52 protein-coding genes and 1 tRNA gene (1 of these 53 cut by a window edge) are annotated in these 57,472 nt (G+C 65.7%); 36 read left to right on the forward strand and 17 right to left on the reverse strand.

What is annotated here, in order from left to right; genetic code table 11:
• Positions 1-840: 840 nt before the first annotated feature.
• Positions 841-1,533 (reverse strand): hypothetical protein, encoded by a 693-nt coding sequence (locus tag AC1DD3_RS14895; RefSeq protein WP_476882014.1) that lies wholly within the window; start codon positions 1,531-1,533, stop codon positions 841-843.
• On the opposite strand from AC1DD3_RS14895, the gene AC1DD3_RS14900 reads away from it, so the two are divergent.
• From AC1DD3_RS14900 to AC1DD3_RS14955, 12 genes are all read left to right on the forward strand, one after another.
• Positions 1,522-2,466 carry a hypothetical protein gene (locus AC1DD3_RS14900; RefSeq protein ID WP_230117728.1) on the forward strand — a complete coding sequence of 315 codons (945 nt, stop codon included), beginning with the start codon at positions 1,522-1,524 and terminating at the stop codon, positions 2,464-2,466. The two genes, AC1DD3_RS14895 and AC1DD3_RS14900, sit on opposite strands and share 12 nt — an antisense overlap.
• 6 nt (positions 2,467-2,472) lie before the next feature.
• A complete protein-coding gene (locus AC1DD3_RS14905) occupies positions 2,473-3,462 on the forward strand; it encodes an HAD-IIA family hydrolase (RefSeq protein ID WP_230117727.1) in 990 nt (329 codons plus the stop codon).
• Between the two features lie 9 nt (positions 3,463-3,471).
• Entirely contained in the window at positions 3,472-3,729 is a 258-nt protein-coding gene (locus AC1DD3_RS14910) for a hypothetical protein (protein ID WP_230117726.1), read from the forward strand.
• Position 3,730: 1 nt separating this feature from the next.
• Positions 3,731-4,543 carry a TlyA family RNA methyltransferase gene (locus tag AC1DD3_RS14915; RefSeq protein ID WP_230117725.1) on the forward strand — a complete coding sequence of 271 codons (813 nt, stop codon included), beginning with the start codon at positions 3,731-3,733 and terminating at the stop codon, positions 4,541-4,543.
• A 12-nt stretch (positions 4,544-4,555) separates the two neighbouring features.
• Positions 4,556-5,611: an NAD kinase gene (locus tag AC1DD3_RS14920; protein ID WP_476876561.1), complete on the forward strand. Its 1,056-nt coding sequence runs from the start codon at positions 4,556-4,558 to the stop codon at positions 5,609-5,611.
• A 3-nt stretch (positions 5,612-5,614) separates the two neighbouring features.
• Positions 5,615-7,354, forward strand: coding sequence for a DNA repair protein RecN (gene recN, locus AC1DD3_RS14925; RefSeq protein ID WP_230117723.1), 1,740 nt, complete (start codon positions 5,615-5,617; stop codon positions 7,352-7,354).
• 117 nt (positions 7,355-7,471) lie between these two features.
• On the forward strand, positions 7,472-9,301 hold the full coding sequence (locus AC1DD3_RS14930; protein ID WP_230117722.1) for a CTP synthase: 1,830 nt from the start codon (positions 7,472-7,474) through the stop codon (positions 9,299-9,301).
• Between the two features lie 30 nt (positions 9,302-9,331).
• A complete protein-coding gene (locus AC1DD3_RS14935) occupies positions 9,332-9,994 on the forward strand; it encodes an NUDIX domain-containing protein (protein WP_230117721.1) in 663 nt (220 codons plus the stop codon).
• Positions 9,994-10,995, forward strand: a complete 1,002-nt coding sequence (xerD, locus tag AC1DD3_RS14940; protein WP_290369724.1) for a site-specific tyrosine recombinase XerD — start codon at positions 9,994-9,996, stop codon at positions 10,993-10,995. Before AC1DD3_RS14935 ends, xerD begins: the two co-directional genes overlap by 1 nt.
• 69 nt (positions 10,996-11,064) lie before the next feature.
• On the forward strand, positions 11,065-11,553 hold the full coding sequence (locus tag AC1DD3_RS14945; RefSeq protein WP_230117720.1) for an 8-oxo-dGTP diphosphatase: 489 nt from the start codon (positions 11,065-11,067) through the stop codon (positions 11,551-11,553).
• A gap of 74 nt (positions 11,554-11,627) precedes the next feature.
• Positions 11,628-12,137 carry an RNA polymerase sigma factor gene (locus AC1DD3_RS14950; protein ID WP_230117719.1) on the forward strand — a complete coding sequence of 170 codons (510 nt, stop codon included), beginning with the start codon at positions 11,628-11,630 and terminating at the stop codon, positions 12,135-12,137.
• 1 nt (position 12,138) lies between these two features.
• A complete protein-coding gene (locus tag AC1DD3_RS14955) occupies positions 12,139-13,653 on the forward strand; it encodes a hypothetical protein (protein ID WP_476882015.1) in 1,515 nt (504 codons plus the stop codon).
• A gap of 79 nt (positions 13,654-13,732) precedes the next feature.
• Here AC1DD3_RS14955 and AC1DD3_RS14960 read toward each other — a convergent pair whose 3' ends face one another.
• The 4 genes from AC1DD3_RS14960 to AC1DD3_RS14975 all read right to left on the reverse strand — a co-directional run bounded on the left by AC1DD3_RS14960 (position 13,733) and on the right by AC1DD3_RS14975 (position 18,025).
• Entirely contained in the window at positions 13,733-14,872 is a 1,140-nt protein-coding gene (locus tag AC1DD3_RS14960) for a bifunctional 2-methylcitrate synthase/citrate synthase (protein WP_476876569.1), read from the reverse strand.
• Between the two features lie 72 nt (positions 14,873-14,944).
• Complete coding sequence (prpB, locus tag AC1DD3_RS14965) at positions 14,945-15,850, reverse strand: methylisocitrate lyase (protein WP_476882016.1); 906 nt, start codon at positions 15,848-15,850, stop codon at positions 14,945-14,947.
• A complete protein-coding gene (locus AC1DD3_RS14970) occupies positions 15,851-17,371 on the reverse strand; it encodes an MmgE/PrpD family protein (protein ID WP_476882017.1) in 1,521 nt (506 codons plus the stop codon).
• A gap of 12 nt (positions 17,372-17,383) precedes the next feature.
• Positions 17,384-18,025, reverse strand: a complete 642-nt coding sequence (locus AC1DD3_RS14975; RefSeq protein ID WP_476882018.1) for a GntR family transcriptional regulator — start codon at positions 18,023-18,025, stop codon at positions 17,384-17,386.
• A 171-nt stretch (positions 18,026-18,196) separates the two neighbouring features.
• Here AC1DD3_RS14975 and AC1DD3_RS14980 point away from each other — a divergent pair, with 171 nt between their 5' ends.
• Positions 18,197-20,104 carry an AMP-binding protein gene (locus tag AC1DD3_RS14980; RefSeq protein WP_230117713.1) on the forward strand — a complete coding sequence of 636 codons (1,908 nt, stop codon included), beginning with the start codon at positions 18,197-18,199 and terminating at the stop codon, positions 20,102-20,104.
• 20 nt (positions 20,105-20,124) lie between these two features.
• Here the strand turns inward: AC1DD3_RS14980 and AC1DD3_RS14985 are convergent, their stop codons facing one another.
• Both AC1DD3_RS14985 and AC1DD3_RS14990 read right to left on the reverse strand, forming a co-directional pair.
• The gene (locus AC1DD3_RS14985) at positions 20,125-20,838 is read right to left on the reverse strand and encodes a response regulator (RefSeq protein WP_230117712.1); all 714 of its coding nucleotides are present in this window, start codon (positions 20,836-20,838) and stop codon (positions 20,125-20,127) included.
• Positions 20,835-22,487, reverse strand: coding sequence for a sensor histidine kinase (locus tag AC1DD3_RS14990; protein ID WP_230117711.1), 1,653 nt, complete (start codon positions 22,485-22,487; stop codon positions 20,835-20,837). The genes AC1DD3_RS14985 and AC1DD3_RS14990 overlap by 4 nt, the downstream gene beginning before the upstream one ends.
• Positions 22,488-22,626: 139 nt before the next feature.
• Here AC1DD3_RS14990 and AC1DD3_RS14995 point away from each other — a divergent pair, with 139 nt between their 5' ends.
• The 10 genes from AC1DD3_RS14995 (at position 22,627) to AC1DD3_RS15040 (ending at position 32,331) form a co-directional block, all read left to right on the forward strand.
• A complete protein-coding gene (locus tag AC1DD3_RS14995) occupies positions 22,627-23,967 on the forward strand; it encodes a cation:dicarboxylate symporter family transporter (RefSeq protein ID WP_476876575.1) in 1,341 nt (446 codons plus the stop codon).
• Positions 23,968-24,221: 254 nt separating this feature from the next.
• The gene (locus tag AC1DD3_RS15000; RefSeq protein WP_230117709.1) at positions 24,222-25,121 is read left to right on the forward strand and encodes a ParA family protein; all 900 of its coding nucleotides are present in this window, start codon (positions 24,222-24,224) and stop codon (positions 25,119-25,121) included.
• 5 nt (positions 25,122-25,126) lie between these two features.
• Positions 25,127-26,011 carry a segregation and condensation protein A gene (locus AC1DD3_RS15005; RefSeq protein WP_476882019.1) on the forward strand — a complete coding sequence of 295 codons (885 nt, stop codon included), beginning with the start codon at positions 25,127-25,129 and terminating at the stop codon, positions 26,009-26,011.
• Positions 26,008-26,670: an SMC-Scp complex subunit ScpB gene (gene scpB, locus AC1DD3_RS15010; protein WP_290369723.1), complete on the forward strand. Its 663-nt coding sequence runs from the start codon at positions 26,008-26,010 to the stop codon at positions 26,668-26,670. Before AC1DD3_RS15005 ends, scpB begins: the two co-directional genes overlap by 4 nt.
• A 107-nt stretch (positions 26,671-26,777) precedes the next feature.
• The gene (locus AC1DD3_RS15015; protein ID WP_230117707.1) at positions 26,778-28,004 is read left to right on the forward strand and encodes a pseudouridine synthase; all 1,227 of its coding nucleotides are present in this window, start codon (positions 26,778-26,780) and stop codon (positions 28,002-28,004) included.
• A gap of 3 nt (positions 28,005-28,007) precedes the next feature.
• Positions 28,008-29,117, forward strand: coding sequence for a prephenate dehydrogenase (locus AC1DD3_RS15020; protein WP_476882020.1), 1,110 nt, complete (start codon positions 28,008-28,010; stop codon positions 29,115-29,117).
• A complete protein-coding gene (gene cmk, locus AC1DD3_RS15025; RefSeq protein WP_230117705.1) occupies positions 29,117-29,830 on the forward strand; it encodes a (d)CMP kinase in 714 nt (237 codons plus the stop codon). The genes AC1DD3_RS15020 and cmk overlap by 1 nt, the downstream gene beginning before the upstream one ends.
• A complete protein-coding gene (locus AC1DD3_RS15030) occupies positions 29,823-30,554 on the forward strand; it encodes a lysophospholipid acyltransferase family protein (protein ID WP_476882021.1) in 732 nt (243 codons plus the stop codon). The genes cmk and AC1DD3_RS15030 overlap by 8 nt, the downstream gene beginning before the upstream one ends.
• Before the next feature lie 10 nt (positions 30,555-30,564).
• Positions 30,565-32,115 carry a ribosome biogenesis GTPase Der gene (gene der, locus AC1DD3_RS15035; RefSeq protein WP_230117703.1) on the forward strand — a complete coding sequence of 517 codons (1,551 nt, stop codon included), beginning with the start codon at positions 30,565-30,567 and terminating at the stop codon, positions 32,113-32,115.
• A 139-nt stretch (positions 32,116-32,254) separates the two neighbouring features.
• Positions 32,255-32,331, forward strand: a tRNA-Pro gene (locus tag AC1DD3_RS15040).
• Between the two features lie 71 nt (positions 32,332-32,402).
• Here AC1DD3_RS15040 and AC1DD3_RS15045 read toward each other — a convergent pair.
• A complete protein-coding gene (locus tag AC1DD3_RS15045) occupies positions 32,403-33,275 on the reverse strand; it encodes an Fpg/Nei family DNA glycosylase (protein ID WP_476876581.1) in 873 nt (290 codons plus the stop codon).
• Between the two features lie 141 nt (positions 33,276-33,416).
• Between AC1DD3_RS15045 and gcvH the strand changes: the two genes are divergently transcribed.
• The 5 genes from gcvH (at position 33,417) to AC1DD3_RS15070 (ending at position 36,506) form a co-directional block, all read left to right on the forward strand.
• A complete protein-coding gene (gcvH, locus tag AC1DD3_RS15050; RefSeq protein ID WP_230117701.1) occupies positions 33,417-33,803 on the forward strand; it encodes a glycine cleavage system protein GcvH in 387 nt (128 codons plus the stop codon).
• Between the two features lie 133 nt (positions 33,804-33,936).
• Positions 33,937-34,413: an FHA domain-containing protein gene (locus AC1DD3_RS15055; protein ID WP_230117700.1), complete on the forward strand. Its 477-nt coding sequence runs from the start codon at positions 33,937-33,939 to the stop codon at positions 34,411-34,413.
• Positions 34,414-34,435: 22 nt separating this feature from the next.
• The gene (ftsR, locus tag AC1DD3_RS15060; RefSeq protein ID WP_230117699.1) at positions 34,436-35,152 is read left to right on the forward strand and encodes a transcriptional regulator FtsR; all 717 of its coding nucleotides are present in this window, start codon (positions 34,436-34,438) and stop codon (positions 35,150-35,152) included.
• Positions 35,152-35,655 (forward strand): bifunctional nuclease family protein, encoded by a 504-nt coding sequence (locus AC1DD3_RS15065; RefSeq protein ID WP_230117698.1) that lies wholly within the window; start codon positions 35,152-35,154, stop codon positions 35,653-35,655. The genes ftsR and AC1DD3_RS15065 overlap by 1 nt, the downstream gene beginning before the upstream one ends.
• A gap of 254 nt (positions 35,656-35,909) precedes the next feature.
• Complete coding sequence (locus tag AC1DD3_RS15070; protein ID WP_230117697.1) at positions 35,910-36,506, forward strand: MerR family transcriptional regulator; 597 nt, start codon at positions 35,910-35,912, stop codon at positions 36,504-36,506.
• Positions 36,507-36,611: 105 nt separating this feature from the next.
• Here the strand turns inward: AC1DD3_RS15070 and AC1DD3_RS15075 are convergent, their stop codons facing one another.
• Entirely contained in the window at positions 36,612-37,433 is an 822-nt protein-coding gene (locus AC1DD3_RS15075; RefSeq protein ID WP_230117696.1) for a ParA family protein, read from the reverse strand.
• Positions 37,434-37,738: 305 nt separating this feature from the next.
• On the opposite strand from AC1DD3_RS15075, the gene AC1DD3_RS15080 reads away from it, so the two are divergent.
• Together AC1DD3_RS15080 and AC1DD3_RS15085 are read left to right on the forward strand one after the other, a co-directional pair.
• On the forward strand, positions 37,739-41,134 hold the full coding sequence (locus tag AC1DD3_RS15080) for a pyruvate carboxylase (protein WP_230117695.1): 3,396 nt from the start codon (positions 37,739-37,741) through the stop codon (positions 41,132-41,134).
• Positions 41,135-41,292: 158 nt separating this feature from the next.
• Positions 41,293-42,777 (forward strand): MinD/ParA family ATP-binding protein, encoded by a 1,485-nt coding sequence (locus tag AC1DD3_RS15085; protein ID WP_476876583.1) that lies wholly within the window; start codon positions 41,293-41,295, stop codon positions 42,775-42,777.
• A gap of 138 nt (positions 42,778-42,915) precedes the next feature.
• Here AC1DD3_RS15085 and AC1DD3_RS15090 read toward each other — a convergent pair whose 3' ends face one another.
• Positions 42,916-44,736, reverse strand: a complete 1,821-nt coding sequence (locus tag AC1DD3_RS15090; protein ID WP_230117693.1) for an AMP-dependent synthetase/ligase — start codon at positions 44,734-44,736, stop codon at positions 42,916-42,918.
• Between the two features lie 289 nt (positions 44,737-45,025).
• Between AC1DD3_RS15090 and AC1DD3_RS15095 the strand changes: the two genes are divergently transcribed.
• On the forward strand, positions 45,026-46,015 hold the full coding sequence (locus AC1DD3_RS15095) for an ROK family glucokinase (protein WP_230117732.1): 990 nt from the start codon (positions 45,026-45,028) through the stop codon (positions 46,013-46,015).
• A 32-nt stretch (positions 46,016-46,047) separates the two neighbouring features.
• On the opposite strand, the gene AC1DD3_RS15100 is transcribed toward AC1DD3_RS15095, so the two are convergent.
• The 3 genes from AC1DD3_RS15100 to AC1DD3_RS15110 are packed head-to-tail and all read right to left on the reverse strand — an operon-like array spanning position 46,048 to position 48,267.
• Positions 46,048-46,677, reverse strand: a complete 630-nt coding sequence (locus AC1DD3_RS15100; RefSeq protein ID WP_230117692.1) for a hypothetical protein — start codon at positions 46,675-46,677, stop codon at positions 46,048-46,050.
• Positions 46,664-47,482, reverse strand: coding sequence for an alpha/beta hydrolase (locus tag AC1DD3_RS15105; protein WP_230117691.1), 819 nt, complete (start codon positions 47,480-47,482; stop codon positions 46,664-46,666). Before AC1DD3_RS15105 ends, AC1DD3_RS15100 begins: the two co-directional genes overlap by 14 nt.
• Complete coding sequence (locus tag AC1DD3_RS15110; protein WP_230117690.1) at positions 47,479-48,267, reverse strand: alpha/beta hydrolase; 789 nt, start codon at positions 48,265-48,267, stop codon at positions 47,479-47,481. Before AC1DD3_RS15110 ends, AC1DD3_RS15105 begins: the two co-directional genes overlap by 4 nt.
• A 112-nt stretch (positions 48,268-48,379) precedes the next feature.
• Between AC1DD3_RS15110 and AC1DD3_RS15115 the strand changes: the two genes are divergently transcribed.
• Both AC1DD3_RS15115 and AC1DD3_RS15120 read left to right on the forward strand, forming a co-directional pair.
• A complete protein-coding gene (locus AC1DD3_RS15115) occupies positions 48,380-49,351 on the forward strand; it encodes a 1-acyl-sn-glycerol-3-phosphate acyltransferase (protein ID WP_230117689.1) in 972 nt (323 codons plus the stop codon).
• A 97-nt stretch (positions 49,352-49,448) separates the two neighbouring features.
• Positions 49,449-50,840: a class II 3-deoxy-7-phosphoheptulonate synthase gene (locus tag AC1DD3_RS15120; RefSeq protein WP_230117688.1), complete on the forward strand. Its 1,392-nt coding sequence runs from the start codon at positions 49,449-49,451 to the stop codon at positions 50,838-50,840.
• 133 nt (positions 50,841-50,973) lie between these two features.
• Here AC1DD3_RS15120 and AC1DD3_RS15125 read toward each other — a convergent pair whose 3' ends face one another.
• Together AC1DD3_RS15125 and AC1DD3_RS15130 are read right to left on the reverse strand one after the other, a co-directional pair.
• Entirely contained in the window at positions 50,974-53,124 is a 2,151-nt protein-coding gene (locus AC1DD3_RS15125; RefSeq protein ID WP_476882022.1) for a Stk1 family PASTA domain-containing Ser/Thr kinase, read from the reverse strand.
• A 113-nt stretch (positions 53,125-53,237) separates the two neighbouring features.
• A complete protein-coding gene (locus tag AC1DD3_RS15130) occupies positions 53,238-54,560 on the reverse strand; it encodes a lytic transglycosylase domain-containing protein (RefSeq protein ID WP_230117686.1) in 1,323 nt (440 codons plus the stop codon).
• On the opposite strand from AC1DD3_RS15130, the gene AC1DD3_RS15135 reads away from it, so the two are divergent.
• The gene (locus tag AC1DD3_RS15135) at positions 54,475-54,675 is read left to right on the forward strand and encodes a hypothetical protein (protein WP_476882032.1); all 201 of its coding nucleotides are present in this window, start codon (positions 54,475-54,477) and stop codon (positions 54,673-54,675) included. The two genes, AC1DD3_RS15130 and AC1DD3_RS15135, sit on opposite strands and share 86 nt — an antisense overlap.
• A 137-nt stretch (positions 54,676-54,812) precedes the next feature.
• Positions 54,813-55,166 carry an Rv2175c family DNA-binding protein gene (locus AC1DD3_RS15140; protein ID WP_230117685.1) on the forward strand — a complete coding sequence of 118 codons (354 nt, stop codon included), beginning with the start codon at positions 54,813-54,815 and terminating at the stop codon, positions 55,164-55,166.
• Positions 55,167-55,276: 110 nt separating this feature from the next.
• On the opposite strand, the gene AC1DD3_RS15145 is transcribed toward AC1DD3_RS15140, so the two are convergent.
• The gene (locus tag AC1DD3_RS15145) at positions 55,277-56,371 is read right to left on the reverse strand and encodes a polyprenyl synthetase family protein (protein WP_476876586.1); all 1,095 of its coding nucleotides are present in this window, start codon (positions 56,369-56,371) and stop codon (positions 55,277-55,279) included.
• Complete coding sequence (locus tag AC1DD3_RS15150; protein WP_476882023.1) at positions 56,368-56,901, reverse strand: hypothetical protein; 534 nt, start codon at positions 56,899-56,901, stop codon at positions 56,368-56,370. Before AC1DD3_RS15150 ends, AC1DD3_RS15145 begins: the two co-directional genes overlap by 4 nt.
• A 75-nt stretch (positions 56,902-56,976) precedes the next feature.
• Between AC1DD3_RS15150 and dinB the strand changes: the two genes are divergently transcribed.
• A protein-coding gene (dinB, locus tag AC1DD3_RS15155; RefSeq protein WP_230117683.1) for a DNA polymerase IV crosses the window boundary here: on the forward strand, positions 56,977-57,472 show its 5' end (the start). It continues 752 nt past the right edge of the window; 496 of the gene's 1,248 nt are visible here — the first part of the coding sequence; the start codon lies at positions 56,977-56,979; its stop codon lies beyond the right edge, outside the window.

Below are 57,472 nucleotides of genomic sequence, written 5' to 3' on the forward strand. Positions count from 1 at the left end.
GGTGTGGGAGAGTAGGTCACCGCCGGACACTATTTACGGCCAAGGCCCCGACAGCAAATGTCGGGGCCTTCGCTCTTTAACCCCAAATATCCCCCCGGAGTCGACGGGCCCTGCCAGCACGGCCCCGCCACTGCCCGGCCGCGGTGCCGGCAGACTCAACGGCAGGGGTTTGCACCGGCCGAGATTTATAGGCACGCTCTCTCACTTCCTGCACCCGAAACAAGGGACCCTCACTCACTTCCTGCAGCTTCCTGGGCAACGCTCTCTCACCCCACCAAGGTCGGCCCGGGCACCCAGGCAAGCACGCCGCCGTCGTACCCGCAGGAAGTGAGAGAGCGTCGGTGACTTTCCCCCAGGAAGTGAGGGGAGCGTCCGTAATTCTCCCCGCAGGAAGTGAGGGGAGCGTCCGTAATTCTCCCCGCAGGAAGTGAGAGAGCGTCGATGGCTAGACGATGAACCGTCTCTCACTTCCTGCGCCGACGCCGTTGGGGTCCACCAGGAACCTGGTTGTGAGCATTCCCACGAAGCTCCTTCTGGCGGCTTTCCCGTTAGTCGTCCCGCGGGCTCTCGCCTAGAATTGCATGAGGTATGCGAGCTTCGTGGTGCTTTACCTCGGGTTGCGCACGGACAAGAAAACAAGGATAAGAGCGGCTGCGCATTGCGCCAGTGGTCGGCTCACTACAGGAGGAATCCACCATGGCTGAGCACAACGGCGGCAATCGCGGCGGACAAGACCGCCGACACTCCGGAGGTGACCGCGGCTCCAACGGCGGATCATTCCGTGGCACCAACAACTCCGGTGGAGATCCGCGCGGATTCCGCGCCCAGGACGGGCGGGGCTCAGATGGCCCCCGCCGTCCCGACGGCGATCGTGAGCGTAAGCCGTTCGGTGATCGTCCGCGCCGTGAAGGTGAGGGTGAGCGTAAGCCGTTCGGTGATCGTCCGCGCCGTGAAGGTGAGGGTGAGCGTAAGCCGTTTGGCGATCGTGAGCGTAAGCCGTTCGGTGATCGTCCGCGCCGTGAAGGTGAGGGTGAGCGTAAGCCGTTTGGTGACCGTGACCGTAAGCCGTTCGGTGATCGTCCGCGCCGTGAAGGTGAGGGTGAGCGTAAGCCGTTTGGTGACCGTGACCGTAAGCCGTTCGGTGACCGTCCGCGCCGTGAAGGCGAAGGCGACCGCCGCAGTTTCGGTGACCGTGACCGTAAGCCGTTCGGTGACCGTCCGCGCCGTGAAGGCGAAGGCGACCGCCGCAGCTTTGGCGGCGGCGACAACCGTAAGCCGTTCGGCGACAGGCAGGACAGGGCACCCCGCAGCTTTGACCGAGGCGACTCCGGCCCGCGCCAGTTCGGCCGCGACAGGGACGAAGATCGCCCGGTCCGTGTCCCCAACGCCCGGGACCTGCGCAGCGCCAACCGCCCGGACCGTGAGCGTTCTCCCGAGATCGACGAGGATGTCACGGGCAAGGAGCTGGACCGCGCCACACAGCACCAGATCAAGACCCTTGAAGCCAAGAGCGCTGAATGGGTGGCCCGCCACCTTGTGATGGCCGGTCGCCTCATCGACGAAGAGCCCGAGCTCGCCTTCCAGCACGCCTTGGCCGCCAGCCGGCGCGGCGGGCGCCTCGCGGCTGTCCGCGAAGCCGTGGGCCTGACGGCCTACGCCGCCGGACACTACGGCGAAGCTCTGCGTGAGTTCCGGACCTACCGCAGGATCAGCGGCTCCAACGTGCACCTGCCCGTCATGGCGGATTGCGAACGTGGCCTCGGGCGGCCCGACCGTGCCTTGGACGTTGTCCGCTCGGAGGAAGCCCAGGACCTGGACGCACCGGGCAAGGTGGAGCTGGCCATAGTCGCCTCCGGTGCCCGCTCGGACCTCGGACAGCTTGATGCTGCCGTCGCCGAGCTGGAGATCCCGCAACTGGACATCAATCGTGCCTTCTCCTACAGCCCGCGGCTGTTCCGGGCCTACGCAGATGCCCTGGGCGCCGCCGGACGTGGAGCCGAGGCCGGGAAGTGGCAACGCCAGGCCACGGTCGCCGAGGATGCCCTGGGCACCGGAATATCCGAGGAACCAGACATCATCGACCTCGGCTGGGACGAGGAAGAGGAGGCACGCGAGGAAGCCGAACGCCGGCGGCTGATAACCCAGGCTGCCGCAGACGCGGCTCCCGAGCAGGCACGCCCTTCTTCCGCGCAGCAGGCTGCCGAGGCCAGCCCGGAGGCCGGTGCCGCCGGCTCCGCGGCCGATCAGTCGTCAGCGATTGACAACGTTGACGACGCCGGCTCCGACTACTTTGAGTCCGATGACGCCGAGTCCGACGCCGACTCCGCTGAGACGGACGACGCCGAGGAAATGGAGTCAGAGAACGCCGGTGACGCCCACGCCGGTGACGCCCAGACCGGTGACATCCAGCCTGAAGAATACGAATCGGACCACGAGGACCGCAGGCCCGAAGGTTCGGAGGACTAGGCACGAATGGATGACACACACCTGATTTCGCGGTTCGACGCACTGCTCTCCGATCTGGACGGTGTGGTCTACGCAGGCCCCCATGCCATCCCGGGAGCGGTGGAATCGCTGCGGCGACTGGATGGCGTCGGCGTCGGCCTTGGTTACGTGACCAACAACGCCTCCCGGACGCCGGCGCAGGTCGCTGCCCACCTGCGTGAACTCGGCGCCCCCGCCGAAGACCACCAGGTGGTGAGTTCCTCGCAGGCTGCAGCCGAGCTGCTGGCATCATTGGTTCCGGCCGGATCCGCCATCCTGATCACCGGCAGCCCGGCCCTTGCCCACGAAATCGCGCTCGTGGGCCTCAAACCCGTGCATAGCGCCGAGGGCAACCCTGTGGCCGTGGTGCAGGGCTTCAACCCGGAAATCGGGTGGAAGGACTTGGCGGAAGCTGCGTACGTCGTGGCCGGCGGGGCATTGTGGGTGGCCACCAACACGGACATGTCCATTCCCCAGGCCCGCGGAATGGCGCCCGGTAACGGCACCCTCGTTGCCGCCGTCACGGCGGCAACGCGCCAGGCGCCGCGTGTCGCAGGCAAGCCCGAAGCTCCGCTGTTCCACGCTGCGGCCAAGCGCCTCGGGGCGGAGCGGCCGCTCGTGGTGGGCGACCGGCTGGATACCGACATCCTGGGCGGCAACAGAGCCGGCTTCGCCACAGTGGCCGTCCTGACCGGCGTCGACACCCGGGAATCGATCCTGGCGGCGCGCACGGACGAACGGCCCGCCTTCGTCATCCAGGACCTGACCGGGCTGTACCAGCCGTATCCCGCGGTGGAGAATGACGGCGGCGCGTTCCGCTGCGGTGATTCGACTGCCTCAGTAGTCGGAGAGAGTGTACGCATCAGCGGCAACAAGGAAAGCCTCGATTCGTGGCGTGCAGCCTGTGCCGCCTGGTGGGAGGCGCACCCGAACGCTGCAGAGGCCACAGCTCCCGTGCTTGAATGGCTCGGTCAATAGACTGGTGCCATGACAGAGCTGAATCCTGACTCGCACGTCGAGGCTGCCTCGTTGGTGTCCTGGCCTGAACCGCCGCCCGCCGATTCTGGCGCGGGTGGATCCGAGGGCATCTCCGTTGTCGACGGCACGGTCCACGAGATCCTGGACCAGGTGCGGGAGATCCCCGGATTGCCCGTTTCCGAGCATCCTGCGGCCTACACAGCGATGCACGACGCCTTGCTCGAAGCGCTGAACGATGACACTCCGTCCGGGGCCGGCGCCGCCTGACATGATCAGACTCGACCAGATGCTCGTCAGCCGCGGCCTTGCGCGGTCGCGCACGCATGCGGCGCGGCTCATCGCCGAGGGCAAGGTGTCTTCTGCCGGCGACGTGCTGGCGAAGGCGTCGCTCCAAGTGCCGGACGACCGTGAGCTCACGGTGGCGGAAGATGCCACCGACACCTACGTCAGCCGGGCCGGCCACAAGCTGGCCGGCGCGCTGGACGCGTTTCCCGCCGTCGTTGTCGGGGGCAAAAGGTGCCTTGACGCCGGTGCCTCCACGGGCGGCTTTACCGACGTCCTGCTGCGGCGGGGCGCCGCCCATGTGGTGGCGGTCGACGTCGGGCACGGCCAGTTGGTGCCTCAGCTCCGCAGCGATCCTCGGGTGAGCGTCTATGAGGGACTGAACGTCCGCTATATGGACCCGGACCACATCGGCGGCACCGTTGAGCTGACGGTGGCGGACCTGTCCTTCATTTCGCTGACACTGGTCCTGGCGCCGCTGGCGGCGTGCACCGGCCCCGGCGGTGACCTGGTGCTCATGGTCAAGCCTCAGTTCGAGATCGGCAAGGACCGGCTGGGACGCACCGGCGTGGTCACCTCAGAGCGCGAACGCCGGATGGCTGTCGGTAAAGTGGCGAGTGCTGCCATCGACGCAGGCCTGGAACTGCGCGGACTGGCCACGAGTCCGCTGCCCGGGCAGGACGGAAATGTCGAATACTTCCTGTGGATAAAACGAAGAATTGCCGAAGACTTGCCTAAGATCGAAGAGCGGGACGCAGCAGTGGCTGCGTTGCTCGGAAATATCTGGCCGAACCACTAGAGAGCGGAACCGATGAGCAGGCGTGTACTGGTACTTGCCCATACCGGCCGCGAAGAGTCCCTGAAGGCTGCCTGGGAAGCGTGCGCCCAGCTGCACGCTTCCGGCATTATCCCGGTGATGCAAAAGTCAGAACTGGGCGACATGGAGGGTTTCTTCGGGCGGCTGGAGCAGCCTGTCGAGGTCCTGCACGACCACGTCCAACTGCCCGACGTCGAGCTCGTCATGGTGCTCGGCGGTGACGGCACCATCCTTCGCGCCGCGGAACTGGTCCGCGAAGTGGACGTTCCCCTGCTCGGCGTGAACCTGGGCCACGTCGGCTTCCTGGCCGAAAGCGAGAGGGCAGACCTCACGCAGACCGTCGAATGGATCGCCAGCCGCGACTACACGGTGGAGGAGCGGATGACCATCGACGTCCAGGTCTGGGTGCGCGGTCAGAAAATCTGGCACACGTGGGCCCTCAACGAGGCGGCCATCGAAAAAGGGAACCGGGAACGGATGCTCGAGGTGGTCACCGAAGTGGATGAGCGTCCGCTGACGTCCTTTGGCTGCGACGGCGTGGTACTCGCCACGCCCACGGGGTCCACGGCCTACGCCTTTTCTGCCGGCGGCCCGGTCGTGTGGCCTGAAGTCGAAGCCCTGGTGATCGTCCCCATCAGCGCCCATGCACTGTTCGCCAAGCCACTGGTGGTCTCGCCCCGGTCACGGCTGGCTGTGGAGGTCCTGAACCGGACGGACGCCCAGGGCGTGCTGTGGTGCGACGGCCGCCGCTCGGTTGACCTTCCGCCCGGCGCCCGTGTTGAGGTCACCAAGTCAGCTACTCCCGTCCGCTTGGCGCGCACCCACCAGACGCCGTTTTCGGGGCGGCTCGTCCGCAAGTTCCAACTGCCGATTCACGGCTGGCGCGGCCCCGTGCCGCAGTCCGAGGAGGTGCACACCGGCCCGGTGCCGATCGTGCGCACGCCCCGGCCCATGGCGCCACTGTCCGCGCCAAGCCTTGACGGCCTGCCTCGGGCCGCGCAGCCTTTCGCCGGGCCTGATGAAGATTCCGATCCTCCGACGGGGAAGTGATCCATGCTTGAAGAACTGAGAATCCGCGACCTGGGCGTCATCACCGACGCCACGCTGCCGCTGGGCCCCGGACTGAGCGTTGTCACCGGCGAGACCGGCGCCGGCAAGACCATGGTGGTTACCGCCGTCGGGCTGTTGCTCGGTGCCCGGTCCGACGCCGGTGCCGTCCGCAGCGGCGCCAAGAGCGCCTCCGCGGAAGCCGTGGTCAGGCTCGACACCGGGCATTTTGCCTTGGGACGCGCCCGGGACGCCGGCGCCGAGATCGAGGAGTTCGACGGCGGGGCGGAACTGCTGCTGTCACGGCGCCTGGGGGCGGACGGACGCAGCCGTGCGTTCCTTGGCGGTCGGTCTGCCCCCGTGGGCGTGCTCGCCGAAATCGGCGAATCGCTTGTGGTGGTGCACGGACAGTCCGACCAGATCAGGCTGAAGAGCGCGACCGCCCAGCGCGAAGCACTGGACAAGTTCGCGGGGGAGAACCTGGCCGCAACCCTGGGCGGCTTCCAGGAACTCTACGGCTCATGGAAGTCCAGCCAGGCCGAGCTGGAAGCGCTCCGCAGCGCAGCGCGGGACCGGCTCCGCGAGGCCGAGTCGCTCGAGATTTCGCTGGCGGAAATCGACGCCGTTGACCCCCAGCCGGGCGAAGACGACACCCTCAAGGCCGAGGCCGTGAAGCTGGCCAACGTCGAGGAACTCCGCATCGCGGCCACCACCGCACACCAGGCACTCATCGCCGAGGACTTCGGCGACACCGGCGACGCCACGACCCTCGTGGATGCGGCAAAGCGGACGCTGGAGAACGTATCGGAGCATGACGAAGAGCTTGGCGCGGCCGCCGCGCGCCTCGCGGAGGTGGGCTTCCTGCTCAACGACATCGCCACGGAGCTTGCCAGCTATCAGGCCGGCCTGGATTCGGAAGGCCCGGAGCGGCTGGCCGAGATCGAAGACCGCCGTGCCGCACTGGCAAAACTTGTCCGCAAGTACGCGCCGAGCATCGATGAAGTCCTCGTCTGGGCGGAAAACGCCCGCGTCCGCTTCGATGAACTGCAGGACGACTCCACCCGGATCGAGGCCCTTGACGCCGAAGTGGCACGGGCGGAGGCGGAACTCACAAAACGGGCCGCTGCGATCAGCAAAATTCGGGCCAAGGCGGCCAAGGAGCTCTCGGCCAGGGTCAGCGCTGAGCTGAAGGCCCTCGCCATGGCGGATGCCACCCTGGTCATCAACCTCGAGGCCGCTGGCCAGTTGGGCCCCTACGGCGCGGACGAGATTTCCTTCCTGCTGCGGCCGCACTCGGGGGCTCCCGCGCGGCCGCTGGGCAAGGGCGCCTCCGGCGGTGAGCTTTCCCGGGTCATGCTCGCCATCGAGGTGGTGCTGGCAGCCGTTGATCCTGTCCCCACCTTCGTGTTCGACGAAGTGGATGCGGGTGTCGGCGGCCGCGCCGCCGTCGAAATCGGGCGCCGGCTGGCCATGCTGGCCCGCCACGTCCAGGTGCTCGTGGTCACCCACCTGCCGCAGGTGGCCGCCTTCGCGGACCAGCACATCCGGGTCACCAAGACCTCCGTGCGGGGCTCCGACGGCGGCACCGCCACCGGGTTCACCTCCAGTGACGTCCAACTGCTGGACGAGCCCGAGCGGGTCAGGGAACTGGCACGGATGCTCGCCGGCCAGGAGGACTCCGAAACCGCGCAGGCGCATGCGCAGGAGCTGCTGGACGATGCCAAGCTGCTGCCCCAACGGGCCTGAGCCGCAGGTGCCCTTGCCCGGAGGGCCCTTGCCCACACTGCCCTTGCCCCCAGCGCCCGGACACGGAAGACTGAGGCATTTGGGGACGCGTTACCCGATCCGTGGAAGGCTCAATTGATGATAGGCTCGAATTCCGTGGTGCAGCGATCAAATTCCCGTGTAAATTCCCGGTTCCCGGGCTCGTCCAAGACGACCAAACACATCTTCGTCACCGGTGGTGTGGCGTCCTCGCTAGGCAAGGGACTGACGGCTTCGAGCCTCGGCCACCTGCTGCGGGCACGCGGTTTGTCTGTAACTATGCAGAAGCTCGATCCCTATCTGAACGTGGATCCGGGAACGATGAACCCCTTCCAGCACGGCGAGGTCTTCGTCACAGACGATGGCGCCGAAACCGACCTCGACGTCGGCCACTACGAGCGCTTCCTCGATGAAAACCTCGAAGGCTCGGCCAACGTCACCACTGGCCAGGTGTACTCCACGGTCATCGCCAAGGAACGCCGCGGCGAGTACCTGGGTGACACCGTCCAGGTCATCCCTCACATCACCGATGAAATCAAGCGCCGGATGCGCCTGCCGGCCGAGGGCAAGAACGCCCCCGACGTCATCATCACCGAGATCGGCGGCACGGTAGGCGACATCGAGTCGCAGCCTTTCCTTGAGTCCGCCCGCCAGGTCCGCCAGGACATCGGCCGCGGAAATGTCTTTTTCCTCCACGTTTCCCTCGTGCCGTACATCGGCCCGTCGCAGGAACTGAAGACCAAGCCAACGCAGCACTCCGTTGCGGCGCTGCGCTCCATCGGTATTCAGCCGGAGGCGATCGTGATCCGTTCGGACCGCGAAGTCCCGCAGCCGATGCGCGACAAGATCGGCCGCATGTGCGACGTCGACATCGACGCCGTCATCGGCTGCCCGGATGCCCCGAGCATCTACGACATCCCCAAGACGCTGCACTCCCAGGGACTGGACTCCTACATCGTCCGCGCCCTGGACCTGCCCTTCAAGGACGTGGACTGGACCAGCTGGGACAAGCTGCTGGAAGCCGTCCACAACCCCAAGCACGAGGTTGAAATTGCCCTCGTAGGTAAGTACATCGACCTGCCGGATGCCTACCTCTCCGTCACGGAGGCTTTGCGCGCCGGCGGCTTCGCCAATGACGCCAAGGTCAAGATCCGCTGGGTCCCGTCCGACGAATGCGAAACCCACGAAGGCGCCGTCAGGTCGCTGGACGGCGTAGACGCCATCTGCGTTCCCGGCGGCTTCGGCATCCGAGGCCTCGAGGGCAAGCTGGGCGCCCTGAAGTTCGCCCGGGAAACCCGGCTTCCGGTACTGGGCCTGTGCCTCGGCCTGCAGTGCATGGTCATCGAGTACGCCCGCAATGTGGTTGGCCTCGAAGGTGCTTCTTCGAGCGAATTCGAGCCGGACTCCAAGTACCCGGTGATCGCCACGATGGAAGAGCAGCTGGACATCGTCGAAGGCAAGGGAGACCTTGGCGGCACCATGCGCCTGGGCCTGTACGAAGCCAAGCTGGACGAAGGTTCGGTCATCGCGGAGACGTACGGCACCACCACCGTCAGCGAACGCCACCGCCACCGCTACGAGGTCAACAACAAGTACCGCGAGCAGATCGCCGCCCAGGGCCTCGTGTTCTCCGGAACATCCCCGGACGGGAAGCTCGTCGAGTACGTGGAACTGCCCCGCGAAGTACACCCGTACTACGTCGCCACGCAGGCCCACCCCGAACTGAGCTCGCGCCCCACCCGGCCGCACCCGCTCTTCGCCGGACTGGTCAAGGCTGCGCTGGAACACCAGAGCGGCAGCGCCGACAACGGCGCCCTGGCCTCTGCAGCTCGGATCTCCGAGACCCCTGCGGGCGTGACGGGCACGGACGTGACGGGGACGAAAGCAACGGGGACGGCAGCAACAGCCCGCAAAGTAACCGCAAAGTAGACCAGAGCACCAACGACGGAGGACGGCGCGATGCCCGGTAATTCTGAAAACACTCCTGCTGCACGGCAGGTTTCGGATGCGCCGAGCCCGCGCCGTCTGCTGTCCACCGAGAAGGTCTACGAGGGCCGGATCTGGGACGTCGTCAGCGACAGCTTCAAGCTCACCGACGAGGGCGACCCCCTGGTCCGCGATTACATCGACCACCCCGGGGCAGTGGCCGTGCTTCCCATGAATGACGCCGGCGAGGTGCTGCTGATCAAGCAGTACCGGCACCCGGTGGGAATGGACCTCTGGGAGATCCCGGCGGGCCTGCTGGACGTGGAGGGTGAGGACTTCGTGGTGGGAGCCGCCCGGGAGCTCGCCGAAGAGGCGGACCTCGTGGCCAGCACCTGGAACGTCCTGGTGGATTTCTTCAACTCACCCGGATCCTCTAGCGAGGCGATCCGCATCTACCTCGCCCGCGGGCTCACCGAAGTGCCGGACCACGAACTTCACGTGCGCACGGATGAAGAGGCAGAAATCGAACTGCACTGGATTCCGCTCGAGGAAGCGGTGGCAGCGGTGCTGGAAGGGCGCCTGCACAACCCGTCCGCCGTCGTCGGAATCCTTGCCGCCGCAACAGCGAAGGCAGACGGCTTCGGCGATCTGCGGCCGGCCAACGCGCCCTGGCCGGCCCATCCCAGCCAGCGCTGATGACAGCAGTCACGGCAGCAGCTGAGGCTTCGCCGGCCCCGGGCCGCCCGAGCCAGGATCGTCCGCGGACGGCGATCGACCGCGCCGTGACCGACTACCTCCAGCACATGGGTGTGGAGCGCGGCCTCGCTGCCAACACCCTGTCCGCCTACCGCCGCGATCTTGCCCGCTACTCCAACTTCTTGGCCGCAGAAGGCATTAACCGCCCCGGCGACGTCACTCGCCACCATGTGACGGGCTTCGCGCAGGCATTGTCTGACGGTTCCGACGGCGGGACGCCCCTGGGCGTACGCTCGGCGGCCCGCACCGTGGTCGCCGTCCGGGGACTGCACAAGTTCTGGGCGCTGGAAGGAACGACGACGGCGGATCCGGCCAGCGACGTCCACCCGCCAATGCCCGGGAAGAGGCTGCCCAAGGCCATCACCGTGGATGAAGTCACCAGGATTCTTGAAGCCGCCGGGACCGACACCGCCACCGGGCTGCGGGACCGGGCACTGCTTGAATTCCTCTATTCCACCGGTGCCCGCATCAGCGAGGCCGTGGGACTGGATGTGGACGACGTCTCCCTGCAGCCTGCCGAGGCCGGACCGGCGATCGTGCGGCTGTTCGGCAAGGGTTCCAAGGAGCGCCTGGTTCCGCTCGGATCGTATGGGGCCAGGGCACTCGACGCCTACCTTGTCCGGGGCCGCACCCTGCTGGCAGCGAAAGGCAAGGGCACGCCGGCGCTCTTCCTCAACGCCAGGGGTGGGCGCATCAGCAGGCAGAGCGCCTGGACCATCCTGAAGGCTGCCGCGGAGAAGGCGAACATCACCAAGGACGTCTCGCCGCACACCCTTCGCCACTCGTTCGCCACGCATCTGCTCGAAGGCGGAGCGGATGTCAGGGTGGTCCAGGAACTTCTGGGCCACGCGTCCGTGACCACCACACAGGTGTACACCCTCGTGACGGCAGACACGCTCCGCGAAATCTATGCCGCGGCCCACCCGAGGGCTTTGGGCTAGGCGTAGGGCCGCACGCAGCATCCCGACGTGACGCCCAGGACCGGACCGGGCGAGGGCTACTGTTTATCCATGACGTCGACACCCGTAACCCTCTGTTTCATGCTTCGCGACGGTGCGGCGGGCCCGGAGGTCCTGCTGGGTCTTAAGAAGACCGGGTTCGGGATAGGGAAGATCGTGGGCCTGGGCGGCCATGTGGAGGAGGGCGAAACCGACGCGCAGGCGGCCTGCCGTGAGGTCCACGAGGAAGCCGGAATGGTGGTCCTGGAGGAAGACCTTCGCGACGCCGGGCTGATCGAATTCGTCTTTCCCGCCCGGCCGGAATGGAACATGTCCACCCGCTTGTTTACCGCGCGCCGATGGATCGGCGACCCCGTGGAGAGTGAAGAAATTATTCCGGAATGGTTTCTTGTCTCCGCGCTTCCCCTGGAGCGCATGTGGCAGGACGCCGAGCACTGGCTCCCCGCCGCGCTGGGTGGCGAAGCGGTGGCTGCGGTCATCACCCTGAACGATGACAACCAGACTGTGGCCTCCGCTGAATATTCTTCGCGGGGTGTGTAACAGCCGGCCCCGGAGCGGAAACAATACGGTTAGCCTGCCAAGCAGGACACTACTTCATTCGTTTTGGGGGATGCGTGGAATCGGAACGCGAACTGGCGTTCGTCGCCGTTCACAGGGAAAGCTATCCGCGGGTTTACAGATTCGTCCGGCGGCGCGTGGAGTCGGCAGAGCTTGCTGAAGAGCTCGCAGCAGACGTCTTCCGTGTTGTCTGGCAGAAATGGGGTGACGAGCCCCGGACAGACATCGCGTGGCTGTTGACGGTGGCGCGGAATCTGATTGGAAACGCGTACCGCAGCCGTGACAGGCTGCTGGCGCTGCAGGAGAAGCTCCGGGCAGCGGCGGAGCTGCGCTCCGGCGGGGAGTCCGGGGACCTCGTGGTCCAGGACGCGATGGCCGCCCTGCGTGAGAGTGAGCGCGACATCCTCCAACTGGCCTACTGGGACGAGCTGAGCATGGCGGAGATTGCGGGCGTGCTTCAGTGCAGCGAATCCGCCGCGAGGGTACGTCTGCACCGCGCGCGGGCCGCCTTCCGCAAGCAAATGCCGGTGGCAGCCGGATCGATCACGCAGAAGATGGGGGCATGACATGGATCCGATCCAGAATCTGATTTCCGGGACCGACCCGCTCCGTCACGACCCGGCAGAGGTGCCCGACGCTGACGCGGCCCTGCGCAGAGTGCTTGCAGGGGCGCCCATGTTCAGCGACAGCCTGCCCGCCGACGTGGTGAGGTTCGAGGACCGGAAAAGGCGCCGGGCGCGCCTGGCCGGCGTGCTTACATTGACCGCTGCGGCGGTGACGGCCGGCATCCTGGTGGCAGCGAACCTCGGGACCCTGACCTCGGCGCCCGCTCCCGCTGGCCCCGTTGCGCCCACCGTGTCTGAAACCACGGCAGCAGCAACAGCGAAGCCGACGGCAACACGGACCACCCCTGCAGCTACGCCGGCGACCGAGACGCCTCCGCAGAAGCCGGTCCCGGCGCCAGTTGCTTGGACCACCTTCACGGACGCCACCGGCCAGGCAACCTTCGAACACCCCGCCGGCTGGAGCGTGTCAGAGGCCCCGCACACAATCGACGGGGGTTCCTACAACACAGTCGAAGTGAAGAATGCCGCCGGCAAGACCAGGGCCACCCTGCGGTTGCTCTATGACTCAGCGGGTGGTCCAGCGTGCCCGGACCCGAAGCCATACCAGACCCTCGACTCGGTGGTCGTGGACATCCCGCAGAAAGCCGGGAAGCGCCAGGATTCCGCCCAAGGTCCGTCCGCCTTTGTCTTCCGCGTCATAGAGGGAGACAAGGTCTACGGCTCGCTGGCACTTGCCGACGAGGACCTGGCTCCGCAAACGACCACGTGTGGCTTGTACAACGGTATCCTGGGCCCGGAAAACGTTCCGATCCCGCAGTTTGGCGACACCACCTGGCTCATGGCCGACGGAAAAGACGCTCCGCTCACGTTTGATTCCCTTGCCGAGGCCAAGGCCTACATGGGGACGCAGGAGTACCAGGACGTCAAACGCATGCTGATCTCCCTTGCACTGCAGCCAGCCAAAACGGCCATCAGCCCACGCTTTGTCAGCCAGGACGGGAAGGCCAGCTTCGTTCTGCCGCAGGGCTGGACCGCGAAGGATGTCACTGTCGGAACGCCTGACTACCCGGGCTCGGGAATCCGGGTGACCGACGGGGCGGGCAAGACGGTGGCGGATTTCGTGCACGGTGCAGTCGGCGGCCTGGGCGGCGCCTGCACGGACGGGACGCACAAGATAACTGAGCTTGATACGGCCTCGTCATCTCTGACAGCAGACTGGGCCGCACAGCGGGCAGTCCGGTTCTCCTACCGGGTGATGGACCAGACGTCCGACGGCGAGGGACTCAGCTACCAGGTGGGGCTGGTGGACAAGTCCAGCGGGTCAGTGCAGGACAACTGCCTGATGTACACAGTGGTCACGGGCACACCGCGGGGAATGTTGTCCTTCGCAGACCGGGCCGTCCAAAACGCCTCCGAACCACGGTTTGCCAGCGTGGCAGAGGCCAGGGCCTACATGGAGACACCCGAATACCTGAAACTGAAGGCAATGATCCGGAGCCTGCAGATCACGTCCTGAGGCCTGCTGAAACGACGCCGGGCCGGTCACCCGAAAAGGTGACCGGCCCGGCGTCGTACGCTCGGAAGGCAAATCGAAGCTACGGGACGTGCCGTTCCTCCGGGCCGTTGTAGGCGCTCAGGGGGCGGATCAGCGAGTTGGAAGCGGCCTGTTCCATGATGTGGGCAGTCCAGCCGGTGATCCGGCTGGCGACGAACAGCGGCGTGAACATTTCTGTGTCGAAGCCCATGAGGTGGTAGGTGGGGCCGGCCGGGTAGTCCAGGTTCGGCTTGATGCCCTTGGCCTCATCCATCGCGGACTCGAGCCCGTTGTACAGCCCCAGCAGTTCGGGACGGCCGTAGTGCGCGATCATCTTGTCCAGGGCAGCCTTCATGGTGGGCACGCGGGAGTCGCCGTGCTTGTAGACGCGGTGCCCGAAGCCCATCACCTTCTTTTTCTGGGCCAGGGCGTCTTCCATCCAGGCCTTGGCCCTGGCTGCGGCCTCCTCCAGGGATTCCTCGGACCTGATGCCGATCTCGTCGAAGGTGTGCATGACGGCTTCGTTGGCGCCGCCGTGCAGCGGACCTTTCAGTGCACCGATCGCGCCGGTCACCGCCGAGTGCAGATCAGCCAGGGTGGATGTAATGACGCGCGCCGTAAACGTGGAGGCGTTGAAGGAGTGCTCGGCGTAGAGAATCATCGAGACGTTGAAGGCTTCGACGACCTCCGCCACGGCGTCCTCACCGAAGGCCATCCACAGGAAGTTGGCGGAGTAGCCAAGGTCCTCGCGGGGTTCCACGAGTTCCTGCCCGCGCCGGCGCCGCTGGTCATAGGCGACGACGGCGGGCATGGCCGCGAACAGGTCCACGGCCTTGGCCATGTTGGCCTCCCGGGAGGAGTCCTCGGCAAGTTCATGGCGCGCGCCCATCACGGAGGCAGCCGTCCGGCAAACATCCATGGGATGCGCCGTGACCGGCAAAGTGTCGACCACCTGCTTCACCACGGGATCCAAGGGGCGGCCGGCGCGCTCCCGGGCCGTGAACGCGGCCAGTTGCCCGGCATCCGGTAGCTCGCCGTTCCAGAGCAGGTACGCGACCTCCTCGAAGCTGCATCTTGCTGCGAGTTCCTGGACCGGATAGCCCCGGTACAGCAGCGAGTTCGTGTCCGAGTTGACCTTGGAGACGGCGGTGTAATCCACCACGACGCCGGCGAGGCCCTTTTTGATCTCTTCTTCAGCCATGCTGAACTCCTTCGTTCCTTGCGTCTGATTTACCGGCCGTCCGGGGCCGGTGGTCCGGGTGTGGGTTGCGCGTCAGTCGCTTCCGGGGATCCGGAAATTGAAGACGCCGGTGTCAAAGCGGTTGTAGGCCTCGTAGTCCACGAGGTCGTACAGCCGCACGCGGGTCAGCATGCTTCCTACCTGTGCCTCCTGCGTTCCGTCGGCCCTGATCGATTCCAGCGTACGCTCCGCAGCGCCCATGGCACTACGGAGCAGGGTGACCGGATATATCACCATGTTCACGCCCACACCCTGCAACTCGTCCACGGTGAACAGCGCGCTTTTCCCGAACTCGGTCATGTTGGCCAGGATCGGCACGTCCACCGCGTCACGAATGGCCTGGAATTCGCTCAGGTCCTTCATCGCTTCCGGGAAGATGGCGTCGGCGCCGGCCTCGACCAGGGCGCGGGCACGGTCCTTGGCGGCCTCCAGCCCGTCCACCGCCCGGATGTCCGTGCGGGCCATTATCAGGAAGTTCTCATCGCGCCGGGCGTCCGCAGCGGCCCTGATGCGCTTGGTGGCCGTATCCAGGTCCACCACGTTCTTGCCGTCCAGGTGGCCGCAGCGCTTCGGGTTGAACTGGTCCTCGATGTGGCAGCCGGCTAGGCCGGCGTTCTCCAGCTCCTGGACGCTCCGGGCGACGTTCATCGGCTCGCCGAATCCGGTATCGGCATCCACGATGGCCGGCAGGTCCGTCATGCGGGCGATTTGCCCGGCCCGGGTTGCCACTTCGGTGAGTGTGGTCAGCCCGATGTCCGGCAGTCCGAGGTCGTTGGCCAGGACGGCGCCGGAAATGTAGACGCCGGCGAAGCCTTTCTCCTCGATCAGCCGGGCCGAGAGGGGGTTGAACGCGCCTGGGAACTGCTGGACGGTCCCGGAGGCCAGGATTTCCCGCAGCTTGATGCGCTTCTGCTCTGGCGTGGTTTTCGAGTACAGCATTTAGAACAGTCCCTTCGGTGCGGCCGAGAGGTCGATGACGCCGGGTGCGGCGGTAATGTTCAGCTGGTCAAGCTCGCCGGCGGCCAGCTGCGGAAGCCGGGCAGCGGCGTCGAGGAACCGCTCGATCTCCTCGTCCTCCACCAAACCGGCTGCGAGGGTGCGGAACTTGTTCACGTACTGCTTGCGGGCGAACGGCCGGGCGCCCAGTGGGTGCGCGTCCGCCACGGCGATCTCGTCGGTGATGACGGTGCCGTCGGCCAGCGTGATCTCCACGGAACCGCCGAATGCCTTCTCGTTGATGTCCAGGGAGTGGTACCGGCGGGTCCATTCGGGATCCTCCACCGTGGTGGCCTTGTGCCACAGCTCCACGGTGTCGGGCCGGGCGGCGCGTTCGGGGGCGTAGGAGTCCACGTGGTGCCAGGCGCCGTCCTGCAGTGCAACGGTGAAGATGTAAGGAATGGAGTGGTCCAGCGTTTCGCGGCTGGCAGTGGGGCTGTACTTCTGCGGATCGTTCGCGCCGGAGCCGATCACGTAGTGCGTGTGGTGGCTGGTCTTGATCAGGACCGACTTCACGTTTGCGGGGTCGGTGACCTCGGGGTGTTCGCCGTGGAGTTTCCGGGCGAGGTCGATCCAGGCCTGGGCCTGGTACTCGGCGGAGTGCTCCTTGGTGTAGGTGTCCAGGATGGCCCGCTTGGCCTCACCGGCTTCGGGCAGCGGGACGCTGTAGGAGGCGTCCGGGCCGTCGAGCATCCAGGCGATGACGCCGTCTTCGCCTTCGTAGATCGGCACGGGGGAGGTCTGGCCACGCATGGCGCGGTCCGCGGATTCGACGGCCATCTTGCCGGCAAACGCGGGGGCGTGGGCCTTCCAGGTGGAGATCTCGCCCTTGCGCGACTGCCGCGTTGCCGTGGTGGTGTGCAGCGCCTGCCCCACTGACTGGAAGATGGTTTCGACGTCGAGCCCCAGCAACGTGCCGATGCCGGCAGCGGCGGACGGGCCGAGATGCGCCACGTGGTCGATCTTGTGCTTGTGCAGGCAGATGGCCTTGACCAGATTGACCTGGACCTCGTAGCCGGTCGCAATCCCGCGGATCAGGTCCGCTCCGTTGGAGCCCACGTGCTGGGCGACGGCGAGGATCGGCGGGATGTTGTCGCCGGGGTGGGAGTAGTCGGCAGCCAGGAAGGTGTCGTGGTAATCCAGCTCCCGGACAGCCACGCCGTTGGCCCACGCGGCCCATTCGGGGGAAACGCGCTCGCCGATGCCAAAGACCTTCGAGCCCTTGCCGTTGGTCGAGGGGCCATGGGTCAGGGCCTGTGCCCGCGCGGCGATGATCGGGGCGCGGTTCAGCGAGGCAATGGCTACAGAGGCGTTGTCGATGATGCGGTTGATCACCATGTCGGTGACGTCGTCCGTGACAGGCACGGGGTCGGCCGCCACCACGGCGATTTTATGGGCGAGCTGGTCTTCCCGGGGGAGGTTTTCCTCGCTTTTGTACACGCGGACGTGGTGTTCCTTGACCATGGGGGCTCCTTGTTATTGAGGTGTATGGGTGGCTTTGACGTGGGAGAGGCTGCGGTGCAGGTGCATGGTGGTGGCGGCCTGGGCAAGCCGCGGGTTGCCGGCTGCTATCGCCTCGGCGATGGCGGCGTGTTCGGCAGCGGCGGCTGTTAGCCGCGCGTAGTCGTCGGCGGCGAGCCGGCGGACCCGGACCAGGTGCACGCGCAGGCTCCGCATGGCCTGCGCCAGGTAGGAGTTGGAAATGGCGGCGTCGATCGCCGAATCGAGACGGGCCACGAGCTCGTAGTACTCGTGGCGGGCCGGATCAATGGCGCTAATGAGTGCGGGCGCTTCGAGAAGCTCGCGCTGCAGCTGCAGGAAAACGGCGGCATCACCTCGCTCTGCCGCCAGAGCGGCGGCCTTTCCTTCGAGCGTTTCGCGGAGTTCGAACAGTTCGTCGATGTCCTCCAGTGAGATGTCGGTGACGACGACGCCGCGGCCGCCGGCCGTCGTCGTGAGCCCTTCCGCGGTGAGGCGGCTCAGCGCTTCCCGCAGCGGTGTCCGCGAGACGCCGAGGCGTTCGGACTGCTCGACTTCAGCGAGGACGGTACCGGGGCGGAGGCGCCATTCGATGATGTCGTCGCGCAGTGCCGCATAGGCTCTGTCGCTGGCGCGCATCCGGCCTCCCTTCGTTGGTAGTCCTGTTGAGTGTATACATAAAACCCCATCCAGCCCAGTAATTTGGTGAAAATGGCAGAAGATAATCCTTTATGTATACACAGCCCTTGTTTGCGGACCTGTGTCGGGGATAGCATGGGCGCAACACAACGTAGTGGACAGGAACTCTTCATGGTCACCAACAGCTACCGCGACGCCTACGACCGCAGCCTCACCACGCCCGACAAATTCTGGCTGGAGGCCGCAGGGCGGGTGTCCTGGTCGCAGGCTCCGCACCAGGCCGTGGACAGCGCCCGTGCTCCGCTCTATAGCTGGTACCCGGACGGCGTCCTTAACACAGCCTTCAATGCGCTGGACCGGCACGTCCAGGCGGGCCGCGGAGACCAGGACGCACTGATCTACGACTCCGCCGTGCTTGGCGCCAAGCAACGGTACAGCTACGCGGAGCTCACCGATCTCGTGGCCAGGTTCGCCGGGGTCCTGAGGGCGCAGGGCGTGGGCAAGGGGGACCGGGTGGTGATCTACATGCCCATGATTCCCGAAGCAGCCATCGCCATGCTGGCAACCGCGCGTCTCGGTGCCATCCATTCCGTGGTGTTCGGCGGGTTCGCGCCCAAGGAACTGGCCGCGCGCATCTGCGACGCCGCCCCCATGGCCGTGGTAACCGCCTCCGGCGGAATCGAGCCGTCCCGCCGCGTGGAGTACCTGCCCGCAGTGGCGGAGGCCCTCGCGCTCGCAGGCGCGGAAGGCACCCGGGTCCTGGTCAAGGAACGGGACGGCTTCGCGGCTCAACGCGCCGACTTCGCTGGCTGGCTGGACTGGGACGAGCAAATGGCCGGGGCAGCAGCCGCTGCGCCGGTGGATGTCAGCGCCACGGATCCGCTCTACATCCTGTACACCTCAGGCACTACGGGAAGCCCCAAGGGAGTGGTCCGGGACAACGGCGGCCACGCAGTGGCCCTCGGCTGGACCATGGAAAACATTTACGACGTCGGGCCCGGTGACGTGATGTGGACGGCGTCCGACGTCGGCTGGGTCGTGGGACATTCCTACATTGTGTACGGCCCGCTCCTGGCCGGCGCCACAACCGTTCTGTACGAGGGCAAACCGGTGGGGACTCCCGATGCCGGCGCGTTCTGGCGGGTTATCGAGGACTACAAGGTCAATGTTCTCTTCACCGCGCCCACCGCCCTGCGTGCCATCCGCAAGGCGGATCCTGAGGCCGCGCTGCTGGCCCGCTACGACACCTCCAGCCTGAAGACCCTGTTCGCCGCCGGCGAGCGCCTGGACACCGACACCTATCACTGGGCTGCGCGTATCCTGGGGGTGCCTGTGGTGGACCACTGGTGGCAGACGGAAACGGGCTGGGCCATTTGCGCAAACCCGCGCGGACTGGACTCCCTCCCCATCAAGCCGGGCTCACCCACGGTGGCGATGCCAGGCTTCAACCTTGGCATCGTGGACAGTTCCGGCGCGGAAGTCGACGCCGGAACCGAAGGAAACATCGTGCTTAGGCTTCCGTTGCCCCCGGGCACCCTGACGACGCTGTGGGGCGACGACGACCGGTACATCTCGTCGTACCTCCAGGCATTCGAGGGCTGCTATGCCACCGGCGACTCGGGTTACCGCGACGGGGACGGGTATCTCTTCGTGATGGGGCGGACCGATGACGTCATCAACGTCGCCGGACACAGGCTGTCCACCGGCTCCATGGAGCAGGCCATCGGACAGCACCCTGCGGTGGCCGAATGCGCCGTCATCGGCGTCGCCGATCCGCTGAAGGGCCAGCGTGCCAGCGGATACGTGGTGCTGAAGTCGGGCGTGGACCTGTCGGTGCCGGTTCTCGAACGGGAGCTCATCGCGCTCGTCCGGCGGGAAATCGGGGCGGTGGCCGATTTCAAGAACGTCGCGGTGGTGGAGGCGCTGCCCAAGACCCGGTCGGGGAAGATCCTGCGCAAGACCATGCGGCAAATCGCCGACGGCGAGGAGTACGTTGTTCCCTCCACCATCGAGGACGCCGGGGTGCTGGACCAGCTGATGGCAGCCCTGCGGCCGGCGGACGCCAACGGCGCCGGTTGAGCTTGTCGGAACCTGCTCCGTCAGGCGCGGGACCAGCGGTACTCGTTTTCCGGGCGGCCAGGCGCCCCGTACCGGGCCGTCCGGGAGACCGCGCCGGCGTCGGCGAGGTACTCCAGGTAGCGCCGGGCGGTGACCCGCGACATGCCGAGCGCCGCCATGACTTCGGTGGCCGAGACCGCCCCCGGCTGCTGCTTCATGAAGTCGCGGACGGCATCAAGGGTGGAGTGGGCCAGGCCCTTCGGAAGCGGCAACTCTGACGGCGCCCTGAGGCTCGCGAAGGCCTGGTCCACGTCGCTCTGGGATGCGCCCACTTTGGCCGAGCCGGATTCGGGCGAGGCCAACTGCTCGCGGAATTGCCGGTAGCTGTCCAGCTTGTCCGCGAAGGTGGCAAACGTGAATGGCTTGATGAGGTACTGCACCACCCCGATTGAGACGGCGCTGCGCACGATCGCGAGCTCCCGGACCGCGGTGATGGCGATGATGTCTGCGAAGTGGCCCGCAGAGCGCATGCGCCGGGCAATATCCAGGCCGTGGAGGTCCGGCAGGTTCATATCCAGCAGGACCAGCTCCACTTGGCTGCCGGCGGCCGCGAATTCCGTGAGCATCCGCAGCGCGGACTGTCCGTCCGGTGCCGTGCCCGCAAGACTGAACCCGGCAAGCCTGCCCACGTAGGCGGCGTGCGCCGCCGCTGCTACGGGTTCGTCCTCGACGACGAGGACTCGGATGTCTGTCACTCTTGCTCCTCCGGGAGACGTGGCGGGACGGCTGCTGGGAGCACGATATGGAAGCATGCGCCGCCGTTGGTGCCGCCGGCGTTGGTGATGGTCATCGTACCTGCAAGGCGCTGGACAGCCTGCTTGACCAGCGCCAGCCCGAGGCCCCGCCCGAAAGGCCCGGCCTTCTTCGTGCTGAATCCGTAGCGGAACACGTCGTCCACGGACTTCGGGTCGATGCCCTTGCCGGAGTCCTGGACGGTGATATCCAGTCCGCCGCTGCCCGAATCGACGGTCAGTGTCACGCGTTTCGGTGCCGGGGCGTCGGCGGCAGCGTCAATGGCGTTGTCCAGCAGGTTGCCCAGGACTGTGACGAGGTCCTGGACCGCCAGTCCGCCGGTGAGGGCCGGACCTGAGGCATCCACCACGAGCTCGACCCCCCGTTCATGGGCTTCCGCAGCCTTGCCCATCACTAAGGCGCTCAGCACCGGCTCCTGGACCGAACTGACCATGTCATCCGTCAACTGCTGGCTCAGCTCCAGGTCCTTCGTCGCGAACTCCAGTGCCTCACCTGTTCTGCCCAGTTCCAGCAGGGAAACCATGGTGTGCAGTCTGTTCGCGTGCTCATGGGTCTGCGCACGGAGCGCACCCGAGAGAGTCCGCATGCTCTCAAGCTCAGTGCCCAGGGACTCGATTTCCGTGCGGTCACGGATCGTGGCCACTGTTCCGAAGACCGCAGGGCGTTGCCGTCCGGCAGGGGAGTCCGGTCCCACAGCCGGACCCTGGTTCACGACGAGAACGCCGGAGTCCGTCAGGTGGATCTCGTCGAGGGCCGTGCGTCCCGAATCGAACAGGTTTTTCAGGCTCGGTGCCAGCGGGAGGTCCGCGAGGAACGGCGCGTCCGCCTGGTCGCCGCCGGATCCCCGCGGCGCCAGTCCCAGCAGCTCAGCAGCCTGGTCGTTGTACATCACCACCCTTCCCCTGGGGTCGATCAGGATGACGCCTTCGCGGACCGAATGGAGTACTGATTCGTAATACGCAAAGAGTTGGGCAAGTTGCTCCGGGCCCCAGCCGCGCGTTACGCGTCGAAGATAACGTCCGAGCAGCCAGGACGTCAGCGATCCGCCCAGCAGGAGGCCGCCGGCGATGACCAGCAAGGCCGGAATTCTGCCCGCCACCGCGACGTCAATGTTCCTTACGGTCACGCCGGCGGCGACCAGCGCCTTCACCGAGCCGCTGGCGTCCTTGACTGGCGCGATGGTTCGCACGGAGGGGCCAAGGGTTCCGGCCGTGATTTCCGTGAACACGCGCCCGTCGAGGGCTTCGGAGATCGAGCCGATATAGGGCTGGCCCAGCTCCTCGTCCAGGGGGTGCGTCCACCGGGTCCGGTCCGGCGCCATGATGGTGATGAAATCGGCGCGCGCGTCACCCATCACCCGGCGTGCATACGGCTGAAGCGTGGCCGAGGGGTCACTGGAGGCAGCGGCCTGGAGCACCAGCGGGTTGTCGGCAATGGAGACAGCCACGGCCGTCATCCGGCGTCCGGCCTCGTCGTAGGTGCGGTCACGGGCGTCCACGAAGGCGGCCGTGCCCACGATTGCCGTAAGCGCCAGCACGAACAACAGATTCGCGACGAACAGCCGCCTTGCAATGCTCCAACGGTGGATCACAACACCTCCTATGACCAATATGAACGCAACGGTGAGCCAGGTCACGCCATGCCCAATGATGGAAATCACAAAGGACCGACGCGAAGAGCCCAGAGGCTGAGCCGAAGCGTCTTCCAGATTATCCATAAGGAGAGACACCATGGCTTCTCAACGAGGAGAGTCGGCTGCGCCGGCCAAAGCCGCGCGCAAGGGACTCGACAAGTCCCACTACCTCTACATCGCCGTCATCGCCGCCGTCATCCTGGGCGCAGTCGTCGGACTGCTGTTCCCGGAGGTCGGCAAATCCCTGAAGCCGCTGGGTGACGGCTTCATCAAGCTCATCAAAATGATGATCGCCCCCATCATCTTCTGCACGATCGTGCTGGGCATCGGCTCCATCGCCAAGGCAGCCACTGTCGGCAAGGTGGGCGGCCTGGCCCTCGGCTACTTCGTGGTGATGTCCACATTCGCCCTGGCGATCGGCCTCGTGGTGGGCAACATCATCCACCCCGGTGAGGGACTGGAACTTGCCCCCTACGATCCCAACAAGAAGGCCGCAACGGACAGCACCGTGGACTTCCTGCTGGGCATCATTCCCAGTGACGTCCCCGTGCTTCCCACGCTGCTCGCCGCGATCCTCGTGGGCTTCGCCCTCCAGAAGATGGGCCCGCAGGGCGCCCCGATCCTCAAGGCAATCGGTCTCGGCCAGGCAGTTGTCTTCCGGATCCTGATAATGATCATGTGGCTCGCCCCGGTCGGCGCGTTCGGTGCCATCGCCGCAGTCGTCGGCGCCACGGGCTTCCAGGCCATCGTGAGCATGTTCACCCTCATGGTCGCCTTCTACATCACCTGCGCACTCTTCATCGTCGTGATCCTCGGCGGCCTGCTGCAGGTGGTGGCCGGGGTGAGCATTTTCAAGCTCATGAAGTACCTTGCACGTGAATATCTGCTGATCTTCTCCACCTCGTCCTCCGAGGCCGCGCTGCCCCGCCTGATCGCCAAGATGGAGCACTTGGGTGTCTCCAAGCCGGTTGTCGGCGTCACCGTGCCCACGGGCTACTCGTTCAACCTGGACGGCACCGCCATTTACCTGACCATGGCGTCACTGTTCGTGGCCAACGCGATGGGAACTCCGCTGGACCTGGGGTCCCAGATCTCGCTGCTGATCTTCATGATCATCGCTTCCAAGGGCGCAGCCGGCGTTACCGGTGCCGGCCTTGCCACGCTGGCCGCTGGTCTCCAGGCTCACAGGCCGGAACTCCTCGGCGGCGTCGGCATGATCGTGGGCATCGACCGGTTCATGTCCGAGGCCCGTGCCCTGACGAACTTCACTGGCAACGCCGTGGCGACCGTCCTGATCGGCACCTGGGTCAAGGAAATTGACGGCGAACAGGTGGACCGCGTGCTCTCCGGCGAGGAGCCGTTCAACGAGCAGACCATGATGGCCGACCACCATGGCATGGTGGAAACCCCGGCACAGGCTGTTCCGGCCAAGGCCTGACACAAACAATCCCGGCGCCGATGCGCCGGACCGCCGCCCGCACAGGCGTAGCCTGTGCGGGCGGTTCTCATTTGCCCGGGAGGCCGGGGGCGGGGCAACCTTCTACCTCAGGTACAAGGTAAAGGCTCAAGCGCCATCAAAAGTCAAGTTCCACGGAATGCCGTGTCGGGCGCTGTAGCCTTGGGTGGAAGAAGCATGGGCGCTCGACAGTCAGGCGCAGAAACATCACCGTCATCGAAAGTGTGGATAGATACGTGAGCAGCGAACAGGGTTCAGCAACTCTGGAAGGCACGGAACTCGACCTGGAAGACGCCGTGATGGGTCCCACAGGACGTCCCTACCGCGAATTTCCGGAGCCCGCGCCGCTGTCCTCCCATGGACCGGCCCGCGTGATTGCCATGGTCAACCAGAAGGGCGGCGTGGGCAAAACCACGTCCACCATCAACCTTGCGGCCGCGCTGGCAGAGTACGGCCGCCGCGTGCTGCTGGTGGACTTCGACCCCCAGGGCGCACTGTCCGCCGGGCTCGGCGTCAACCCGCATGAACTGGACCTCACCGTCTACAACGTCCTGATGGACCGGAAGGTGGACATCCGCGATGCCATCCACCAGACCGGCGTCGAGAACGTTGACCTTCTCCCGGCCAACATCGATCTGTCCGCTGCGGAGGTCCAGCTGGTCAACGAGGTCGCCCGCGAACAGGTCCTGGACCGCGCGCTGAAAAAGGTCGAGGACGACTACGACATCGTCCTGATCGACTGCCAGCCTTCCCTCGGCCTGCTCACGGTCAACGCCCTCACCGCCGCCCACGGCGTCATCATTCCCCTGATCTGCGAATTCTTTGCCCTCAGGGCCGTGGCGCTGCTCGTGGAAACCATCGACAAGGTCCAGGACCGCCTCAACCCGCGGCTGCAGGTGGACGGCGTGCTCGCCACCATGTACGACGCCCGCACCCTGCACAGCCGCGAAGTCATCACCCGCCTCGTGGAGGCCTTCGGGGACAAAGTCTTCGAAACCGTCATCAAGCGTTCCATCAAGTTCGCCGACGCCACGGTGGCCGCCGAACCGATTACAAGCTACGCCGGCAACCACATCGGTGCCGACGCCTACCGCCGCCTCGCCAAGGAACTTATCTCGCGCGGCGGCGCGCCCTAGCCTGGATGACGGCTGAGTCGGCAACGCCGCTCGCGCAGGGCGGCCAGCAGGCGGACGCGGACGACGGCGGGACCCCGCCGGAAGTGCGGAAGTCCGGCTTTGAAGTGCGGCTGGCGAACTTCACCGGCCCCTTCGACCTCCTGCTTGCCCTGATCTCCAAGCATCAGCTCGACATCACCGAGGTGGCGCTTGCCACTGTGACCGATGAGTTCATCAAGTACATCCGGAACCTGCAGCAACTGGGGGAGGAGTGGGCCCTCGACGAGGCCAGCGAGTTCCTCGTCATCGCCGCCACACTCCTGGACCTAAAGGCCGCCCGGCTGCTCCCCGCGGGCGAAGTCGAGGACGATGAGGACATAGCGCTCCTGGAGGCCCGGGACCTGCTTTTTGCCCGGCTGCTGCAATACAAGGCGTTCAAGCAGGTGGCTGCGCTAATGGACACCACACTTGAGCTGGAGTCGCGTCGGTACCCGCGTCAGGTGGCGCTGGAAGAGCACTTTGCCGCCATGCTTCCGGAGCTTGTCTGGAAGTACACGCCGCAGCAGTTCGCCGCGCTTGCCGAAGCAGCCGTGAAACCAAAAACTCCTGAGCCGACCGAAGTGGGGCTGGCGCACCTCCACGGCAGTCCTGTCAGTGTCAGGGAACAGGCGGAGCTGATCGGGCTTCGCCTGCAGCAGGGAAAACCCCTGTCCTTCCGGGCGCTGATCGCGGATGCCGAGTCCACCCTCATGGTGGTTGCGCGGTTCCTGGCCCTGTTGGAACTCTTCCGGGACCAGGTAGTGGCCTTCAACCAGCTTGCCCCGCTCGGTGACCTGACCGTCCGCTGGACTGCGCCGGGCGCCGGGTGGAGCAGCGATCATCTGAGCGAAGAATATGAGGAACAGCCGTGAGGAACACCCACCAGGAACCTTCTCCCGACGACGGCCTTGACGTCTCCGGGCTTCCCGGTGGTGCCCGGTCTGCCCTGGAGGCCGTGCTCATGGTGCTGGACCAGCCCGCCTCAGCCACGGACCTGGCAGCCGGGCTGAACCTGACGGTGGATGCCGTCGAGCTGCTGCTGCTGGAACTGCAGCGCGAGTATGACGGCTATACTGTTAAAGCCCCGGATATGGAAATCGCCAGAGAAGCTGGCTTTACCTCCAGCCCCCGGGGCTTTGAATTGCGGAATGTTGCCGGTGGCTGGCGCATCTACTCACGGGCCGAATTCGCCGACATTGTCGGTGCCTTCGTCCTTGAGGGCCAGACAGCCAGACTGACCCAGGCCGCGCTTGAAACGCTCGCCGTCATCGCCTACAGGCAACCCGTTTCCAGGGCCAGGGTGTCTGCAATTCGGGGAGTTAACGTTGACTCTGTCGTGCGGACGCTGACCCAGCGCGGACTGATCGAGGATTCCGGAACAGATCCGGAGTCGGGCGCCGTCCTGTACCGCACGACGTCGTATTTCCTTGAACGCATGGGAATCGGCTCGGTGGCTGAGTTGCCTCAGATTTCGCCGCACCTTCCGGGGCTGGAAGGAATCGAAGAGTTCTACGACGCCGGAAGAATGTAGGCCATCGGGCCTGCGCGACAGTATTTATAGGGGCAGATTTAATCTGCACGGCTGGCTAGTGTTGTCCTTGGACAACCGTTGCCGGTCAACACAACGAAGGACGGGTCATGACACAGGCGGGACGCCAGGGTTCACCACGTAACAGTTCAGGACGTAAAGGTCCGGAACGCAATTCAGCGCGCGGCGCAGGGCAGGCCGGCCCTGCAGGCCAGCGCGGCGCAGGCTTCGGCTCAGGGCAGCGCGATTTTTCCAAGGGCGGAGACCGGCCGTTCGGCGACCGTCCGCACAAGGCGCCGAAGCCCCGCGAGGAGCGCTTCGTCGATCCAGACGAGGCACCCGCCGGTCAGGCTGCCCGGCCGGCCACCGGGGACTGGAAGTCCGGCGCCAAGTCATCGGCCCGCAAGCCCGGAGCTCGCAAGCCCGGGGCAGGAAAGACGCCCGGCACTCCCGGCGCGCTCAAGCCCAAGCCGCGGTCCGCTGCAGCCAAGACCTTCGGTACGCGGGCGTTCGGCGGCGAACGGTTCGGCCAGAACCTCGGCGCCGTCCGCAAACCTTCGCGCAAGCGCGGCCCCAGCGGCCCCGTGCCGCAGTCCGAACTGCACGACTCCGACGGCGTCCGCCTGCAGAAGGTCATGGCCCAGGCCGGGGTGGCTTCGCGGCGCGTGTGCGAAGAGATGATCGCCGAGGGCCGTGTCGAAGTCGACGGCCAGGTCGTCACTGAACTCGGTGTCCGCGTCGATCCGACGACCGCCGTGATCCACGTTGACGGCCTCCGCATCCAGCTGGACGAAGACATGGTCTACATGGTGTTCAACAAGCCCAAGGGTGTCGTCTCCACCATGGAGGATCCCGACGGCCGCCCGTGCATCAGCGACTTTGTCCGCAACACCCACGGCGAACGGCTCTTCCACGTTGGACGTCTCGACGTCGCCACCGAAGGGCTGCTGCTGCTGACAAACGACGGCGAACTCGCCAACCGCCTGACGCACCCGTCGTATGAGGTCCCCAAGACATACCTCGTCCAGGTCCGCGGCCCGTTCCCGCAGGGGATCGGCGCACAGCTGAAGGCCGGTGTGGAACTCGAAGACGGATTCGCCTCCGTTGATTCCTTCAAGCTGGTCGACTCCACTCCGGGCCACGTGCTGATCGAAGTGGTGCTGCACTCAGGCAAGAACCGGATTGTGCGCAGGCTTTTCGACGCCGTCGGATTCCCCGTGCTGCGCCTGGTGCGTGTCAAGGTTGGACCGATCGGGCTGGGTGACCAGCGCCAGGGAAGCATCCGCAACCTCGGCAAGCAGGAAGTCGGCCACCTGCTGGCATCCGTAGGGCTCTAGGGCATGTCGGCATTCCGTACTCACGGCCGAGGGCACCTGAACGGCCCGGTCGTTGTCATCGGCACGGGCCTGCTCGGCACGAGTATCGGCCTGGGCCTTCGTGGCCGCGGCGTGGCCGTTTACCTGTCTGACCCGTCGCCCACCAACCAGGCCGTCGCCGTGGACATCGGCGCCGGTTTGCCCCTGGCATCGCTGGGCGGGGAGCAGCCTGAGCTGGTTGTGGTGGCTTCCCCGCCGGACGTGACAGCGGACGTCGTGGAACGTGCGCTGTCCGACTACCCGGATGCCACCGTGCTGGACATTGCCAGCGTCAAGGCCGGCATCCAGGGCGAGTTGCGCCGCCGCGGCGTGGACCTGGGCCGCTATGTCGGCACCCATCCCATGGCCGGACGCGAAAAGTCCGGGCCAGTTGCTGCCCGCGGCGAGCTCTTCACGTCCATGCCGTGGGTGCTCTGCCCGGCTGAGGAAACGTCAGCCCCGGCGCTGCAGGCAGCACGGGCCCTGGCCGTTGACCTCGGCGCCGTCGTGTCCCAGTTCACGGCCGAGGAACACGACGAAGCCGTAGCACTGGTATCGCACCTGCCACAAGTGATGTCATCCCTGCTGGCCAGCAGGCTGCAGGGCACGCCGCTGCATGCGCTGTCGCTGGCCGGTAACGGCCTCCGCGATACGACCCGGATTGCTGCCAGCGACCCCACACTGTGGGTCCAGATTCTTGGGTTCAACGCGGGCAAGGTTGTGGAGATCCTGCACAGCGTCCGGGAAGACCTGAACAGGCTCATCGGCACGCTGGAGGATCCGGAAGCCCCGGGTGCCCGCCTCGACCTTGCCCAGCTGATCAGTGAAGGCAACGCCGGCCAGTCAAGGATCCCGGGCAAGCACGGCGGTCCGGCGCAGGCATACTCGTGGCTGACCGTGCTGGTGGATGACCGGCCCGGGCAGATCGCCCGGCTGCTGACAGAAATCGGAGAGATCGGCGTCAACGTCGAGGACCTCCGCCTGGACCACTCATCCGGACAGAATGTCGGCATGGTGGAGCTGTCCGTGCTGCCCAACAGGCACGACCTCCTCATTGAGGCCCTCAACGACCGTGGATGGCGGGTACTGCAGTGATGACACAGGAACTTATCGACACGTTGCCTGCCCTCCGGCTCGGTCGGCCGCTCGTGGTGGCCATCGACGGTCCTTCGGGCTCCGGCAAGTCCAGCGTCAGCAAGGAGGTGGCCCGCCGCCTCAGCCTCGCCTACCTCGACACTGGCGCCATGTACCGTGCCCTGACCTGGTTCTGCCTCGACCGCGGAACCGACCTTACTGACGCCTCTGCCGTGGAGCTTGCCGCCGAAGAGCTGCCGCTCGACATCAGCACCACACCGCATGAAGAGTATGTGCGGGTGGCCGGCACCGATGTCACCGAAGCAATCCGGGAACCTGCGATCTCGTCGGCTGTCAGCGCCGTGGCCACCACCCTCGGAGCCCGGACGGAACTGATCCGCCGGCAGCGTGCGCTGATCGAAAAGCACCACCGCCGCATGGTGGTGGAAGGCAGGGACATCACCACCGTCGTCGTGCCCGGCGCCCAGGTGCGCATGCTGCTCACCGCCAGTGAAGAGGCGCGCCTGCGGCGGCGGGGAATCCAGCTGGGCGGCACCCAAAGCGCGGAAGAACTGGCAGCACAGGTGACCCAACGGGACGCCAAGGATTCGACAGTGGTGAACTTCACCCAGGCGGCGGATGGCGTGGTCACTCTCGATTCGTCCGAGTTGGACTTCGAGGAGACCGTAACCGCGGCACTGCGGATCGTCACCAAGGTCATCAATCATGAGTAACGCCGCGCAGGGCGCCGTCAGCATTCCGGCCCGCTGGACCACAGGCTGGAGCCGCGCCGTGGGCTGGCTGCTGGACCACGCTGTCTACCGGACCACCGTCACCGGCCGCTCCAACGTTCCGGTCCAGGGCCCGGTGATATTCGCCGGCAACCACATCAGCTTCCTGGACGGCCCCGTCATGTTCGGAGCTTCTCCGCGCGCCATGCACATCCTCGTCAAACAGGAGATGTTCAAGGGATTCCTGGGACGGGTGCTGCGGGCTTCGGGCCAGCTTCCCGTGGACCGCTCCGGTGACCGGGCCGCACTGCAGCTCAGCAAGGCAGTGCTCGACGCCGGCCGTTGCGTCGGGATCCTGCCCGAAGGCACCCGGGGGAGCGGCAAGGCTACCGGCATCAGCAACGGAGTGGCCTGGCTCGCCCTGAACTCGGAGGCAACGGTGGTCCCGGTGGCCATCCTGGGCACGAGGCAGGGCGGCGAGCACCTGGATACCATTCCACGCCCCGGCCGCAGGCTGTACGTCAGCTTTGGTGCGGCCATCGCCGTCAGCCGGAACCCCGGCGAGACGGGCCGTGCTTCAATGGACAGGGCGGGAATGGAAATCCGCGCTGCGCTGGCGAAACACGTCCAAGACACCATACAGACAAGCGGGCAGGCTTTGCCCGACGCGGACTTCCCGCAAGAACGTTCCAACGCAGTAGCCGGGTTGCCGGCAGATCACCACTAAGGAAAGTGCAATGAGCGATACGACTCAAACTTCCGGCCGCTCCGGCGCCGGCGAAGACGAATACACGCCCACCGGCACCGACCAGGTGGCTGAGCATCTTGCCGCCCTGGACGATGATGAGGCAGAGCTCCGCGCGGCCTCGCTCCGTGCCGGGCTGGACGACTACGAACTCGACGAGGAAGACGCCGCCCTCCTGAGCGGACGCTATGACGACGAGGACCTTGAAGGTCCGGTCAAGCTGGATCCCGTGCTGGCGATCATTGGCCGCCCGAACGTGGGAAAGTCCACGCTCGTGAACCGTATCCTGGGCCGCCGCGAGGCCGTCGTGGAGGATACCCCGGGCGTGACCCGCGACCGCGTGATGTACGCCGCCCACTGGAACGGCCGTAACTTCACCGTGGTGGACACCGGCGGCTGGGAGCACGATGCCCGCGGCATCCACGCCCGGGTGGCGGAACAGGCCGAAATGGCCGTGGAGTTGGCCGACGCCGTGCTGTTCGTGGTTGACTCCGCCGTGGGCGCGACTGCCACGGATGAGGGCGTCATGAAGATGCTGCGCAGGAGCAAGAAGCCGGTCATCATGGTGGCCAACAAGGTTGATGACTTTGCCCAGGAGGCAGACTCAGCCACGCTGTGGGGGCTCGGCTTCGGCGAGCCGTACCCTGTCTCGGCCCTCCACGGCCGCGGCGTTGCTGACCTCCTTGACCACGTCATGGACACGCTTCCGGAATTCTCTACCATCGAGGGCCTGGAACGCTCCGGGGGCCCGCGCCGCGTGGCTTTGATCGGCCGGCCCAATGTTGGCAAGTCCTCCCTGCTCAACAAGCTCGCAGGATCCGAGCGCGTGGTGGTGGACAACACCGCCGGCACCACCCGTGACCCGGTGGATGAATTCATCGAACTGGGCGACCGGACGTGGCGTTTCGTCGATACCGCCGGTATCCGGCGGCGCCAGCACATGGCTCAGGGCGCCGACTTCTACGCCTCCCTGCGTACGCAGAGCGCGCTCGAAAAGGCGGAGGTCGCCGTCGTGCTTCTGGCCGTTGACGAGGTGCTGAGCGAGCAGGATGTGCGCATCCTCCAGCTGGCCATCGAATCCGGACGTGCGCTGGTGCTCGCGTTCAACAAGTGGGACCTGCTGGACGACGAACGGCGCCGCTACCTGGAGCGTGAAATCGAGCAGGACCTGGCCCATGTTGAGTGGGCTCCGCGCGTCAACATCTCGGCCAAGACCGGCTGGCACAAGGACCGCCTTGTGCCCGCGCTGGATCTGGCGCTCGAGAACTGGGACAAGCGGATCCCCACCGGGCGGCTCAATGCCTTCCTGGGCGAACTTGTGGCCGCGCACCCGCACCCCGTCCGCGGCGGCAAACAGCCAAGGATCCTCTTCGGCACCCAGGCCTCCAGCCGCCCGCCGAAGTTCGTCCTGTTCACCACAGGCTTCCTGGATCCGGGCTACCGCCGGTTCATCACCCGCCGGCTGCGCGAAACGTTCGGATTCGAGGGCACGCCCATCGAAGTGAACATGCGTGTTCGCGAAAAACGGGGCAAGAAGCGTTAATTAGGACACACCGGGCCCGTGGCGGGTGAAAATGTCACGGGCACCCTCCGGAATCGTGTAAGCTTTTGGAGGTGGTTCGGCCGGACTGCTTAGGTGAAATTCTTCTGAATATCACTGAAGCGGAGAACGGCAGGACTGACGGGCTGTAGCGCAGCTTGGTAGCGCACTTGACTGGGGGTCAAGGGGTCGCAGGTTCAAATCCTGTCAGCCCGACCAAAGCAAAACCCCGCCAACCTTCCGGGTGGCGGGGTTTTTCGTTGTCCGAAGATGGCCTACTTGAAAGCCCCCTATTTCAGCAAGCGGGACAGCCTGCGGTCGGCCAGGATCTTGCCGCTGGTCTGGCAGGTGGGACAGTACTGGAGCGCGGTATCCGCGAAGGAGACTTCACGCACGGTGTCGCCGCAGACGGGGCACGGCAGCCCGGTGCGCCCGTGTACGCGCATGGCGCCGCGCTTGGCATCCTTGAGGTCTGCCGGCGCCTTTCCCAGTGCCTCTTTCACGGCCGCCCCCAGGACGCTGTGGATGGAGTCATAGAGGATCCGGACGCTGTCCTGGTGCAGGGCGGTGGCCATGGCGAAAGGGGAGATCTTTGCAGCGTGGAGGATCTCGTCGCTGTAGGCGTTTCCGATTCCGGCCATCACTCTCTGGCTTCGGAGCACGCCCTTGATCTGGTGCGGACTGGACGCGAGTATCTCCGCGAACTGTCCGAGGCTGAACCCAGGGTCCAGCGGATCGGGTCCGAGGGCGGCGATGCCCGGAACATCGAGGGGATCCGCCACCACATAGACGGCAAGGCTCTTTTTGGTGCCCGCTTCCGTCAGATCGACTCCGATGTGCTGTTGGTCCGCTCCTTCGAAGCCCAGCCTGGCAGCAATGGGCCCCTTACCCGGACGGAGCGGCGCTGATGACGGTGATTCCGTATAGCGGACCCAGCCGGCCCGGGCGAGATGGAAAACGAGGTGCAGGCCCTCGGCGTCCAGGCTGATGAATTTTCCGAAGCGCCGGACTCCCGTCACGGTGCGGCCCTCGAGGGCGGTGTAGGGCGGATCAGCCGTCTTTAACACGGCCACGGAGAGGACTTGGAGCTTCATCAGCACTGTGCCGTGCAAATGTGTGCCGAGGAAACTGCTCAGGCCGGCCACTTCGGGTAGTTCTGGCATGCCCCCACTGTGGCACACCCGTGCGGCGCTGTCAGTGCCCCGGAGCCGTCTGCGGCCGGGCAGGTATGCCTATACTTTCAGCGGTGGCTTGTTCCTTACGCCTCCGTTGACATTGGTGATTGACCCGATGAAAGGCCCCTGATGAGCAACATTCCCTCTGATCTGTCCTACACCGCCGAACATGAGTGGGTGTCCGTGCCGAACGCCGATGGCGTGGTCCGGGTGGGGATCACTGACTTCGCCCAGGACGCGCTCGGGGACGTCGTCTACGCGCAGATGCCGGAGGTCGGAACCACCGTCACCGCGAACGACGTCGTGGGTGAGGTCGAGTCCACCAAGAGCGTCAGCGATATCTACGCCCCGGTGTCCGGTGAAATCGTGGCCCGCAACGAAGCCCTGGACACTGATTCAGCCCTCATTAACTCCGATCCCTACGGCGACGGCTGGCTCATCGAGGTCAAGCTGGCGGAAGCGGATGCAGTGGACTCCCTGCTCAGTGCATCGGAGTACGAACAACAGGTAGGCTAAAGCTAACCGTTCGCGCTGACGGGCCATTGGATTCCAGTGGCCCGGACAGCGGGCGGAAACCGGATCTGCCAGGCATTTCCGGACGGTATGCGTTGATTGCAGGGGGACATCTGCAACGAAGGAGGAGAAATCCATGGTTGGCGGCGAACAGAACCACACCAACGGTGATTACGGCACGGGCGTGGGCAGGGCTTCGGAGACAACCTCGATCAACCTCACTCCAGTTCACGATGAGCCGACCATCGTACCCAAGCTTTCGCCGGAGGAACGGGCTGCTGTTGAAGCGCTGCCCTCCGGTTCCGCACTGCTGGTCGCACACAGCGGGCCCAACTCGGGCGCCCGTTTCCTGCTTGACTCCGACGTCACCACAGCCGGGCGGCACCCGGACGCAGACATCTTCCTCGACGATGTCACTGTCTCCCGCCGCCACGTTGAATTCCGCCGCACGGCACGCAGCTTCGAAGTTGTGGACACCGGCAGCCTTAACGGCACGTACGTCAACCACGACCGCGTGGACAGCGTGGAACTGAAGTCCGGAAACGAAGTCCAGATCGGCAAATTCCGACTCACCTTCTACTTGAGCCCTGCCCGCGCAGCAGGACGCGTCTGATTCGGAGCGGCTGCCTGTGGCAATGGCACAACCGGAGCGCCGCGGACCCCTGGTCCTGAACATCGGGGAGGTCCTCGCTCAGCTGAGCGACGACTTCCCCAGCATGACGGCGTCGAAAATCAGGTTCCTTGAGGAAAAAGGACTCATCAATCCCCGGCGCACGCCGGCAGGCTACCGGCAGTACTCCGACGGCGACGTCGAGCGGCTGCGGTTCGTCCTGTCCCTCCAGCGTGACCAATACCTGCCGCTGAAGGTGATCAAGGACTACCTTGACGCCATTGACCGCGGGGAACGGCCGGAGAACCTCCCGCCAGGAGTGACTGTCTCTCCACGGATCGTCTCCGACGAGCTCGCGGCAGAGCTGCAAAACAGGGCCCGCAAGCTCAGCGAGGAACAACTGCGCGCCGAGTCCGGGGCAAGCGTCCCGCTGCTGCAGTCTCTGCTGAGTTACGGGCTGATCGGCCACACCAACGGCAAGTTTGACGAACACGCATTGCAGGTCGCGCGCGCCTGCGTCCAGCTCGAAGGTCACGGGCTTGAGCCCCGGCACCTGCGTCCCTTCCAGGCTGCGGCCGAGCGCGAATTCGGCCTGGTGGAACGGGCTGTTGCCACGCTGACGTCACGCAAGGACGCCGCCTCGCAGGCGCGGGCCGCAGAGGCGGCCCGTGAAATCAGCGACCTCTGCCTGACCCTGCACCGGGCTCTGGTCCAGGACCGTATTTCACGGATGGAGATCTGATGATCGAAGTCGAGATTGTGGGCGTCCGGATCGAGCTGCCCTCCAACCAGCCCCTTGTGCTTCTCCGGGAGATCCACGGGGAACGCCATGTACCCATCTGGATCGGGACACCGGAAGCCAGCGCGATCGCCCTGGCACAGCAGGGCGTGGTGCCGCCCCGGCCCATGACCCACGACCTCCTAGTGGACGTGGTGGAGACGCTCGGGCACTCCGTGGTCAGCGTCAATATCGTGGCGGTGGAAGACAACATCTTCTACGGGCAGCTCCAGTTTGAGAATGGCGCGACCGTCAGTTCACGGGCCTCGGATGCGCTGGCCATTGCGCTGCGCGCCAAATGCCGGATCTGGTGTGCGGATTCGGTGATGGACGAGGCCGGGGTGAGAATCACCGAACACGACGAAGGTGAGGACACCGAGCCCGGTCCCACCGTGGATGAAGAACGTGAACTGCGCAGGTTCAGGGAGTTCCTGGACGACGTGGAACCGGAAGACTTCGACGGCTAAGGTCACGTTAAGGTTAAAGTTGAGGGTGAAACTTTCGACACGCCCCGTGAATGACCCGAACGTCTTTGACCTTGGGCCGCGGCGGGCCTAACGTCGAAGGTACCAAGTTCCCATTGCATACAACAGCCGCGCAAGTCACACTGGAAAGTGCTACTCCGGCCAAATTACATGCGTGAGTTTTCATTCTGATCCTCATGCCTGTAGGAGCTGTTGCAGCAACTTCCTCAAGGGAGCTCATGACAAGGAGGATCCACGTGAGTCCGAAAGGCGAAGCAGGCGAGCTGAAGCAGCCCTCGACGGCCGGCGTAGCTGTGCCTGCAAGCGGTGCTCAGGGCCTTCTCTTCACTGAGGACCTCCCCGTCCTTGACGAGGACGCCGGCTATCGTGGCCCCACAGCCTGCAAGGCGGCAGGCATAACGTACCGGCAGTTGGACTACTGGGCCCGGACGGGCCTGGTCGAACCCGCTGTACGCGGCGCCGCGGGCTCAGGATCTCAGCGCTTGTACGGCTTCCGCGACATCCTTGTCCTGAAGGTGGTTAAGCGCCTCCTGGATACAGGTGTGTCGCTCCAGCAAATCCGCTCCGCAGTGGAGCACCTGCGGGAGCGCGGCGTCGAGGACCTGGCGCAGATCACCCTCATGAGCGACGGTGCCAGCGTTTATGAATGCACCTCCGCAGACGAGGTGATCGACCTCGTCCAGGGCGGTCAGGGCGTGTTTGGCATTGCCGTGGGGCGGGTCTGGCGTGAGGTTGAAGGCAGCCTGGCCTCCCTGCCCAGTGAGCACGCGAGCGACCAGACCTTTCCGGACGACGAACTGAGCAAGCGCCGCGCAGCCCGCAAGATCGGCTAGGGCCACACGGCGCAGCCGGCGCCCGCCCTTCAAAGCTTCAAATGAGCGAAGGCCGCCTCCCCGACGGGGAGGCGGCCTTCGCCCATTTTGCGTCGCTCGCGCTCCCTAGCGGCTGCTGCGGCTGCGGCTTCCCCTGCCGGCCGACATCAGGTTGCCGAGGAGCGCATCAAAAAGTCCCGCAGTGGATTTGGCGGAGTCGCCGGGCCAATGATGGACGGAATGCGCTGCGCCCTGGATCTGCTGCCAGTTGGCCTGTTCCGGAATGTGGGGTGTCAGCAGGAGGTCGCCGAACATCGACTGCATTTCGGCCAGGCGGAACGCGTGTTCGGACGATCCGGAGCGCACGCGGTTGGCGACGATCCCCGCGGGAGAAAGGTTGGGCGCGAATTCCTGCCGGAACAGCTGAATGGCGCGCATGGTGCGCTCGGTCCCTGCCACGGAGAACAGGCCCGGTTCGGCCACCAGGGCAACCTTGGTGCTCGCGGACCAGGCCATCCGCGTCAGACCGTTCAGGGACGGCGGGCAATCCACCAGAACCAGCTCGTATTTATCTGCGCCCGCCAGGACGGCGGACAGCCTGCGGAGATCCCTTTTGCCAAGGTCCGGACGGTCGTAGATCCCTGTGTAGGCGGACCCCACGGCCACGTCCAGGACGGCAGGGCCGGAACCGTTGCTTCCCGCCCGTCCGGTCCAGCCGCTGGCAACAACGTTGTCAGGAAGCTTGGCCTTCCGCGGATTCCTGAGCATCCTGCCGATGTCCAGCCTGTCGCTCGGCTGCACTCCCAGGGCGGTACTCGCGTCGGCATGGGGATCCAGGTCCACTACTAGTGTCGGAATTCCGGCGGCCAGTGCCGCAGACGCCAATCCGGTCGTGACGGATGTCTTGCCGACACCGCCTTTGAGGCTGCTGATGCTGACTACTTGCACTTGAAAAACCAATACCTAACGCCGGTTGCCGTGTTGGGGTAGTTTCCGCTCCGGCACTGCCGGAACCGGGGACAGGCTTCCGCCGCCCCATTCATCATATGTTGACCCGGCGCCTAAACCCTTCTTATCCGGCCCGGGCATGGCTCCGCGAAAGACGCTTTCGGGGCCATGCAGGGGACGGAGTGATTGTGGCACCGACATGACGGATAATTCTGTGATGGTAGACACAATGATTTGTGTTTCAATGCACGCGTCTTACACACTGTGACCACTTACCGATACACCCGCAATGATGCAGGAGAAGTATGTTTTCCAAGATTCTGGTGGCCAACCGCGGCGAAATCGCTATCCGCGCTTTCCGCGCCGGCTACGAGCTGGGCGCCAAGACCGTTGCCGTGTTCCCCAACGAGGACCGTAACTCGATTCACCGCCAGAAGGCCGATGAGGCATATCTGATCGGTGAAGAGGGCCACCCCGTCCGCGCGTACCTGGACGTTGATGAGGTGGTGCGGGTAGCCAAGGAGTCCGGAGCCGATGCCATCTACCCCGGCTATGGCTTCCTGTCCGAAAACCCCGACCTTGCCCGGGCCGCGAAAGCTGCCGGCATCACCTTCGTCGGCCCGCCGGCAGAGGTCCTGGAACTCGCCGGCAACAAGGTATCCGCGCTGGAAGCGGCCCGCAAGGCCGGTGTTCCGGTTCTCAACTCGAGCGCGCCGTCCAAGGACCTTGACGAACTGATCGCCGCCGCCGACGAAATCGGCTTCCCGATCTTCGCCAAGGCCGTGGCCGGAGGCGGCGGGCGCGGTATGCGCCGGGTGGACACCCGCGAGGCGCTCCCGGAGGCCCTGCAGGCCGCCATGCGCGAGGCCGATGCGGCCTTCGGCGATCCCACCATGTTCCTCGAGCAGGCGGTGCTCCGTCCGCGCCACATCGAAGTGCAGATCCTGGCCGACGCCGAGGGCAACGTCATGCACCTCTTTGAGCGTGACTGTTCCATCCAGCGGCGCCACCAGAAGGTCGTCGAGATCGCACCGGCCCCCAACCTCGATGAAGGCATCCGGCAGGCGCTCTACCGCGACGCGGTCAAGTTCGCCAAGGCGCTCAACTACGTCAACGCAGGAACCGTCGAGTTCCTGGTGGACACCGTCGGTGAGCGCGCCGGACAGCACGTGTTCATTGAAATGAACCCGCGGATCCAGGTGGAGCACACGGTCACCGAAGAGGTCACCGACGTCGACCTGGTCCAGGCCCAGCTCCGCATCGCGTCTGGAGAAACCCTGGCCGACCTGGGCCTGTCCCAGGAAACAGTGTTCCTCAAGGGCGCAGCACTCCAGTGCCGCATTACCACCGAGGACCCTGCCAACGGCTTTCGTCCCGACGTCGGAAAGATCACCGGCTACCGCTCCGCCGGCGGCGCCGGCGTACGGCTCGACGGCGGCACCGTCTACTCCGGTGCCGAAATCAGCCCCCACTTCGATTCGATGCTCGTTAAGCTCACCTGCCGCGGCAGGGACTACCCGGCAGCGGTCGCAAGGGCGCGCCGTGCCCTCGCGGAGTTCCGCATCCGTGGCGTATCCACGAACATCTCTTTCCTGCAGGCCGTGCTGGACGACGCCGACTTCATCGCCGGCAACGTGGCCACCTCATTCATTGACGAGCGTCCGGAGCTTCTAAAAGCCCGGGTCTCCGCCGACCGGGGCACCAAGCTGCTGACATGGCTGGCCGAGGTGACCGTCAACAAGCCCAACGGCGAGCTCAAGGTCCATTCCGATCCCGCCGACAAGCTGCCCGCCGTGGCCGGCCCCGATCTGCAGCCAGGTTCACGCCAGCGGTTGCAGGAGCTCGGCCCGGAAGGGTTCGCCCGGGCACTGCGTGAGCAAGCGGCCGTGGCAGTTACCGACACCACCTTCCGTGATGCCCACCAGTCGCTGTTGGCCACCCGCGTCCGCACGCGAGACCTTGTTGCCGCCGGACCTGCGGTGTCCGGACTGCTTCCCGGGCTGTTGTCCGTCGAAGCGTGGGGCGGCGCAACCTATGACGTGGCCCTGCGCTTCCTGGGTGAGGACCCCTGGGACCGTCTCGCCGCACTCCGGAAAGCCCTGCCGAACATCTGCCTGCAGATGCTGCTCCGCGGCCGGAACACCGTGGGATACACGCCGTACCCCGAAGAGGTCACGGAGGCCTTCGTCAACGAAGCTGCCGCCACCGGCATCGACATTTTCCGGATCTTCGACGCCCTCAACGACGTCAACCAGATGGCGCCGGCCATCCGCGCCGTCCGGGCCACTGGAACAGCGGTCGCCGAAGTCGCGCTTTGCTACACGGGCGACATGCTTGACCCGGAGGAAAAGCTCTACACGCTGGACTACTACCTGGAGCTGGCGCAGAAGATCGTGGACGCCGGCGCCCATATCCTCGCAATCAAGGACATGGCGGGACTGCTGCGTCCTGCTGCTGCAGCCAAGCTGGTCCGCGCCCTGCGTGAAAAGTTCGACCTCCCGGTCCACCTGCACACCCACGACACCGCCGGCGGACAGCTGGCCACCCTCCTCGCCGCCGTTGACGCAGGCGTCGATGCCGTGGACGTTGCGTCGGCTTCGCTCGCTGGGACAACCAGCCAGCCGTCAGCCTCCGCACTGGTCGCGGCACTGGCGCACACCGAGCGGGACACTGGCCTGAGCCTCGCCAATGTCAGTTCGCTGGAGCCCTACTGGGAAGCAGTACGCCGGGTCTACGCTCCCTTCGAGTCCGGACTCCCGGGCCCGACAGGCCGCGTGTACCAACACGAGATCCCGGGCGGGCAGCTCTCCAACCTGCGGCAGCAGGCCATGGCACTGGGCCTGGGCGAACGCTTCGAGGCGATCGAAGACATGTACACCGCTGCGGACCGCATTCTGGGGCGCCTCGTGAAGGTCACGCCGTCCTCCAAGGTGGTTGGCGACCTCGCCCTTCACCTCGTTGGGCTTAACGCCGACCCGGCAGACTTCAACGAGAACCCGCAGAACTACGACATCCCGGACTCGGTCATCGGCTTCCTCTCCGGCGAGCTGGGTGATCCTCCGGGAGGCTGGCCCGAACCGTTCCGCACCAAGGCACTGCAGGGCAGGAGCATCAAGGTCCGTGATGCCGAGCTCAGCGCCGAGGACAGCGCCGCGCTTCGCGGGGACTCGAAGACCCGGCAGCGAACCCTGAACCGGCTTCTCTTTGCCGGCCCCACCAAGGACTACGAGAAGAGCGTGGAAACGTACGGCAACGTTTCGGTCCTGGACACCCGCGACTACCTCTACGGCCTGCAGCGCGGCGCGGAGCACGTCATCGAGCTGGAGAAGGGCGTCCGCCTCATCGCTTCGCTGGAAGCCGTGTCGGAACCCGACGAGAAGGGCATGCGCTCGGTCATGTGCACGCTCAACGGCCAGTCCCGGCCCGTCCTGGTGCGCGACACGTCCGTGGTCAGCAACGTGAAGGCTGCGGAGAAGGCCGATCCTGCCCAGCCGGGGCACGTCGCCGCCCCGTTCGCGGGAGCCGTGACGGTCACCGTCAAGGCCGGCGACACCGTCAATGCCGGCGACACTGTTGCCACCATCGAGGCCATGAAGATGGAGGCGTCAATCACGACGCCGGTGGGCGGCAAAGTCACGCGGCTGGCGATTTCCGCTGTGGAACAGGTCCAGGGCGGAGACCTGCTGCTCGTCGTTGAGTAACTGCGGGTGGTAGCGCCGGGCACAGCCCGGCGCTACCGCTGCGCGGTACTCCCGGATGCTTGCCGGTAGGCTGGGAATCTGAATGAAGGCTGTGGGGACGGCGGACGCCGCCCCCACAGCCTTTGAATGACGACGATGAAAACACTGAGCGGGAGCCCATGACGCAGACGAACACGCCAAAGCCCGCGCCGAGGTCCGCCGGGGCTGCCGGCGCTGAAGATCCGGTTCTGGAGGAGACTGGCGCCGCGTCCACCGAGACCGCAGCCGTCCGTCACGATGAAGCGCCGCAGAGCGCGTCGTCCCAGGACACACCGCCGCGGGACACGGCGCCGGCTGCCCCGCCGTCCGTTCCACCCTCTGGCGACATCAGCGTTGTGACAGTCTCCGACGCCCAGGACAGGACGTCGGTTGGCTCGCTGTCCGCCGTCAACACCATGTCGCAGCCTGCCGCCGCGGCAGCGGCCATGCCCCTCGTGACGGCGGGGCCCGGGAACTTGGCGCCAAGCGGTGCTGCCGCCGGGCCAGGGACGCAGCCGGGCACAGAGTCTGAAGCGCACTCTGGCGCCGTCCGGCCGGACCCGAACCAGCCGGACCTCAACCACCCGGACCCCAACCACCCGGACGCCGGGCAGCACCAGGCGGGGGCTGAGGACACGGGCGAAGCTCCCGGCGAAGCGCCGGACCACATCAGTGAACGCCGGGAACGTGCGGAAGGGCCGGAACCCGCTGCCGCACTGACGGCGGACCGCCTGCTGAACAAAGCCGCCGCTGCACCTGTGGCGGGCTGGCGGCGGTGGCTGTACCAGGCCACCCTGGGCTTCGTGAATCTGGGGGATCCGGACCGGGTCAGGATCCAGCGCGCCATGGAGCACCGAATCGCCATGCGGCTTGGGGAACGGACGCGCTATGTTCCCGTTCTGTCCCGCAAGGGCGGCGTGGGGAAGACCACCGTCACCACATTGCTGGGCATGGTGCTGGCAGACCTGCGCGAGGACCGGGTCATCGCCATGGACGCCAATCCGGACCGCGGAACGCTGTCAGACCGTTCTCCCGGCCGGGCGGACTTTACGGCACGCCAGCTGGTCAAGGACAGGTTTACCGTCAACTCCTTCGCTCAGCTGTCCAACTACACCGCCAGGGACGGTTCCCGGCTCGACGTCCTGGCCTCCGACACCGACCCCATGGTGGCCCATGCCTTCGACGACGCCGATTACCGGGCTGTGACCGACATCCTTGGCCGCTACTACTCGATCGTTTTGACGGACTCCGGGACCGGCATGGTGCACTCCGTCATGAAGGGCACGCTCGAAAAGGCCGATGCCGTGGTCCTCGTTTCCGGCGGAAGCGTGGACGAGGCCCGGCTGGCTTCTGAAACGCTGTCCTGGCTGGAAGCGCACGGTCGCCAGGATCTGGTAGCCAGAGCCACCGTTGTCATCAACATGGCTGCCGGTGACCGCACGCTGGTCAACATCGACGAAATCGAGCAGCATTTCCTGTCCCGGGTCAAGAACGTTGTCCGGATTCCCCACGACCGGCACCTCGCCGAGGGGTCCCGGATCCAGCTGAGCCAGCTGAAGCCTGCAACACGCAGTGCAGCGGTGGAGCTTGCGTCCCTCGTGATGGAGGAACTGCAACAGGCCTGAGCATGCCCTGACCTGTTCTAGATGCAGCAGTGAGAACAGAGCCCCGCCGGACGCTCCGGCGGGGCTCTGTGCTTTCCTGTGCGTAAGGGCCCTGTGCGTGTGGGCTGTGAGCGTGAGGGCCCTGTGCGTGCGGACTTGTCAGGCGCGTGTCGGCTTAGGGGACTTGTACATCTCATCGATGAATAACTCGAAGTCCTTCATGACCTGCGCGCGCTTGACCTTCATAGATGGGGTCAGGTGGCCCGAGGCTTCGGTGAAGTCAGATGGAACGATCCTGAAGGACTTGATGGCCTCTGCCTGCGAAACGGACTGGTTCGCATGGTTGATCAGCTCCTGCACTGCCGCCTGGACGGCGCTGTGGTCCGCAGCCTCGGTCACGGTGGTTTCCGGCGGCAGGCCGTGGCGCTGCAGCCATCCCGGGAGGGCCTCCTCGTCGAGCGTGACCAGTGCACCGATGAAGGGGCGGTTGTCGCCCACCACGAGTACTTGGGAAACCAGCGCATCGGCCCGGATCTGGTCCTCGAGCAAGGCCGGAACCACGTTCTTGCCTCCGGCGGTCACAATGATTTCCTTTTTCCGGCCGGTGATGGTCAGGAAGCCGTCGGCATCGAGCTGGCCGATATCTCCGGTTCGGAACCAGCCATCCACAAACGCCTCGGCCGTGAGGTCATCTCGCTGGTAGTAGCCCCGCATGACGCAAACGCCTTTGGTGAGGATCTCGCCGTCGTCGGCAATCTTCACCGTGTTGCCGGCCAGCGGCGCACCGACCGTACCGATCTTGATCCTTTCGGGGGTGTTGACGCTGATCGGCGCCGTGGTCTCTGTCAGGCCATAGCCCTCCAGAATCTGCAGTCCGATGCCCTGGAAAAAGTGGCCGAGCCGCTCACCCAGCGGACCGCCGCCGGACACTGCGTGCGCCACCTGGCCCCCCAAGGCGGCACGGAGCTTTCCGTAGACGAGCTTGTCGAAGATTGCGTGCCGGATTTTCAGCCCGAACCCGACGCCGCCGTCCTGCCGGGCGCGGGAATAGGCAATGGCGGTGTCGGCGGCCTTGTGGAAAATCGCGCCCTTTCCGCTGTCCTCGGCCTTGGTGAGCGCCGAGTTGTACACCTTCTCGAACACGCGGGGCACTGCAAGGATGAACGTGGGCTTGTAGCTCTGCAGATCGGGCAGGAGGTGCTTGATGTCCGGCGTGTGGGCCACGGTGACGCCCGCTGCGACCGCGAGGACCGAGATGAAACGTGCGAAGACGTGGGCCAGCGGGAGGAACATGATGGTCCGGGCCTGCTCGTTGACGATCTGGCGCAGTGAGGTGGCCAGCGCGTTCTCCGACAGTTCCACGAAATTCCCGTGCGTCAGTTCGCAGCCCTTGGGCCGGCCCGTGGTTCCGGAGGTGTAGATGATGGTGGCGATGTCGCTGAGGTTGGCGGCCTGCCGGCGTTCCTCGAGTTCGTCGTCGCTGACGTTCGACCCGGCTTCGCGGAGGGCATCCAGGCCTCGTCCTTCAAGCTGCCAGACGTGTGTGAGGGCGGTGAGACCCTCGGAGACGGCAGCCTGCCTGATGATGTTTTCGTGGTGGTCGGACTCGCCGAAGGCGGCCACCGCCCCGGAATCGCCCAGGTTCCAGGCAACCTGGGACGGAGAGGATGTCTCATAGATGGGCACGGACACGCCGCCGGCGAACCAGATGGCAAAGTCGACGAGTGCCCATTCGTAGCGTGTGCGGGACATGATCCCCACGCGGTCTCCGGCGCCCACGCCGCTGGCAATGAGTCCCTTCGCGAGGGCGGAGACGTCTGCCAGGAAGTCCACGGCCGCGATGTCCTGCCATTGACCGGCAGCGTCCAGCCGGGAAAACAGGGCCGGATTTGTTGCCTTGGCCGCCTGGCGCACCACAAGGTCCGTGATATTGGTGTCCGGGGGGACGGTCACCAGGGGCGGAACACTGAATTCGCGCACGATAGCTCCTTTGATATCCGTAGGCCGCTGCGGTTAGTCCTAACCTTAGTACCCCGCCCATGCGGGCCAGGTGCCATTTAGCTACTCGCCAGTAACATTACGTCAATGCGCCGTTTCAGCCAATAAGTCACGGGCGGGCGTGCCCCGGCGCCGACACCTAGAATGGGGGATTATGCAGCAGCCCCCGCCCAGCGAACAGACCGGACCGCACAGCCCGACCCGTGAGACCGGACCGCGGGCATGGCGGCGACGCTCGCTCGGCAGCCAGGGCGGCAGCTCACCCCGCCGGATGTTCCGGCAGCACATGCGCCCAGCCGGCACGGGGCTGGCCATCGGCATCGACATCGGCGGCACCAAGGTTGCGGCCGGGGTAGTCGACGCGGAGGGACGGATCGTCAGCGAAGCCAGGCGGTCCACCCCAGGTAGTGACCCCCGTGCCGTCGAACAGGTAATAGTCGAACTCGTGGAGGAACTGGGCCGCGGAGCCCGGATCAGGTCCGTGGGCATCGGCGCGGCCGGTTGGATGGATCTCGACGGCGGCACCGTCCTCTTCAGCCCGCACCTTGCCTGGCGCAACGAACCGCTGAGGGACAACCTGCAGCGCCTGCTGCGCCGCCCCGTCATGCTGGTCAACGACGCCGACGCCGCCGCGTGGGCAGAATGGCGGTTTGGCGCCGGCCAGGGGCAGGACCGTCTGGTGTGCATCACCCTCGGGACCGGTATCGGCGGGGCCATGGTCATGGACGGCCGTGTCGAGCGGGGCCGATTCGGTGTCGCAGGGGAATTCGGGCACCAGATCATCATGCCCGGCGGCCACCGCTGCGAATGCGGCAACCGCGGCTGCTGGGAACAGTACGCTTCCGGCAATGCCCTCGGCCGGGAGGCCCGGGAGCTCGCCCTCGCTAACTCCCCGGTGGCGCAGGAGCTCCTCAAGGCCGTCGACGGACACGCAGACCGCATCACGGGAGCCACGGTGACCGAACTGGCCATCTCCGGAGACGCGGCGTCGCGGGAGCTGCTGGAAGATGTGGGGGACTGGCTGGGGCTCGGGCTGGCCAACCTGGCCGCGGCACTCGACCCGGGAAAATTCGTGATCGGCGGTGGACTTTGCGCGGCCGGCGAGCTGCTCGTGGCGCCGGCCAGGAAGGCCTTTGCCCGGAACCTCACCGGGCGCGGCTTCCGCCCTGCCGCGGAGATTGCCCTCGCGGCCCTCGGGCCGAACGCCGGACTCATCGGCGCCGCAGACCTGTCCCGCGTCAGTAGCCGGACGCACAACTGACCCGGCCTTCCCGCTTAGACCCGGCGTCCCGCTTAGACCCGGGCGCCGTCGTCGTTTTCGTCCTTGTCCTGGGGCAGCTTCATGATCAGGTAGACCACCGCGCCCACAAAGGTGACCACCATGCCGAGGATCGCCAGGAGCGGCGCTGAGCGCCAGAACATCGCCGACAATACCAATGCCACTGGAGCGCCCACTGCGCCGATCCACGCCAGCATGGTCAGGGGGTCGGTGGCCGAGAGGCTGGGCGGTTCCTCGGGCACAAATGCGCCATCGTCGTCTTCCATGCCGTAGTCGCGTGGGCCTTCGGATCCTGCAGATCCCGGCGCCCCGGACCCCGGCGGAGCGTTCTCGGCAGCGCGCTGGCGGGCGGCCGCCTCCTGCCGCTCTGCTGCCGACAACTCGGTGGGCGCGCCGGCACGCGGTGCGAGCCCCAGCGGATCAAAGTCGGTGAAGTGCTTGGCCGGGCTCTCCGCTGCGGAACCTGGCATCGTGCCGCCGGCGGCGCCGGTGCTGTCCGCGGCGGGAGTACTCCCGGCACCGTTTTGGTTGCGGGTTTCGGGATCAAAAGCAGTGTCCGCTTCCAGCCTGGCCACGAGATCCAGCCAGACGGCGTCGTCCTGGTTGGCGCTGGGATCGGACGAATTTGAATCAGGCCTGTTCATCGGGCTCGCCCTTCTGGCTTGCTGTCGCGGACTGCTTCAGACCCGGGCGGGTCTGCGCGAGAACGTCACGGATGAAGTCCACCGAGCCGCTGAAGATCTGCTCGGCGTCGTTATCGAGGGTCGCTACGTGATAGCTGTTCTCAAGTTTGGTCAACTGCAGGGGCGCGCGGGTCAGGCCGCGCCGAAGGGCTACGATGCTCGAGTCGGAAACGACGTGGTCCACCGTGGAGCGGAACACGTGCACCGGGGCTGTAATGCGCGGCAACAGCTTGCGGGTGTCCTTGAACATCTTGTTGAGTTCATGGGCCGCCGCCACGGGGGTTCTGGCGTAGGCGCCCTCGTCAATGCCCGGTTTGAGGATGTCGTTTCCTATGGACGGCGTGCTCTTGAGCACCAGCTTGAGGATTCCGGCCAGCGGGGCGCGGGGATCGTCGATGACAAGTGCGGGATTGACGAGGATGGTGCCGGCAACCGGCCGGGTGGCGGCGATACGAAGGGCCAGGGCGCCGCCCATTGAGATGCCCGCCGAGAAGACCTGGTCGCACTCGGCATCAAGTTCCAGGTACGCCGCATCCATGGCGTCATGCCACTCCGGCCAGCGGCTTCGCGCCAGTTCCTGCCAGGTGGTGCCATGACCGGGAAGCAGCGGCATGCGGACGGCGAAGCCGGCTAAGGCAAACGCCGCTGCCCAGGCCCGCACCGCGTGCGGACTGCCGGTGAACCCGTGCGAGAGTGCGACGCCGACACTCGGGCCCTCGCCGGAAAAGGGGCTGCTGAACGGACTGTGGTCCGGAACTATGCTCATGACTTCTCCGACGATACGTGGCTTCGTGCGTGCACCTGAAAGAACCGCGCGGACGCTTCGAAAATTTCCCGGGCGTCGACATCCAGCGTCGCAACGTGGCCGCTGTGTTGAAGCCAAACGACCTCAAGGCAGGTTGATCCGAGACCCTTCCTGACCATAGCCAGGGACGTGGGCGGCACCACGATGTCGTTCACTGACTTGAAAACCAGCACCGGCGCCTTGATCCTGGGGAGTCCGCGGACAGCGGCCGCGAAGAGCCTTTTCAGCTGATGGACGGCTGCCAGCGGCGTCCGTGAGTAGTCGCCGTCTTCGGTGCGGGACGCCGTCGGATTTTCCTCTTCAATGGGAACCGTGGTCCGCTGGAAGTACTTGAGCAGTCCGATGACCCGGACCCGGCGGTCATAGAAACTCAGTCCCGGGTTGACCACGGCCACGCCTGACACATCCCGGCGGGCGGCAGTCAGCAGTGCGATGGCGCCGCCCATGGACAAGCCGGCCACATAGCAGTCGTCGGTCTTGGCGGCAAGCTCCAGATACGCCTTGTCAAAGGCGCCGAACCAGTCGCCCCAGCCAGTGCGGGCCAGATCCTGCCACCGCGTCCCGTGGCCGGGCAACAGCGGTACAGAGACCGCGAAGCCCCGTTCTGCCAGGTATTCCGCCCAAGGAAGGATGCTCAAGGGGCTGCCGGTGAAGCCATGGCAGATGGCGATTCCGATGCGCGCATTCGGGCCATGGCCCGGGTAGCTGAAAGCGGCGGGCGTGGTCCGGTCGCTGCTTTCTGTCATGAGACCATCGTGTCACTGTTACGCCTAAATCTCACTAGAGTAGGGTTGCATTGCAGTGCTGGCCGGGTCCTTTGGAGCGCCTGCCAGTTGCCTTCCGGAGGGGTTTGGACACGTGTTCTATTGGGTCATGAAAAGGGTCTTCCTGGGTCCGGTGCTCCGCACCCTCTTCCGGCCTTGGGTCAAGGGACTGGACAACGTGCCGGCCGAGGGCGCGGCGATTATTGCCTCCAACCACCTGTCCTTTTCGGATTCTATCTTCATGCCGCTCATGGTGCCCCGGCCCGTGATTTTCCTGGCCAAATCGGAGTACTTCACCGGCACAGGGCTCAAGGGCCGGATGACGGCCCTGTTCTTCCGGCTCACCAACCAGCTCCCCATGGACCGCTCCGGTGGTGCTGCATCCGCGGCCTCGCTGGAGACAGGCATGGACGTGCTGACCAGCGGGGGACTGCTGGGGATCTATCCCGAGGGGACACGAAGCCCTGATGCCCGCCTGTACCGGGGCAAAGTGGGGGTGGCCCGGTTGGCACTCCAGGCCGGGGTGCCCGTGATTCCGGTGGCGATGATCGGTACGGACAAGGTCCAGCCGATCGGAAAACGGCTGCCCAACATCCGCCGCATTGGCATGATCTTCGGCGAACCTTTGGATTTCAGCCGGTATCAGGGCATGGCGGAAGACCGGCTGATCCAGCGATCGGTAACCGATGAAATCATGTATGAGCTCATGCGCCTCTCCGGGCAGGAATACGTGGATGAATATGCCGCCGTGGTCAAGCTGCGGCTGGCGGGGAAGGGCCCCTCCGCCGCGGCCCCGTCCGCTGAGACCCCGTCTGGCGGGATCCCGACCAACGCGACCCCGGCGGGTGACACCCCGCCGGGCGCCTCCGCTGCCCGTGACGCTCGCGGTGACATCCCGCCGGATGGATCCGCGCAGGTTGCCGGGGAGCTTAACGCCGGGGAGCCTAATGCAGGGGAACCGGCCCCTGCCGGCGGACCTGATGCCGCGCCCGGGGAAACTCCCGGACGAGGCTCCCGGCACGAGCCAAGTGGGGAGAACGACGCCGGATCCTCCCGCAGTGCCTAGGCGCCCCTTGCGCTCGGCATAGGTGTATGACGCCCAGCCTCCGGTCAATGACAGGTCGGGTGTCCGGATGCCCGCTCCGGCAACTAGTCTTAGTAGTGTGACTGAGCTATCTGCAAAACCGGCCTCTTCCCTGACCAGCACCGCACAGAGCGGTGCCGCTAATTATCCGGGACTGGACAACTGGCGGGACCTTCCCATCTCGCAGCAGCCCACGTGGCAGGACAGGGACGTCTTCGACGCATCCGTCGGTGAACTGTCGGTGCTCCCGCCCCTCGTTTTCGCCGGTGAAGTCGACGTTCTCCGCGAACGGCTCGCCGCCGCCGCGCAGGGCAAAGCTTTCCTGCTCCAGGGCGGAGACTGCGCCGAGACGTTCGGGGACGCTACGGCGGACAAGATCAGCGCCCGCGTGAAAACGATCCTGCAGATGGCAGTGGTCCTCACGTATGGTGCCGCAATGCCGGTAATCAAGATGGGCCGGATGGCGGGCCAGTTCGCCAAGCCGCGCTCCTCGAACGATGAAACCCGCGATGGCGTGACCCTTCCGGCCTACCGCGGGGACATCGTCAACGGGTACGACTTCACCCCCGAATCCCGGGGCCACGATGCCAGCCGGATGCTCAGGGCCTACCACACCTCCGCTTCCACGCTGAACCTGATCCGTGCCTTCACCCAGGGCGGCTTCGCGGACCTTCGCCTCGTGCACCAGTGGAACAAGGGCTTCACCGAGAACCCCGCCCACGCGCGTTACGAATCGCTGGCACGGGACATCGACCGTGCCATCAAGTTCATGGCGTCCTGTGGCGCAGACTTCGAGGCGCTGAAGCGTGTGGAGTTCTACGCCAGCCACGAGGCGCTGCTGCTCGACTACGAACGTGCCCTGACCCGCATCGATTCGCGCACCGGCTTCCCCTATGACACCTCCGCGCACTTCCTGTGGATCGGTGAGCGCACCCGCGAACTGGACCACGCGCACGTCGATTTCCTCTCGCGTGTGCGCAATCCGATCGGTGTAAAGCTCGGCCCGTCCACCAGCGGTGACGATGCCCTGCGGCTGATCGACAAGCTGGATCCGGACCGCGAACCCGGCCGTCTGACCTTCATCACCCGCATGGGTGCGGGCAACATCCGCGAAAAGCTTCCCGCGATCGTGGAAAGGGTCACGGCGTCCGGCGCGAAGGTCCTGTGGGTCACCGATCCGATGCACGGGAACACCGTCACGTCGCCGAACGGCTACAAGACCCGCAACTTCGACGACGTCATCGATGAGGTCCGCGGCTTCTTCGAAGTGCACCATGCCCTGGGCACGATTCCGGGCGGCCTGCACGTCGAAATGACTGGTGACGATGTTGCCGAATGCCTGGGCGGCGCCGACCCCATCGATCAGGAAGCCTTCCTGGACCGCTACGAGTCGGTGTGCGATCCGCGCCTGAATCACATGCAGTCCCTGGAGATGGCATTCCTCGTGGCCGGGGCCCTGTCCCGGCACTAAAGGGGAGGCCGGGCACCGTAGAAGCGTCCCGGCACTAACTCCAAGCGGTTCCCTGGCGGGCTCCGGGCATGTCCCGGGGCCCGCAGGCATGTCGTGGGCCAGACGCCGGGGACGGGCCAATGCTCTGGAACGGTTAGACGACCGTGAGCGTCACGACTGATCCCTCAGGTACCTCGGTGTCCACCGGATCCTGGTCCCGGACCGTGCCGAAGAACCCGCCCAGGATGTTGTTGACGCGGACTTCGAAGCCGCGCTTCTCCAGTGCTTCGCGGGCATCGCTGGCCTGCTTGCCGATGTAGTTCGGCACCTTCACGAGCTTCGGTCCGTCGGAGATGGTCAGAGTTATGGCCTGGCCCCGCGTCAGATTGCCAGACGCCGGCTCCTGGTTGACGACGGCGCCCTTCGGAACGTTCCGGTCATGCACGGTGTCCTTCGCGACTACCGCCTTCAGCCCGGCCGCCTCGATGGCCTGGACGGCAGATTCCTTCTCCTCGCCGCGCACATCCGGTACGGGTATGGGCTGCGGGCCTTTGGAAACTGTGAGGCTCACGGGCGTTCCGTGCCTGACTTGTGTTCCCGCCGCGGGGGACTGGCCGAGGACTGTGCCTGCCGCCGCTTCTTCATCGAACTTCTCGGTGATCTTTCCCAGGGCCATTTCAGAGCCGTTGAGGGCTGACTTGGCCGTTTCCAAGGACTTTCCTGACAGCACGGGAAGCGGGAAAAGCTGCGGGCCCTTGGAGACGAAGAGTGAGACCTGCTGGAATTTGCGGATCTCCGTTCCGGCATCTGGCTCCGACCCCACGACCAGCCCTGCACGGACGTCGTCGTCGAAAACATCCTGGGTGCTCGACTGAAAGCCGGCCGTGCGGAGGAGTTGCTGCGCCTCGGCCACGGTCCTGTTCGCTACTGAGGGCACGGTGCCGGGGGAACCCGGACCCATGCCGAAGAACCAGCCTGCGCCGGTGGCCAGGAGCGCCGCGATGACCAGAATCACGATCCAGAGAGCGCCACGGCGCCGTGAGTTGCCTTCGCGCAGCGTGCGCAGCGGGGTTGCGGCGGCCCGGGAGCGCGCCCTTTCGCCGACGCGGTCCTGTTTCCGCTGTTCCCTCTTGCTCAGTTCCCTGTCGCCGGCTTCCCTGGAACCCAGGGCAGCGGGCGCGGCGTCGTCGGTTTCGGGCGGCTCCAGCCCGAAGGCCGGGGGCAGCTGCCGGGCATGGGGGAAGACCGCTGTGGGGTTGCTCGTGTGCGAAATGATTTCCGTGGGCCGCTGTACCGGACTCAGCAGTTCGGTATGGTTCACGGCGGCCGGCCGCTGTGGCATCGGCGGCTGTGGCGGGACGGGTCCTGCTGCGCCGGTGCGTCCGCCCGCGCCCATCTCCGGCTCCGCGCCGGCTGCCTCCGCGGCATGGAGGGCCGCCGGGGGTTGCAGGTCAAGCTCCGTGTCGGTGAGGTTGGTGCGGATGTGCCGCAGTTCGGAGAGCAGTGCATAGCCGTCCACGGGACGTTTTTCGGGATCGTTCGCGGTGCACCACTGCACGAGCTCGTCGACTTCTTCAGCGAGCCCGGGGGCGAACCCGGAAGGTGGCCCAACCGTCGAATTCACGTGCTGGTAGGCCACCTGGATCGGGACTTCACCGTCGAAGGGCTGCCGGCCGGTGAGCATCTCGAAAAGCATGATTCCGGTGGAGTAAATGTCACTGCGTGCATCGGCCGGTTTGCCCAGCACCAACTCTGGTGACAGATAGGCCACCGTGCCGATCAGCGTCCCGGTACTCGTGGTGGCGGTGACTGCCCTCGCCAGTCCGAAGTCGCCGATTTTTATCCGGCCGTCTTCGGCTATCAGCACGTTCTCCGGTTTGACGTCCCGGTGAATGAGTCCCGCTGCATGGGCGGCGCCGAGGCCTTCCACGACAGGATCGATGAGGGCGAGGGCGAGCCGGGGCGAGAGGGCGCCCTTTGCGTTGATGACGTCCCGGAGGGTGTGGCCCTTGATGTACTCCATTACCAGGTAGGCCGTCCGGCCGTCGTGCCCCTGGTCGAGCACACCCACCACATGGGGGTGGGACAGCTTGGCGGCAGCCCGTGCTTCGCGGGCCAGGCGGTCAAGGAAATTACCGTCATTAACCAGGTGCGGGTGGAGGACCTTCAGTGCCACTTCGCGGTCGAGCCGTTGGTCCGTTGCCAGGTACACGGTGGACATTCCGCCCCTTGCCAGCCTGGAATTGACCCGGTAGCGATTATCCACCAGGGAACCAACAAGACTGTCCGACACGTTTTCCTGCACCCTACGATCCTAATTGCTGCACGGAAACGGGTCCGAATCAACATGCGATCCGGACCCGTATCGTTATCCGCAGCGGCGGCCCCTGCACCACGCGGATGGGGGCGCCGGGGGGTTTAGCTGAAAGTCTTCCGGTGCGCCTTGATGGCCGCAACGTAAGCCTTGGTATCGGAGTACATGCCGTGCTTGCTGACTGAATACTGACCCTGGTAGTAGCCGGCGATTGCGTAGTCCGTGTTCTTGCTTGTGCGGATGAGCTGCCGGATGATGGCCACGCCGGCGGTCGCGTTATCGTACGGGTCAAGCAGGTTGAGCTTCCGCCCGACAAGATCGGATGCCCACTCGCCCGAGGAGGGTATGACCTGCATGGTGCCGATGGCATTGGCAGGGGACACGGCGCGCTGGTTGAACCCCGACTCCTGGTAGGCGAAGGCTTTGGCGAGGGCAGGGTCCACTCCCATGCGCCGGGCTGTATCGGCCACGATGGACTGCATCTGCGCCAATGTCGGCACCGGCGACGCGTTGAGCAGTGCCTTGTTCTTGTTGGCGGAGCTCACTACTGCCGCGGGGTAGGTGTAGCCAAGGAAGGAACTGGGCACCAACGGAGTGACGCTGGATGCCGGCTGGAGTGCGCCGGTGGACTTCCCCGGGATGACCAGCTTGTGACCGGGGTAGATGATGCTGGTTACCTTGAGCCGGTTCGCCGCCAGGATGTCGGCAAGCCGGACTCCGTGCCGTGCAGCAATTCCGGACAGCGTATCCCCGGACTTGATGGTGTAGGACCGGGATGAGGCCTGGGCAGCGGGAGCCGGGCTGGCCGAAGCGGGCGACACTGCCACCCCGGCGCCGATCTTGATTTTCTGTCCCGGGTAGATGACCGACGACAGGCTCAGGCGGTTCCATCCCAGTACCTGGGACAGCTTGACACCGTGCCGGGCAGCGATGCCGCCCAGGGTGTCGCCGGATTTAACGGTATACGTTCTGCCGCCGGTGCTGGCTGCGGCAACCGGTGCCTTCTTGGCGGCGGGTGCGGCGGCAGTCAACTTGATCCTCTGGCCGGGATAAATCACCGAGTTGAGTTTCAGCTTGTTCAGCTTGAGCACCCCCGATGTGCTCAGGCCGTAGCGGCCGGCGATGCCGCTGACCGTATCGCCTCGGACAACCGTATGGCTGCTAGGCGTTGCACGGGAAGGCTGCAAGCCGGCCGGAATGGTGGCCGGAACGGACGCGGCGGGAATGACGCCGGCTTTGGCCGCAGCTGCCTGGGCTTGCATGGCGGCAGCAAGCATTGCGGGAATCGCGCTGGGCTGTGCGTCCGCAGCGGCGGGCTGGGCGAGCGCCAGGGAGGACAGCATGACGGCAGGCAGCGTTGCTGTCGTCGCCGCAATCATGGGAAGGCTCGGCCTGGGGGGCTGCTTTGGCGAGCGGGTCGTCGTCATGGGAAAGATCCTCTTCTCAGCGGCGAATGCTGTCGGTCAGGCCAGTGTGACTAATGATACTAGTGTTACTCAAGTTATTTTTGTTGCAAATGTGGTCTATGAGAATCTCTCATGATTTTGCATTTAGCACAAGAATTGCCTGGCATGCGGAAAGTTAGGCTTTCTGGTGTGTCGCGCATTGAAATCAACGAAAAACCGTGGCTGCACCCCGCCGACTAGGCGTGCATGCGCTGGTCATGGCAATCTTGACCCGTGAGTACTGTAGAAAGCCTTGTTGGCGACTGGTTGCCCCTGCCCGATGTAGCCCAGCTGCTGGACGTTTCCATCACCAAAGTCCACGGGCTGCTGGATGAACGCGCGCTGGCCGCGCTCCGCGTGGGCGATCGCCGCATCCGGTGCGTGCCTGCGGCCTTCCTGCAGGACGGACACGTGGTGGAAAGCCTCAAGGGCACGATTATTGTTTTGTCCGATGCCGGCTACTCAGACGAAGAACTCATCACCTGGCTCTTTACGCCCGACGATTCGCTGCGCGGCCGCCCCGTTGACGCGCTGCGGGAAGGGCGCAAAACCGAGATCCGCCGGCGCGCCCAGTCCCTGGCCTGGTAGACGCGTCCCTGGCCTGACAGGCAGGCACGCAGGCAGGCGGGGCGAGGCTCAGACCTCGGTTGTTCGCGCAGCGCAGGGACGGGCCAGGACGGCCCGTCCCTGCGTTCGTCTCAGGCGGTGCGGCTTACTGTGGCTTCAGCCAGCTTCCGCAAGGCGGTCTTCGGCAGGTCGTCCAACGGGAGCAACTCGAGTGCATCAAACGCCGCCGCCCCGAACTCGTCGATGAGGACTTCGGTTGCGTGCAGCGCACCGCAGTCCGCAATGATCCTGCGGATCTCCGCAACGTCTTCGTCGCTCAGATCCGGACTGCCGAGCTTCGCGTCGATATAGGCCGATTCCTCCGGTGTCGACAGATCCAGGGCAAAGGCCACCAATACAGTCCGCTTGCCTTCCCTCAGATCATCCCCCGCGGGCTTCCCGGTGGTGACCGGGTCCCCAAAGACGCCCAGGACGTCGTCGCGGAGCTGGAAGGCCTCGCCCAGCGGCAGTGCGAATGCAGAGTAGCCGCGAAGGAGCTCATCCGAGGCCCCTCCGAGCGCTCCGCCCAAAGCGAGCGGGTGCTCAGTTGAGTACTTGGCCGATTTGAAGCGGATGATCGACTGCGCCCGGCTCACGGCGCCGGCGCGGTCGCGCACAGGTCCGGCGACCTCTTCAAGAATGTCCAGGTATTGGCCGGCCATGACTTCGGCCCGCATGAGGTTAAAGATCAGCCTCGCCCGGCTCCCGGACGCCGCCTGCTCGCCGATCTCGGTGAATGCTTCTTCGCTGAACGACAGGCATAGGTCGCCGGCAAGGATGGCTGCCGCGTGGCCAAACCGTTCACTGTCGAGGGCCCAGCCCTGACTCTCGTGCAGCTGGCTGAACCGGCGGTGGACGCTGGGGCCGCCACGCCGCGTGTCTGAACGGTCGATGATGTCGTCATGGATCAGCGCCGCAGCCTGGAACAGCTCGAGAGCCGCGCCGGCGGTGATGACGTCCGCGGCGGATGCCGGTCCGCCGGCTCCGCGCCATCCCCAGTAACACATGAGTGCACGGAGCCGCTTGCCTCCGGTGACCAGGTTTGAGATGGAGCCCATGATGGGATCGATATCCGGCGAGATTGCGGTCATCACGGATTGTCTCGACGTCAGGAAGTCTGTGAGCTTGCCCGCGACAGCAGCCACGAAGGCTGTCTGTTCGACGCGCAGCTGTTCGGCCACCATCACTTGACGGACTCAGGTGCCACGTTGGCGCCGATGGTGAACGTGGATACGCCTGCATTCTCCGGGACCGCGATGTTGACGGTCTCATTGCCGGCCCGGACGAAGTCCTTGGAGGCAACGGTGCCGACGCTGTTGCCCGGAACGGCCTTGAATCCCTGAGCCTCGAGTGCTTTGGTGTAAAAAGCGACGACGGCGGCAGGCCTGGCGGCAGCGGAGCCCACCAGGGCGACGGTGGCGGGGGAAGCCGACTTGTCGAAACTGCTCGCCACGACCTTGGCCCCGGGCATGAGCGGAAGAAGCTTTTGCGGGAACCCGGCGACGAGTGCCCCCACAGTGGCTGAGGTGCCGGGCGAAGCTGACGGGCTGGGCGGAGCCGTGTTGCTCGCCTGCGCCAGGGCCGAGGTCGAAACAGCAGCTTCAGTGGATGCGCCTGGTCCAGGGGCAGGCGCCGCGCAGGCCGACATCACTGCCATCACCGTGCCGGCCGCAAGCAGGACAAGTCCTGCAGGCATGTGCGTTCCAATGACCTTCACAGGTGCGTTCCTCCTGGGGTTTGATGCCGGATGCAGCCTCCAGTTTAGTCAGTCCCAGGGCATAGGATTGCAGGTGTGGGGCCGGACCAGGACAAAGAGCAACTCGAAGCGCGTCTTCGGGACCTCCGGCGCAGCAGCATTCTGCATGTGGATATGGACGCGTTCTTCGTCTCCGTGGAATTGCGCGGACGCCCGGAGCTGCGCGGCAGACCTGTCATCGTGGGGTTTCCCGCTGACCGCTCCGTGGTGCTCTCGGCCTCGTATGAAGCGCGGGCTTTCGGCATCAAGTCCGCAATGCCTATGGTCGTAGCGCACCGCATGTGCCCCCAGGCCATCATCATCGAACCCAGGCATAAGCTCTACTACGAAGTTTCCGGGCAGCTGATGTCCATTTTTGAATCCATCACCGAGCTTGTGGAGCCGCTGAGCGTGGACGAGGCCTTCCTCGACGTCGGGGGAGCGATCCGCCGGCTCGGCCCGCCGCAGGACATCGGAGAGCTGATCAGGCGCAGGGTCTCCAACGAATTAGGCATCACCGCCTCGGTGGGCATCGCCGCCAGCAAATTCGTGG

It is taken from the genome of Arthrobacter sp. 05T444 (genome assembly GCF_056395905.1).

Coding starts and splice junctions, on each gene's coding strand:
- AC1DD3_RS14905 (WP_230117727.1), top strand. CDS start 2,473: ATGGATGACACACACCTGATTTCGCGGTTCGACGCACTGCTCTCCGAT.
- AC1DD3_RS14910 (WP_230117726.1), top strand. CDS start 3,472: ATGACAGAGCTGAATCCTGACTCGCACGTCGAGGCTGCCTCGTTGGTG.
- AC1DD3_RS14915 (WP_230117725.1), top strand. CDS start 3,731: ATGATCAGACTCGACCAGATGCTCGTCAGCCGCGGCCTTGCGCGGTCG.
- AC1DD3_RS14920 (WP_476876561.1), top strand. CDS start 4,556: ATGAGCAGGCGTGTACTGGTACTTGCCCATACCGGCCGCGAAGAGTCC.
- recN (WP_230117723.1), top strand. CDS start 5,615: ATGCTTGAAGAACTGAGAATCCGCGACCTGGGCGTCATCACCGACGCC.
- AC1DD3_RS14930 (WP_230117722.1), top strand. CDS start 7,472: ATGATAGGCTCGAATTCCGTGGTGCAGCGATCAAATTCCCGTGTAAAT.
- AC1DD3_RS14935 (WP_230117721.1), top strand. CDS start 9,332: ATGCCCGGTAATTCTGAAAACACTCCTGCTGCACGGCAGGTTTCGGAT.
- xerD (WP_290369724.1), top strand. CDS start 9,994: ATGACAGCAGTCACGGCAGCAGCTGAGGCTTCGCCGGCCCCGGGCCGC.
- AC1DD3_RS14945 (WP_230117720.1), top strand. CDS start 11,065: ATGACGTCGACACCCGTAACCCTCTGTTTCATGCTTCGCGACGGTGCG.
- AC1DD3_RS14955 (WP_476882015.1), top strand. CDS start 12,139: ATGGATCCGATCCAGAATCTGATTTCCGGGACCGACCCGCTCCGTCAC.
- AC1DD3_RS14960 (WP_476876569.1), bottom strand. CDS start 14,872: ATGGCTGAAGAAGAGATCAAAAAGGGCCTCGCCGGCGTCGTGGTGGAT.
- prpB (WP_476882016.1), bottom strand. CDS start 15,850: ATGCTGTACTCGAAAACCACGCCAGAGCAGAAGCGCATCAAGCTGCGG.
- AC1DD3_RS14970 (WP_476882017.1), bottom strand. CDS start 17,371: ATGGTCAAGGAACACCACGTCCGCGTGTACAAAAGCGAGGAAAACCTC.
- AC1DD3_RS14975 (WP_476882018.1), bottom strand. CDS start 18,025: ATGCGCGCCAGCGACAGAGCCTATGCGGCACTGCGCGACGACATCATC.
- AC1DD3_RS14980 (WP_230117713.1), top strand. CDS start 18,197: ATGGTCACCAACAGCTACCGCGACGCCTACGACCGCAGCCTCACCACG.
- AC1DD3_RS14995 (WP_476876575.1), top strand. CDS start 22,627: ATGGCTTCTCAACGAGGAGAGTCGGCTGCGCCGGCCAAAGCCGCGCGC.
- AC1DD3_RS15005 (WP_476882019.1), top strand. CDS start 25,127: ATGACGGCTGAGTCGGCAACGCCGCTCGCGCAGGGCGGCCAGCAGGCG.
- AC1DD3_RS15015 (WP_230117707.1), top strand. CDS start 26,778: ATGACACAGGCGGGACGCCAGGGTTCACCACGTAACAGTTCAGGACGT.
- AC1DD3_RS15020 (WP_476882020.1), top strand. CDS start 28,008: ATGTCGGCATTCCGTACTCACGGCCGAGGGCACCTGAACGGCCCGGTC.
- cmk (WP_230117705.1), top strand. CDS start 29,117: ATGACACAGGAACTTATCGACACGTTGCCTGCCCTCCGGCTCGGTCGG.
- AC1DD3_RS15030 (WP_476882021.1), top strand. CDS start 29,823: ATGAGTAACGCCGCGCAGGGCGCCGTCAGCATTCCGGCCCGCTGGACC.
- der (WP_230117703.1), top strand. CDS start 30,565: ATGAGCGATACGACTCAAACTTCCGGCCGCTCCGGCGCCGGCGAAGAC.
- AC1DD3_RS15045 (WP_476876581.1), bottom strand. CDS start 33,275: ATGCCAGAACTACCCGAAGTGGCCGGCCTGAGCAGTTTCCTCGGCACA.
- gcvH (WP_230117701.1), top strand. CDS start 33,417: ATGAGCAACATTCCCTCTGATCTGTCCTACACCGCCGAACATGAGTGG.
- AC1DD3_RS15055 (WP_230117700.1), top strand. CDS start 33,937: ATGGTTGGCGGCGAACAGAACCACACCAACGGTGATTACGGCACGGGC.
- ftsR (WP_230117699.1), top strand. CDS start 34,436: ATGGCACAACCGGAGCGCCGCGGACCCCTGGTCCTGAACATCGGGGAG.
- AC1DD3_RS15065 (WP_230117698.1), top strand. CDS start 35,152: ATGATCGAAGTCGAGATTGTGGGCGTCCGGATCGAGCTGCCCTCCAAC.
- AC1DD3_RS15080 (WP_230117695.1), top strand. CDS start 37,739: ATGTTTTCCAAGATTCTGGTGGCCAACCGCGGCGAAATCGCTATCCGC.
- AC1DD3_RS15085 (WP_476876583.1), top strand. CDS start 41,293: ATGACGCAGACGAACACGCCAAAGCCCGCGCCGAGGTCCGCCGGGGCT.
- AC1DD3_RS15095 (WP_230117732.1), top strand. CDS start 45,026: ATGTTCCGGCAGCACATGCGCCCAGCCGGCACGGGGCTGGCCATCGGC.
- AC1DD3_RS15100 (WP_230117692.1), bottom strand. CDS start 46,677: ATGAACAGGCCTGATTCAAATTCGTCCGATCCCAGCGCCAACCAGGAC.
- AC1DD3_RS15105 (WP_230117691.1), bottom strand. CDS start 47,482: ATGAGCATAGTTCCGGACCACAGTCCGTTCAGCAGCCCCTTTTCCGGC.
- AC1DD3_RS15110 (WP_230117690.1), bottom strand. CDS start 48,267: ATGACAGAAAGCAGCGACCGGACCACGCCCGCCGCTTTCAGCTACCCG.
- AC1DD3_RS15135 (WP_476882032.1), top strand. CDS start 54,475: ATGACGGCAGGCAGCGTTGCTGTCGTCGCCGCAATCATGGGAAGGCTC.
- AC1DD3_RS15130 (WP_230117686.1), bottom strand. CDS start 54,560: ATGACGACGACCCGCTCGCCAAAGCAGCCCCCCAGGCCGAGCCTTCCC.